We start from the raw sequence: 57,671 nt of genomic DNA, 5'->3' as shown, positions 1-57,671 counted from the left end.
GTTGATGCTGGAAAGCGATGCGCCTTACCTGTTGCCGCGCACACTACGGCCAAAACCGAAGAACGGACGAAACGAGCCGGCGTATCTGACCGCAGTGTTGCGTGAAGTGGCGCTGCATCGAGGTGAAAGCGAGGAAGACCTCGCGGCCCACACCACCGCCTGCGCCCGGGCGTTCTACGGCTTACCTGCCCTGCCCTGAAACACTTCTACAAGCCCAGACGAATGCATCACTTGTTGATGCACATCAAGATCCGGACACCTGCGTAGCGGCACAATAATGGCACCTTGCCAAAACTGTTTCCGCTATCAGAGAAGACCTCCATGGGTGCCTGGCTTAGCAATATCTCGCTTAAATACAAATTCTGGGCGGTCAATGCGGTCGCCTTCGTCACCACCCTGTTGCTGGTCTTGTACGCGGTGCAGCTCGAACAGCAGGCCCGCAGCCATGCCGCTCAGGCCTCGGCGCAGGCACAAGCGCAATTGCTCAAGGCCTGGCCCGCAGGTCAGGCACTGCCCAAGAGCGATCAGGTGCTGACCTTCAAACGCGGTGAAGCGCCGCGCCTAAACGATCAACCGCTGCTGGAAATCACCGACAGCAACGGCTGGGTCGACATCAGCCACTTGCCTCTGTTCGGCGAAAACCCGTTGCTCGGCGCCGAGGTGTTTAGCCGCGCCGATGGCCAGGTCGCCGTCATTGCTTTCGCACCAAGCCTGAGCCAGGTATTCAGTGAGCGCTTCGCCAACTATGCGGTGGCAGTGTTCATTTTGATGTTGGCGATGCTCGGCGCTTCACAGTTGCTTATCCGCTTCCTGCTCAGCCAGCTCAACACGCTCAAAGACGTGATGCTGCACGTTGAAAAAACCGGCGATCTTTCGGCCCGGGTGCCGTTGGCCTGCAAGGACGAAGTCGGTCAGATGGCCAATGCCTTCAACGCGATGCAGGCCGGCTATCAGCGGGTGGTCACCACCGTGGCCAACACCGCGCGGCAACTGGACGTCGGCGCCGCACGGCTCGCATCGAGCATGAACGAGGTGCGTCACGGCATGCTCGGCCAGCAGAGTGAAACCGATCAGGCCGCCACGGCCATCAACGAAATGACCGCCACCGTCTACCACATCGCCCAGCACGCCGGCGCCACTCGCGACCTGTCGCAGACCGCCGATGGTCTCGCCGGCAGCGGTCAGCAAGTGGTGACCCGCGTTCAGCATTCGATTGCCGGCCTGTCCAGCGGCGTGCAGCAGACCGCCGAAATGATCCAGCGTCTGGCCGAGGACAGCCAGAAGATCAACGGCGTGGTCAGCGTGATCCACAGCATCGCCGAACAGACCAATCTGCTGGCCCTCAATGCCGCCATCGAAGCGGCCCGCGCCGGGGAAATGGGCCGCGGGTTTGCGGTGGTGGCCGATGAGGTGCGCAACCTCGCCAAGCGCGTGCAGACCTCCACCGATGAAATCACCACCATGGTGTCGGCGCTGCAGGCCGGCACTCGCGATGCGGTGGACTTCATGCAGGAGAGTTCCTACAAGGCCGACGACTGCGTGCAACAGGCCCAGGAAGCCGGTGAAGCGCTGGCGGAGATCACCGGGGCGGTGGCGCAAATGCGCGAGAGCAACACGCAGATTGCGGTAGCGGCGGAACAGCAAAGCCAAGTGGCCGAAGAGATGAACCGCGCCGTAGTGAGCATTCGTGATGTGACCGAGAACACGGTGCAACAGACCGTGGATTCGGCGACCACCAGTAACGAGCTGGCGACGCTGGCCGGTGAGCTGAACAAGGCGATCGGTCAGTTGAAGCTCTAGGGACAACATCAAGAATGGCCATTGTCCCTATCACTGCAATAGCCAACCTTGATTCGCCGCCCTGCCCGCCCGGGCCTATTCTTCAACCATGAATCGAACATGGATTGAGGAGCAACAACATGGGCAAACGTCACCCCAACCTTCCCGCGTGGCAATGGCGCGCGTACCCGGCCAATCATCAGCACCCGACCAATCTGGTGTTGCACCTGATCGCCGTGCCGCTGTTCATCGTTGCGTTTCTGTTGATCGTCTCGGGCGTGTTCAGCCTGAGTCTGGCGAGCGTGGCGATTGGCGTGATCGGGATCGTCGCGGCGCTGGGTCTGCAGCGCCACGGCCACAGCCTGGAGGCGCAAGCCTCCGAGCCGTTCAGTGATCGCAAGGACGCGGTATCGCGCCTGTTGGTCGAACAGTTCCTGACCTTCCCGCGGTTCTTTCTCAGTGGCGGCTGGTATCGCGCCTGGCGTGAACGTCACCGCCGTCATTGACTCAGGCGAAGATTGTCACCGTTTGCCGGCTCATGGCGATCAGCTCACCCTGGGCGCTCCACAGCTTGGCAGCAACGTGGCCGTAGCCGTCGGCGGCATACTCGATGTCCGCCAGATATTGGCACCAGTCCAGCGTGCTCAAGTCGTGTAATGGCTGAACGAATTCGATGGTCCAGGTCAGCGTGCTGCCCGGTGCCGGTTTTTTCAGGTACGGCAACAGCGCGGGCGGCCAGGCATCGACCAGCGCCAGCAGATGCGCCTCGTTGACCGGTTCTTCCTTCACATCCCCACGCAAGCGCACCCAACCGCCCATCAGCCGCGACTGATTACCAGTGAACGGCATACCGCCGACACTCCAGCGCATCGCCAGATGGCGCATGAACTCCGGGGTCACACCTTTGATGTACGGCAACTCCTGGCAGTCGTCCCAATGCTTCATCTCGGGCGCCGGATAGGCTTCAACCGCCACTTCCGACGGGCGTGAAGCACCGAAGCTGCCTTGCACCATCGTCACCACCTGGCCGTTCTGCACGGCGCGTCCCAGCACTTGAATGACCGCTTTGCCTTCGCGCAGTACCTCGACCTCGAAGCTCACCGGCACCTCGGGCTCGACCGGGCCGACAAAACTGATGGCCAGCGAACGCACCGGCCGATCGGCTGGCACCCGAGTGCGCATCACTTCAAATTGCAGCGCGGCAACCAATCCGCCAAAACTGGCCCGGCCCTGGCCCCACTCGGCCGGAATGGTGACCTCCGGTTGACGGCGGACAGCATCGATCAGATCGCAGAAGCGCATGGGAACCTCGGACACGAAAAAGAGAATGACCGGATCTTAACCAGCGCGGCAGAGCGGCGCAGCGTCCATTCCGGTCAAAGAGACTGACAGATAAGACAGCGCACCGAGCTGAAGAGGGTTTCAGGACTTGAAGCAGGCTGCGCTGAGTTTCTCCAGCACCCGGTCCGCCTTGCTTTCGGCCTTGATCATGGTTGCCTGCCAGGTGGCGACGCAGGGTTGCAGATCCGCCTCCTGTTCGGCCTTCGCCAGCCATTGCCAGCAATCGTGCCAGTCACCCAGCGCGCCCTGTGCGGACTTCAGACGCTCCAACGCGGGTTTCGGCAGGCGATCGAGCTCGGGGTAGGCCTCGATGCCGTAACGCACACGCTTGATCAGCAGGCGCAGGCGATGACGGTCGTGGGCCGGATCGTGCAGCGCCACGTCGAGGTTCTTCCATTGTTTGCCCAGGCGTTTTTCGATGCGTTTGTCCAGGTCATTGAGCAATCCCTGACGCTGGGACGCCCGCAGGAAACGCGGAAACGCGTCGAGGATCATCAGCAGCGAAGCCACTTCCGCACTGGCCGCCAATGCCGGATAAGCCTCGTCCATCTGCGCCATGCGCCGCTGCGCGGCCTCAGGTTGACCATGTTCGAGCAGGTACGCCGCCAGCACCTCGCGGTCGCGCCATGGCGTGGTCAGTTGCCCGACGCCAGCCGCCGCGACTTCCAGTTGCTCGACACCGGGCAAGCCGCGCAACGGCCGCAACAGGCTGCGCAAGCGGCGCACGGTGGTTCGCAGATCATGCAGCGCCTCAGGGTCGGTTCGAGCGGTCAAACGTGCCTGACAGGCCAGCAGCCTGACTTCCAGGCTCAGGACATGAGCCACCAACCGGTCAACCAACGCAGACATTACTTGCTCCTGAATTCAATGACGCTGCATGAGTGTGCACCTGCGCAAGGCACCTGCACTTGCGCTACGTCAGCAGCTTAGCGCCCGGCACGGGATTCGCGAATGTAGAAACGCGCCTTCTCGGCTTTTCTGCTGCAACCCTCGAATCCCTCGAATTGCTGCTGAGTCTTGGCCGCTGTCAGCAACGACAGGGCTTTGGAGTAGCTGACCGTGCCGGCGAAACCCTCGGCCTTGGCCAGATCCAGTTCATGCCACGCCGCGTCGAGCTGGCTGCCGCAGCTGTCGCGGTAGGCGGTCTTGCCGGCGCAACCGGCCAATGCCAAGGCAATCAAGGGCACACAGATCCAGGCTTTCATCACTTACACCTCAAAGATAGGTCAACAGTCGTGCAGTTAAGACGGTTCGGCGGCGAAAAAGTGCCTTGTGCCCCGCGAATCCACCGCACGACGAAAGATAACGCCAGCGGGTCATGAAGTATCGAAATAACGACGCCACTGCCACCCCGAGCGACCGTGACGATTGTAGCCCGGCCCTCGATGGGTGCATTGTGGAAACCTGTCGGGAGGAAGTCTGATGAAAAAGCGTGTCGCACTGGTGCTGGGCTCCGGTGGCGCCCGGGGCTATGCCCATATCGGGGTCATCGAAGAGATTGAACGGCGTGGTTACGACATCGCCTGTATTGCCGGTTGTTCGATGGGCGCCGTGGTCGGCGGGATCTATGCCGCCGGCAAACTCGACGAGTACCGCAACTGGATCGAAAGCCTGGATTATCTCGATGTGCTGCGTCTGGTGGACGTGAGTTTCCGACTCGGCGCGATCCGTGGCGAAAAGGTCTTCGGCCAGATCCGCAAGATCGTCGGCGAGATCAACATCGAAGACCTGCGCATCCCCTACACGGCGGTGGCCGCCGACCTCACCAATCAACAGGAAATCTGGTTTCAGGAAGGTTGCCTGCATCAGGCGATGCGTGCCTCGGCGGCGATTCCCAGCCTGTTCACGCCAGTCATGCAAGGCAACCGGATGCTGGTGGACGGCGGGATTCTCAACCCGCTGCCGATCGTGCCGGTGGTGTCGAGCCACTGCGATCTGATCATCGCGGTCAATCTCAACTCGACCAACCAGCGTCATTACAAATTACCGGTGATACAGCGTCCCGCGGCGTTTCGCACACGCTTCGACAGCCTGATCAGTTCGCTGGGATCGAAGATGCCGTTCCGCCGCAAACAGGCCGAGCAATTGCTGTTGCTGGAACAGGAAGCACTGCGCGCCGAAGCGGCGGAAATCAATCCGTGGGTCGAAGGCGCGGAGCCTGAAACCCAGCAACCGGCCGCCGCCCCCGAACGCGACGGCGCCCCGAAATCCGCCACCGGTTCGTTCATCATCGATAACGTCGGGCCGGCGTCATTGCTGGACTTGATCAACCAGAGTTTCGAGGTGATGCAGACCTCGCTGGCGCAGTACAAGATCGCCGGGTATCCGCCGGACATCCTGATCAACGTGCCGAAGCGGGTGTGCCGGTTCTTCGAGTTCTACAAGGCGCCGGAATTGATCGCGCTGGGTCGCGAGATTGCCAGGGATACGCTGGATCGCTACGAGAGTGAACAGAACTAAAGGCTGTTCTCGTTCAACAACCGATAACCAACGCCGGCCTCGGTCACGATAAACCGGGGCCGGGTGGGATCGTCCGCGAGTTTCTGCCGCAGATGCCCGACCACGATCCGCAGATAGTGACTGTCCTCGGTGTGGGTCGGGCCCCAGATGTCCTTGAGCAATTGCTGCTGGGTGATCACCCGTCCCGGGTGCCGCGCCAGTTGCGCCAGCACGGCGTATTCCTTGCGGGTCAGGGCGATTTCGACGCCGTCGAGCAGCACCCGGCGATAGGCCAGGTCCACCGTCAGCGGGCCAAACACCAACGCTGCTTGCTGCGCTTCTCCGGCCGGCGCCTGGCGCAACAACGCGCGGACCCGGGCGAGAAACTCCTGAATACCGAACGGTTTGGTCACGTAGTCATTGGCGCCGCCATCCAGCGCCTGGACCTTTTGCCCCTCACTGGCACGCACCGAGAGCACCAGCACCGGCGCCGTAGCCCACTCGCGAAACTCGCGCAAAACTTGTTGGCCGTCCATGTCCGGCAGGCCGAGGTCGAGCACCAACAGGTCAGGTTTGTTCAGCGCAGCCTGAGCCAGGCCTTCGGCACCGGTGCCGGCCTCCAGCACTTTGTAGCCTTGGGAAACGAGGCTGATGCGCAGGAACTTGCGGATCTGCGGTTCATCATCGATGACCAAAATGGTCGCGGTCTGAGTCATGAGTTCACATCAACACAAAAGAGTGGCAAGAGAGTAGCGCAGCGCGGATCAGGCTTCACCGTCCATCCCCGGTTGCGCCTGCAAAGGCAGGTGCAGGGTGATGCAGGTGCCGTGTCCGTCGATACCGTCGCCGACACTGATCCGCCCGCCATGGGCGCCGACCATGCCCTGACAGATCGCCAGCCCCAGGCCGGTTCCCTGCCCGCCTCGATCCCCCCGGGCGGCGGTGTAGAACATGTCGAAAATCTTCGCTCGTTCATCGACCGGAATCCCCGGCCCTTCATCGCTGACCGAGAAAAACACTTCGCTGTCATCCGCCCCGGCACGCAATTGCAGACGGCCGTGGGACGGCGAAAACCGCGCGGCGTTTTCCAGCACGTTGACCAGCGCCTGTTCGATCAACGCGGCATGGACGAACAGCAGCGGCAACTCGGCCGGCACATCCGTGCTCACTTGCAACGATGACAGCACCGCCCGCAGACGATTGAGCGCGCTGCCGACGATATCCGCTGGCGACACCCAGTCCCGCGCCAGTTTCAGGGCACCGTGACCGAGGCGAGTCATGTCCAGCAGGTTCTGAATGTAACGGTCGAGACGCTCGGCTTCATCGCGAGTGCCTTCGAGCAACTCGCGGCGATCCTCCAGCGGGATCGCTTCGCCGAGGGCCAGCAGGCTGTCGATACTGCCGCGCATCGACGTCAGCGGCGTGCGCAGATCGTGTGACACCGAGGCCAGCAAGGCACTGCGCAATTGTTCGGTTTCGCCGTGCAGACGCGCGGCTTCCAGGTCATCGGCCAGTTGCGCCCGGGCCAATGCCTGGGCCAACGGCTGGCTCAGCGCGGTCAACAAGCGGCGGCGTTGCCCGCTCAAGGTCTGGCCTTCTTTGGCACACACACCGAGCAGCGCCAGCGGCCCGTCCTCCACCGACAGCGGCCACCACCACCAACGCCCGAATGGCAGCGTGCCGGTGCCCATGCCCGCCGGTTGATCGTGTTGCCAGGCCCAGTCGGCGGCGGCGCGTTCCGCTTCGGTGAATTGCAACGGCCCGCCGGTCTCGACTTTCCAGCCGCCCTGGCCATCGCGATTGAGCAGGCACAATTGCAGATCGCTCCAGCCATTGAGGTGCTGGGCGGCGGCGCTGACCACGGCCTGACGATCGGTGGCGGCAGTGAGTTTGCGCGACAGGTCGAGCAGCTCGGTGGTCTCTTCCTGGGTGTCACGCAACGCCTGCAATTGCCGACGCTGACGCGCCGCCAGGTTACCGGTGAGCGCCGCCATCAGCAGGAAGAACAGCAAGGTCAGTACGTCTTCTTCGCGCTGGATAGCGAAGGAAAAATTCGGCGGGATGAACAGAAAGTCATAGGTCAGAAACGACAGTGCCGCACAGGCCAGCGACGGCCCAAGGCTGCTGCGCACCGCCACCAGCAATACTGCGGCGAGGAACACCAGCGAGATGTTCGGCAACGGCAATACGCTGGACACCGCCCACGCCAGCGCACTGGCCAACACCGTGGCCACCAGCGCCAGTGCGTAGTCGAACCACACCAGAGCCGGCGCCGTCCGCAGGCGTGCCGAATGTTGTTTGTGATCGCTGTCCAGCACGTTGATTTCCAGACCGTGGGACTGACGCAACAAACGCGCCGCCAGACCACCGCCAAACAAACGCCGACGCAGGCTCGGCCGCGACTGGCCGACCAGCACCAGACTTGCCCGGCGCTCGGTGGCGTGCTGGATCAAGGTCTTCGCCACTTCGCCGGCCCGCAACAACACCACTTCGCCGCCAAGCCGCTCGGCCAGTTGCTGGGCGCTTTGCAGGCGCAGGCGTGTTTGTTCATCGCGCACGCTGCCGTTATCGACGTGCACCAGACTCCACGGCAAATGCCGACGCTGGGCGACCCGACTGGCATGACGCACCAGCCGTTCGGCATCGGCATTGCCGTCGACCCCGACCAGCAAACGCCCGCGCACCGCCGGCGCAGCCTGACCGAGCTGGCGATAGCCTTGGGCGAGATCGTTATCGACCTGCGCCGCAGCCGTCTGCATCGCCAGTTCACGCAGCGCGGTGAGGTTGGTCTGGGTGAAAAACGCATCGATCGCGGCCCGTGCCTGCTCCGGCACATAGACCTTGCCCTCGCGCAAGCGCTCGAGCAGCTCCCGAGGCGGCAGGTCGATCAGCAGCAGTTCGTAGGCTTCCTGCAGCACCCAGTCCGGCAGGGTTTCGCGCACCTGCACACCGGTGATGCCGCGCACCTGATCGTTAAGGCTTTCCAGGTGCTGGACGTTGACCGTGGTGTAGACGTCGATGCCGGCGGCGAGCAATTCCTGAATGTCCTGCCAGCGTTTGGCGTGACGGCTGCCGGGGGCGTTGCTGTGGGCCAGTTCATCGACCAGCACCAGTTTCGGTTTTGCTGCGAGCAGGCCGTCGAGGTCCATTTCCTCCAGCGTCACGCCACGGTATTCCGAACGCACAAGCGGCAGTTGCGGCAAGCCGCCGAGCAGCGCTTCGGTTTCGGCGCGGCCGTGGGTTTCGACCACGCCGGCGATGACTTTCACGCCCTGACGCAACTGGCTGTGAGCCGCCTGCAACATCGCGTAGGTCTTGCCCACGCCCGGCGCGGCGCCGAGAAAAACCTTGAGCCGGCCACGGCCGTCGCGGGGCAGGTCTGCTAACAGCGCATCGGCGCGGCCGGAGTCACTCATGCTTGAAGGTCTCTTCCTGATTGATTCATTACAGCTTTTCCAGCGCCATGTTCAGCGCCAGCACATTCACCACCGGCGGGCCCACCAGCGGCTGTTCGATGTGTGCGTCCAGCAACTGCTGCAGGGTCGCCACCGGCACATTGCGCGCTGCCGCAACACGCGCCAGTTGATAGGCAATCGCGGCCGGTGGCAAGTGCGGATCGAGACCGCTGCCGGACGTGGTCAACAGCGCCAATGGCACCGGGCCCTGACCGGGCACCTGCAACTTGTTGGCGTCATCGATCACCCGGGTGGCCAACGCCGGATTGCTCGGCGCCAGGTTACTCGCGCTGCTCGAAACGGTGGCAAAGGCACCGGCCGAAGGACGTGGATGGAACCAGGCATCGCCGACAAAATCCTGAGCGATCAGTGATGAGCCGCGTACCTTGCCTTCGGCGTCGTGCACCAGACTGCCGTTGGCCTGCTCGGGGAACGCGACCTGCGCAACGCCAGTCACCACCAGTGGATAGGCAACGCCGGTGACCAGGGTCATCAGCACCAGCAGGCTCAGGGCCGGACGGATCATTGTGGACATTTCAGACTCCTCGAATTCGTGCTTGAAGCGGTGTGCCCGGCACACCGCTGTTCAGGTTCAAACCAGATGCAACGCCGTCAACAGCATGTCGATCGCCTTGATCCCCACGAACGGCACGAGAATCCCGCCCAGGCCATAGATCAGCAGGTTGCGGCGCAGCAGCGCCGCCGCACTCGCCGCCTGCACCCGCACGCCACGCAGGGCCAGCGGGATCAGCACGACGATGATCAGGGCGTTAAAGACGATGGCCGACAGGATCGCGCTCTGCGGACTGCTCAGGTGCATGATGTTCAGCACGCCCAGTTGCGGGTAGATCGCAGCGAACAGCGCCGGCAGGATCGCGAAGTACTTGGCCACGTCGTTGGCGATGGAAAAGGTCGTCAGCGCACCACGGGTCACCAGCAATTCCTTGCCGATCTGCACCACGTCCAGCAGCTTGGTCGGATCGCTGTCGAGGTCGACCATGTTGGCCGCTTCGCGTGCCGCCTGGGTGCCGTCGTTCATCGCCATGCCAACGTCAGCCTGGGCCAGCGCCGGGGCATCGTTGGCGCCGTCGCCGCACATCGCGACCAGGCGACCGTCGTTCTGCTCGTGACGGATGCGCGCCAGTTTTTTCTCCGGTGTCGCTTCGGCCAGCACGTCGTCGACGCCTGCTTCAGCGGCAATCGCGGCAGCGGTCAGCGGGTTGTCGCCGGTGACCATCACCGTGCGAATCCCCAGTTTGCGCAGCTCGGCGAAACGCTCGCGGATACCTGGCTTGACCACGTCTTTCAGATGAATCGCACCGAGCAGTTTGCCGTCGGCGCAGACCAGCAACGGCGTGCCACCGCTCTGGGCGATCTTGTCGATTTCACGGGACAGGCTCGGGGCCAGATCCGAACGTTGTTGACCGATGAACCCCAGCAACGAATCCACTGCACCTTTGCGGAATACGCGGCCCTGATAGTCGACACCGGACAAGCGGGTTTCTGCGCTGAACGGCACCGCAGTCAACACCTCCAGCGCAGGTTCCGCTTGCGGATGCAGGCCACGCAGGTACTCGACGATGGACTTGCCTTCGGCGGTTTCATCGGCAAGCGAAGCAAACAGCGCGCCTTCGGCCAACTCGCGGCCGCTTACGCCGGGAGCCGCATACACCGCGCTGCAACGACGGTTGCCGAAGGTGATGGTGCCGGTCTTGTCCAGCAGCAACACGTGCACGTCGCCCGCCGCTTCCACTGCACGACCAGACTTGGCAATCACGTTCAGGCGTACCAGACGATCCATCCCGGCGATACCGATCGCCGACAGCAGACCGCCGATGGTGGTCGGAATCAGCGTGACCAACAGCGCCACCAGGAACACCAGCGGCAGGCTGCCATTGGCGAAGTGGGCGAACGGTTGCAGGGTCACGACCACCAGCAGGAAGATCAGGGTCAGGCCGATCAGCAGGATGTCCAGCGCCACTTCGTTCGGGGTCTTCTGGCGTTTGGCGCCTTCAACCAGCGCGATCATGCGATCCAGAGTCGACTCACCAGGGTTGGCGGTGATTTTCACCATCAGCCAGTCAGACACCAGACGCGTGTTGCCGGTGACGGCGGAACGGTCGCCACCGGACTCGCGGATCACTGGCGCCGATTCACCGGTAATCGCGGCTTCGTTGACCGCCGCGATGCCTTCGATGACCTCGCCGTCACCGGGGATCATTTCCCCGGCCTCGACGCGCACCACATCGCCCTTGCGCAGGCTGGCGGCCGGCACTACCTGGAAGCTGCCGTTGGCCAGTTTGCGACGGGCGCTCAGGCCTTCGCTGCCAGCCTTGAGGCTATCGGCGCGGGCCTTGCCACGACCTTCGGCCAGCGCTTCGGCGAAGTTGGCGAACAGCACGGTGAACCACAGCCACAGGGCAATTTGCGCCGCGACGAAGGTCGGCACGACGTTGTCCGGAATGAAGCACAACACGGTAGTGAAGATCGCCGTCAGTTCGACCACCAGCATCACTGGCGAGCGCACCAGTTGGCGCGGGTCGAGCTTGACGAACGCTTGCACCAGCGCCGGACGCCACAGGGCGCTGATCGCGGTTTTGGGCGCTTCTGCCGACTTGGCAGCTACCGCAGGTTTTGAAGCTGGAACATGCATATTCATGATGGATTCCTTAGAAGCCCATGCTCAGGTGTTCGGCAATCGGGCCGAGCGCCAGGGTCGGCAAGAAGGTCAGGCCGCCCACCAGCAAAATGGTCACGGTCAACAGGGTCACGAACAGCGGGCCGTGGGTCGGGAAGCTGTTCTGGCCGATCGGTGCGGTTTTCTTCATCGCCAGGCTGCCGGCCAGGGCCAGTACCGGGAGGATGTAACCGAAGCGACCGATCAACATGCCCAGACCCAGCATCAGGTTATGGAACGGTGTGTTGGCACTCAGGCCACCGAACGCCGAACCGTTGTTGGCGCTGGCCGAGGTGTAGGCGTACAGCAACTGGCTGAAACCATGGGGGCCAGGGTTGCTGATGGTCGCCGCCGGGCCAGGCAGTGCAGCGGCAATCGCGCCCAGCACCAGCACGCCGACCGGCATCACCAGCAAGGTCACGACCAGCAGTTGCACTTCGCGGGCCTGGAGTTTCTTGCCGAGGTATTCCGGGGTGCGGCCGATCATCAGGCCGGCGAGGAATACTGCGATCAGCACGTTCAGCAACATGCCGTAGAGCCCGGCACCGACGCCGCCGAAGATCACCTCGCCGACCATCATGTTGACCAGCGCGACCATGCCGCTAAGCGGGTTGAGGCTGTCATGCATGCCGTTGACCGATCCGTTCGAGGCCGCGGTGGTGGTCACCGACCACAGCACGGTGGCGGTGGTGCCGAAGCGCGATTCCTTGCCTTCCAGCGGCGCGGTCTGTTCGACGGCCACGTTGTTCAGCGCAGGGTTCGGCTGATACTCGGCCCACAGCGAAGTGGCGCCGCCGATCAGGAACAGCGCGAGCATGCAACCGATGATGGCGCGGCTCTGACGCAGGTCCTTGACGTAGTGGCCGAAAGTGAACACCAGCGCCACCGGGATCAGGATGATCGAGGTGACTTCAAACAGGTTGCTCCACGCGGTCGGGTTTTCGAACGGATGCGCCGAGTTGACCCCGAAGAAACCACCGCCGTTGGTGCCCAGTTGCTTGATTGCAATCTGGCTGGCTGCGGGGCCCAGCGGGATCACTTGATCGACGCCTTGCATCGTCACCGCATTCACATATTGCGCGAAGGTCTGTGGCACGCCCTGCCACACCAGGTACAGCGCCAGCAGCAGGCACAGCGGCAGCAGGCCGTAGAGGGTGGCGCGGGTCATGTCGGCCCAGAAGTTGCCCAGGGTCTTGGTCGATTTGCGACCGATGCCACGGCACAGCGCAACCAATACCGCGAGGCCAGTGGCGGCGCTGACGAAGTTCTGCACGGTGAGACCGACCATCTGGCTCAGGTAGCTGAGGGTCGCTTCGCCGCTGTAGGACTGCCAGTTGGTGTTGGTCATGAAACTGACGGCGGTGTTGAACGCTTGCGTCCACTCCTGGCCCGGCAGGTTTTGCGGGTTCAGCGGCAGGTGATCCTGGAACAACAGGATCGCGAACAGCAGCAGGAAACCCGCGAGGTTGAACGCCAGCAGCGCCAGCGTGTACTTCTGCCAGCTCTGTTCGTCCTGCGGATTGACCCCGGCCACGCGATAACAGCCGCGCTCGACCGGGCCGAGAATCGGCGTCAGCCAAGTGCGCTGACCTTCCATTACCTTGTAGTAGAAGCGCCCGAGGAACGGCGCCGGCAGCAACACCAACGCGAAAAACGCGAGGATCTGCCAATAGTCATAACTGTGCATAGCCGCTCCTAGTTCCGGTCCGCGCGCAACAGCGCAACCAACAGATAAATGAACAGCCCCACTGCCAGCAGCAGGGACACCCCGTCCAGAACGCTCATGGAAGATCTCCGTGTTACGGCGTATTGCCGCGTGTGGAGGCATTGTCGGAAAGGAGGCTGTAAAGGAACGAGACCGAGGGTGCGTGCGGGGCATAAAGAAAGCGTAAAGAGTGAGTTTATGCCTTCTTTACGACGGTATCCGGTGGGCGGTGCACCTGACTGGCGCACAGAAATGTGCGCTATCGAGTGGCGAACATCCCCGATACGACAGCTTTCAACGCATTACGACCCGCCAATACAAAATGGCACGCCCACTGCACACGCCCTCCCCCGAGCTTTCCAAACCGTTCAGGGAGCAAAGGCATGAACACACAACTCAAACCCACGCTGGGCACGTTGCATCTGTGGGGTATCGCGGTGGGGCTGGTGATTTCCGGGGAGTACTTCGGCTGGAGTTACGGCTGGGGCGTCGCGGGGACACTCGGCTTTCTGGTGACGTCATTCATGGTCGCGACCATGTACACCTGCTTCATTTTCAGCTTCACCGAACTCACAACGGCGATTCCTCACGCGGGCGGGCCGTTCGCCTACAGTCGCCGGGCGTTCGGTGAAAAAGGCGGATTGATCGCAGGCCTGGCGACGCTGATCGAATTCGTCTTCGCCCCGCCGGCGATTGCGTTGGCAATCGGTGCCTATCTGAACGTGCAGTTTCCGGCCCTCGATCCGAAACACGCGGCGGTCGGCGCGTACATCGTCTTCATGGGGCTGAACATCCTCGGTGTGAAACTGGCAGCGACCTTCGAGTTGATCGTCTGCGTGCTGGCCGTCGCCGAGTTGCTGGTGTTCATGGGCGTGGTTGCACCGGCCTTCAGCTTCAGCAACTTCGCGCTCAATGGCTGGGCCGGCTCGGACATGTTCGGAGCACCGGCAATTGCCGGGATGTTCGCGGCGATTCCGTTTGCGATCTGGTTCTTTCTTGCCATCGAAGGCGCGGCCATGGCCGCCGAAGAAGCCAAGGATCCGAAACGCACGATTCCCAAGGCCTACATCAGCGGCATCCTGACATTGGTGCTGCTGGCGATGGGCGTGATGTTCTTTGCCGGCGGCGTCGGCGACTGGCGCACCCTGTCGAACATCAACGATCCGTTGCCGCAGGCGATGAAAGCAGTGGTCGGCGACAATTCCGGCTGGTTGCACATGCTGGTGTGGATCGGCCTGTTCGGGCTGGTGGCGAGTTTCCACGGGATCATTCTTGGTTACTCGCGGCAGTTCTTCGCCCTCGCCCGCGCCGGTTACCTGCCTGCCTCGCTGGCGAAGCTGTCGCGTTTCCAGACGCCGCACCGGGCGATCATCGCCGGCGGAATCATCGGCATTGCCGCCATTTACAGCGACGGTCTGATCAACCTCGGCGGCATGACCCTCACCGCCGCAATGATCACCATGGCCGTGTTCGGCGCCATCGTGATGTACATCATGAGCATGCTCAGTCTGTTCAAGCTGCGCAAAACCGAACCGAATCTGGAGCGGACTTTCCGTGCGCCGTGCTACCCGCTGATCCCGTTCATCGCGCTGGTGCTGGCGGTGGTGTGCCTGGTGGCGATGGCCTGGTTCAACGCACTGATCGGACTGATCTTCCTCGGTTTCATGGCGGTCGGATTCGGCTATTTCCTGCTCACTGGCCAGTTGCGCGCGAACGCGCCGGCCGATGCGATGCTGACCGGTCAATAGAAGCTGTGCGGGTGTACCGGGCATAACCGGCCTAGAATGGAACCACTGCGATTTTCCATCGCTCAAACGTGGTAAGCAGCATCGCCCGGCGAAATCCTCGCCCGGCGACCTGCCATTAAGGAGAGCCGCTATGCCCTGGTATGCCTGGTTGATTCTGGTCGTTGCAATCGGCTCGATCGTGGGGGGTCTGATGATGCTGCGCGACACCGCCAACAAGGTCGAACTGACCGAAGAACAACGTCAACGCGTTGCTGAGCGCAATGCCGAAGCGGACGTCAAGGACGCGCAGGACCGCTGAACGAAAAACCCCGCCTGAATCGGCGGGGTTTGTTTTTCTATTGCGGTTACTTTTCCCAGTCAGCCTTGGCAATGTGCAAGCCATGCAGGCCTTTGTACGCCGCACGTTCTGGCTGGCTCCAGCCTTCGAGCAGCGAATCCTCCAGGCGATAGATTTCCACACCCAGCGGACGGCACACACTCAGCGGATCCTGCGCATCCGGCCCCCACATCGCCAGCGACAGATCACCGCCAGGACAGGTCGATAACGCACACAGCAAGTCGATTTCCGCAAAGAACTCCAGATAGTCACCCTTCTGCGCCGGACAGGCTTTCATGAAGTACAGGTCATCGTGGTTAAGGCCCGTGCACTGGAAGATATTGAGCACGTCATGCACGTCGAACTCGGTCAGACCGTGCGGTAGCACGGCGCGGGTCAGGTTGGAGTGGCAGTGATGATGAAAGTCTTCGCCGGTGAGCATTTTGTTCACATAGGGATCGCAGCGCGTACCGAGCAAATCGTGCAGGCGCCCGCCGTGCTCGTCGATGCCGTAACCGGCCAGGCTGTCATCGGTGATGGTGACCATTGGCCGCAGAAAAGGCAGGTTCGACCAGAGGCGATCGTGGGTGCTGACATGCGCGCCCTGCAGTTGCCGGGTCCGGGCCGCCCACATCCGTTCGCGCGGATCGTGGGCATTCCACACATTGAAGTCGCCCACCTGCGGCCCCACCGGTGTGGTGACACGAAACACATGCCCCGCCGGAACATGCCAGGCGCGGCCGGTGCGGATCGGCACTTCGAATTGCTCGATCAGGGTCCGCGCCCCCTTCTGGTCGCGAATCCGCTCGTAAAACGGCGCATTGACCTGCAAGGCCGAGCCTTTACTGACTTGATAGGCGGCCGGATAGTCTTTGTACATGGTTCTCCTGCTCCTTCGGTGATGGCAACTTTGTGAGCTGCAACCACTATCCGTGCCAACCGTTGATGGCTGTTACGAACATGTTGGATTCATCGGCAGGCTTTTTAGAAGTAGAAGTACAGTCACCATTCAATTCTCATTGGTTAAGATGGTGCTCTTGTTGCGGAGAGTTTAAATGCGTTACTCGCAAGATCATAAAGCCCAGACCCATCAGCGCATCATCAAGGAAGCGTCCGAACGGTTTCGCAAGGACGGCATCGGCGCGACCGGACTGCAACCGTTGATGAAAGCGCTGGGCCTGACCCACGGCGGCTTTTATTCGCATTTCAAATCCAAGGACGACCTGGTCGAAAAAGCCCTGCAAGCCGCCGGCGATCAGGTCGCAGGCTTGTGCGAGGAACTGTTCGCCCAGGAAAAACCGCTGGAAGCCTTCATCGATACGTACCTGTCCGAGTGGCACCAGACCTCGCCTCATGAAGGCTGCCCGCTGCTGACCATTTCTTCGGAACTGGGATTGCGCGGCCAACCGAGCCCGACCAGCGACGCCGTGCTGAAAGCGCGTCTGGATCAGATCCAGAACACCCTCGAAGGCGAGGACGCGGCCGCACGCAGCATCGTCATCATGGCCACACTGGCGGGCGCGCTCCTGCTCTCACGCAGCGTCGCGGATGCCGGATTGGCGCAACAGATCCTCGACGTCACCCGCGAACACCTCAAGCGCTCCGAAGACTAATCCCGCCAACGCTTGAACAACACGCTCGCATTGACCCCACCGAATCCGAACCCGTTGGACAGCGCGTACTCGATCGGCATCGACCGCGCCTGACCGTGGACAATGTCCACGCCTTCGCTGGCCGGATCGGGATTGTCCAGGTTGAGGGTCGGCGGAACGACCTGGTCGCGGATAGCCAGCAGCGTGAAGATCGCCTCAAGGCCGCCGGCAGCACCCAGCAAATGCCCGGTGGCGGACTTGGTCGAGGTCACGGCGATTTTGTTCTGCGTTCCAAACACCGACTTGATTGCAGCCAGTTCACCCAGGTCGCCAACCGGCGTCGAGGTCGCATGTGCATTCAGATGCTGCACCTGGTCCGGCGCGATACCGGCCTGAGCCAGCGCCAACGTCATGGCTCGTCGAGCTCCGCTGCCGTCTTCCGGCCCGGCGGTCAGATGATAGGCGTCGGCGCTGGTGCCGTAGCCGACCAGTTCGGCCAGTGGCCTGGCACCGCGTGCCAATGCGTGATCCAGCGATTCGATCACCAGCAGCCCTGCGCCTTCACCCATCACAAAACCGTCCCGGCCACTGTCGAACGGCCGCGAGGCTCGTTCGGGCGTTTCGTTGTAGCCGCTGGACAACGCCCGCGCCGCTGCAAAACCGGCAAGGCTGACTCGATCGATAGACGCTTCTGCACCGCCGCACACCGCAATATCGGCCTCACCGGCGCGAATCAGCCGAGCGGCGTCACCGATCGCCTGGACACCCGCGGCACACGCGGTGACCGGTGCGCCAATCGGACCTTTGAGCCCGTGCTGAATCGAGACATGGCCTGCCGCGAGGTTGACCAGAAACGACGGAATGGTGAACGGTGACAAACGCCGTGGCCCACGGCTGTCGGTGGTACGCACGGCATCGGCAATCGCACCGAAGCCACCGACACCCGAACCGATGATGGTGGCCGTGCGTTCCTGAGCATTGGCGTCCGAAGGTTGCCATCCAGCTTGCTCCAGCGCCTGACGGGCAGCCTCCATGGCGAACAGAATGAAACGGTCCATCTTCTTCTGTTCTTTGGGCGGCGTCGCCCGATCCGGATCGAAACCGGCTTCGGCGTCCTCTTCCATCGTCGGCACCACACCACCGACCCGGGCCGGCAGATCGGCAACCACCGCTTCCGGCAACTGGCGCAAGCCCGAGCGCCCGGCAAGCAGACGCTGCCAGACGACGTCGACACCACTGCCCAAGGGCGATACCAGGCCCATACCCGTGACAACTATTCGACGCTGATCCATATCGGGTTGACCTCTCACGACTCTAAAGTTTTTTACTTGTAACGGCTGGCCGCCGAACTGTGGGACAGGTTGGGCGCCATCACATGACGTGCGGCAACGAAGGCTTGCCACTCTGCGGCATCGGGCAGCGAAGGAATGGTGACGAGCTCACCCTGATCCAGCCCCGACAGCGCAGCATCCACCATCTCGCCCGCCTCCATGACCATCTCCGCCGGAATACCGCTGGCATCAAAACCGGAACGCTCCCAGATTTCAGTGCGGGTCACACCCGGCAATACCGCTTGTACCTTGACGCCCGTGCCTTCGAGTTCCGTATTGAGCGATTGAGTAAGGCTCAACACGTAGGCCTTGCTGGCACTGTAGGTGGCATTGAAACGTTCGGGGAACAAGGCGACCACTGACGCGATATTGATGATCGTGCCATGCCCGGCCTTGGTAAACGCAGCGGCTGCGGCGGCTGCCAATCGGGTCAGTGCGGTGACGTTCAATTGAATCAGTTGTTCCAGCACCTCGGGATCGGCATTGGCCAGCAATCCATTGACCGCCACCCCTGCATTGTTCACCAGCAGGCTGATGCTGGAATCGCTGCGCAGGCGCTGCTCAAGCTTGAGCACTTCCTCCTTTTGCGTCAGATCGGCCTTCAACACTTCGACCTGGACACCGTAATCCCCCCGCAGCTTGCCAGCCGCAGACTCCAGGCGTTCCTGATCGCGAGCCACCAGCAACAGATCAAAACCACGTGCCGCCAACCGCTCGGCATACACCGCACCAATGCCGGAAGAAGCGCCAGTGACAAGCGCCGTACCTTGGGATTTCGGGGAATTCATGACGATACTCCTGGAATGCGTGAGGAATGAGCAGCCTCTGAAAGCAGGAAAGCTTCCGTGGCGAGCGAAATTATTATAGGCATAATCTCAGCGCAATATGATAGCCATAATTTTATATATTCCGACGGAAAGGCACCCTGCTCCCTCGCAGACCTTCAGGACCGGGATGCAAAAAGGGCCGGTCAATGACCGGCCCCTTGGCGTTGAACAATCAGCTTAGTTGACTTCCAGCTTGTCGCGATTGCGATCCAGGATCGCTTTGCCGATGCCTTTCACTTCGAGCAACTCATCGACGGATGCAAATGGCCCGTTTGTTTCACGATATGCAACAATTGCCTTGGCCTTGGCCTCTCCAACACCCGCCAGCTCCTTTTGAAGGGTGGCTGCATCGGCCCCGTTGAGATCAACTTTCCGGACGTCGGAAGTGGCTGACGAATCCATCACCAGTGGGACCTTGTTCGCATCGGACGGCGCCACAGGCGCAGCGATGGCGGCAATCGAGGCGCTGGTCAGCAGGGCAAAAATCAGGGAGTAGAAATAACCGGTACGCATATGTGACGCTCCATCATCAATTGAGAAAGCAGCTTTTCCGAAGCTGCTCCTCAAAGTTAGGCGATGATCAGGACAAGTCAAAAATACGTCCGTTACAGGATGTGAAACAATCAGGGCTCGAGGCGGCGCTGCTGGTGGATCCAGTCGACTATCTCGCCGTCCGGCGTGTAGCCGCTGACCGTTTCGCGCAGAAGCTGGCGGACGCGGGAGTAGTCATCCGCTTCGACAGCCGCGAGCAGTTCTCTCAGCCGGGACTTCAGAACGTCCCAGGGCAAGTGATCCTCATTGGCCGTCATGATCATAGGATGCGGCGTGGCGGCAACATTGTCGCCGATCAACAGTTCTTCGTAGAGCTTTTCACCCGGGCGCAAACCTGTGAACTCGATGGAAATGTCGCCCTGAGGATTGCGCTCGGAACGAATACTCAAACCCGACAGGTGAATCATTTTCTCGGCGAGTTCGACAATCCTGACCGGCTCGCCCATATCCAGCACGAACACATCACCGCCCTGCCCCATGGAACCTGCCTGGATCACCAGTTGTGCCGCCTCCGGGATCGTCATGAAGTAGCGGGTGATCTTCGGATGAGTCACGGTCAGCGGCCCGCCGGACTTGATCTGGCTGTGAAACAGCGGAATCACGGAACCGGACGAACCCAGCACGTTGCCAAAACGCACCATGGTGAAGCGGGTCTTGTTGACACGGGAAACATTGGCCTTGTCGCCGAACAGCACCGGAGCCACTTCCCGACTCAGAGCCTGGAGGGTCAACTCTGCCAGACGCTTGGTACTGCCCATGACATTGGTCGGGCGAACAGCCTTGTCGGTCGAGATCAGTACAAAGTTCGAAACACCGGACTGCAACGCCGCTTGCGCCGTGTTGAGCGTACCGATCACGTTGTTCAACACACCCTCGGCAATGTTGTGTTCAACCATCGGCACATGCTTGTAGGCCGCCGCGTGGTAAACGGTGTCGACCTTCCAGGTTTTCATCACATCGAGCAACTTTTCCGGCTGACGGATCGACCCGAGGATCGGCAGCAACCGCACCCGCACCGCCTCTCGGCATCCCCGTTGCTCAAGTTCGGACAGAATGCTGTAAAGATTGAATTCGCTGTGTTCGAACAGCAACAGGGTCGTCGGCCCCAACACAAAGATCTGCCGGCACAACTCCGAACCGATCGATCCACCCGCCCCGGTGACCATCACGGTCTTGCCCCGGATGCAGCGCTCGAGCAGGTCCGGCTGAGCCGGCACCGAATCACGCCCCAGCAGGTCGGCGATATCGACCTCCTGGATATCCTCGACCTTGACCCGGCCACTGGCCAGATCCGTGAAGTTAGGCACGCTGCGCACATGAAGGGGGAAGCCTTCCAGCAGATTGAGGATTTCCCTGCGACGCGCCCGAGTCGATGAAGGCAGCGCCAGGAGAATTTCCTGCGCCCCGGTGACATCGATCATCTGTTGAATGTGTTTTGGCTTGTAGACCTGCAGACCCGAGATAGACCGGTCGGCAATACTGGAATCATCGTCGATGAACGCGACAGGACGCATGACCCGCCCCATGCGCAATGCCGCGACAAGCTGGTTGCCTGCGACACCCGCCCCGTAGATCGCCACCTTGGTCAGACCATCATCCCGGCTGGCGAACGGTACATGCTGCGCCGCGGTGAACCAGTCACCCATGAAGTACTGGCGCATGCACAGGCGCAGCCCACCGATGATCACAAGGCTCAGCCACCAGTAGTTGAAAATGATCGAGCGCGGGACGACAGCTTCATGATTGCTGTACCAGAAAACCACAAGCGCCAGGATCAGGGCAGAAAGGCTGACAGCCTTGATGATCGCAATCAGCGCATCGTTGCCGAAATAGCGCATCACGGCACGGTACATACCGAAACGTATGAAAAGAGGAACGGCGATGACGGGAGCGCAAACGAAAAGCCAGAAATGAATGCGCAGCGGGTTGTACATGTCGTCAATCCCGAGACGAACGATGAACGCCAGCCACAAAGCCATCCAGACCAGAAAAATGTCCGTAGCGACCTGGATGAGGCGCTTCTGCCGCCTCGGTAGCCCCAACAAAAACGCTCGTATCTTATCCATAAACCTCAACCGGATGGCCCTTTCCCTGACGACGATATATTGGCATTTTACGGGAATTCATGACGGCCGGACCCAAATGTATTATGCGCTACGTTGTAGGGACGGGACGCTCCAGCTCACCCGCACGATACTTGATGGCAATCAACAACAGGGGCACATACGCAATTGTCAGAGCCGCTGCGCCATCGACATCAAAATACACGACCGAAAAAGCCACGGGCAGCAACCAGAATACATTGATCAACAAGACCCCAAGCGTCACCGGGAGATGCTTGCCGTAGAGGCGAGAGGCGTACTGGTAAGCATGACTTCGATGAGCCTCATAAACTTTGTCCCCCCGCACCAATCGGCGCAACAGCGTAAATGTCGCATCAACGATGAAAACACCCAGCAGAATGTTCCAGACCCAGAACCACCTGGAGTCAACACTAGCAGCCGCCAGCGAAATACCACCTAAAATGATGCCCAGGAAACCGCTGCCTGCATCGCCCATGAAAATTCTGGCGGGCGGAAAGTTCCAGATCAGAAAACCCGCGACCGCCAGGGACAACAATAGCGGAACCCAGATCAACACCGGCTGACCATCAAGCGCGTAAAGCAGACACGCCCCTGCGCAGGCACTGATCGCCTCGACACTGGCGATGCCATCGATACCGTCCATGAAGTTGTAGAGGTTGAGCATCCACACCAGATAGATCGCCGCAATGACGGCACCGCTCCAGCCCAGATGAATCGTCAGTCCGAACAGCTTGATCGTCTCGAAACCGTTGAGCCAGAACACCATCCAGGCTGCCGCACAGAAATGCCCGGCAAGCCGCCAGCGAGCGGCAATGTGGCCGTGATCATCCATAAACCCGATAACCGCTATGACGACTCCCGCCGCCGCCATCCCGAGAAAGGTGGCAAGACTTGTCAGCGATTGCCCGTACAGAACGCAAAGCCCCAGAAGAAACACGATCACAATCGAAACGCCGCCGCCCCTCGGCGTCGCAACCGAGTGCGAACTGCGGGCATTGGGAATATCCATCAGACTGCGTGCGAGTGCGTATTGACGCAAAAGGGCCGTCAGCACGAACGATGCGACACCCGCGCCAATAAAAAACCACCAGAAACTCATACTCGACCGGGCTCCGAAAAAGTCGGCTAATTTGATACAACACTGCGCTCAGACAGCCCCGGGAGAATACTCTGTCAGGCTTCAACCTGATCTCGCCGAAGCCCTCTCTTCCTTTGGCATGTGCCCGCAACAGCGCAGGTGATATTGATCAGTGCCACCGGCACCTGATTGCCCTTCGTGAACGGTCAGCCGCTCCTTCAACGACAGCCAAGGATAATGCCCCCTCGAGAGAACCTCCACACCTTCACATATCAAGCACATCGAGCCTGGCTGCTGCGCAGGACAAGTGCACAGACCACCGGCCCGAATACACACAGCCAGCCCAATGACGGTACACAAGCCAAACCTGGCCAATCACTGGCACAGCGTGGCTTTCACCGCTCGTCGCTCCCCGCGCAAATGGGTGGCTGGCTTCATTCGATCGATACATGCTGGTATGCTGTCGCGCGGTCCAGGCAGGCTGATTCGGAATTCCGAAAGAAATGGAGGTGCTAGCATGTGTAAAGCCGAAAAAGCGATTATCAGCAAGCGGCTGAAACAATCAAACTCAACTGCATCATGCACCACGCTTTCGGGACATGATTCTTTTGCGGACATGGATATGTTTTCTTGATACCCGAGCAACATTCAACACAACGGTATCAACAAAGCACTTGGCAGGCCGTCCATATGCAAGGGCGACCTCTTTTTGAGAAACATGCAATCTGGCCTTTCGCCTCGGAATAAAACATTGTGTTCAGCATTTTTTTTAAAGAACTATTCCAATACAAATTAGTGCTCAAGCAGTTGATTTGGCAACAATTGACAATGCGTTACAGAAGGACCGCCCTCGGCTTTTTCTGGACATTGTTAAACCCGCTACTGACCATGGTCGTGACCTCTGTCGTATTTTCGATGATCATGAAATGGCCACTTAAGACATTTGCAATTTTCCTGTTCTCGGGGCTCGTACCTTTCACGTTATTCTCGAACTGCCTGGCCCAAGGTATGCAGGCATTGCTGGCCAACGAGTCATTAATCAAGAAAATCCACATACCGAAACAGATATTCGTCATTTCCACTTCGATAAGCCTGCTGGTCGACGCTATCTTCAGCACGATCTGCCTGTTCATCATCGCCCTTGCGATCGGCGCTCCTTTTACCGCTTCGCTCTTTATCCTGCCAATCAACTTCCTGTTGCTATTTGCCTTTGCAGTAGGCCTGGGACTGGCATTGAGCATCGCGACCGTTTCGTTCCGTGACCTGCCCAACATCGTGGGTGTGATACTCCAAGCCCTTTACTACCTGACGCCGATCATCTACCCGCTCTCTTTCGTCCCGGACACCTACAGATGGATCTTTGCGTTGAACCCGCTGACGCTGTTCATCGAAATCTTCCGACTGCCTATCTATGAAGGCTCCCTCGCCGGGCCCGATGTTTATGCAAAGGTTGTGACACTGGCAATTCTCAGCTTGCTTTTGGGTATATACATATTCAAAAAGCATGATCGATACATAGTATTCAAGTTGTGATCGATATGAACTCAAGTATCTCGATAAAAGATCTAAATCTAAACTTCCGCCTGTACCATGACAAAGGACAGTCGCTGAAGGAATTCTTTGCTGGGCTGCTGAAGCGCCACAACAAAAGCAAATACACGGAATTCCGCGCACTGAAAAACCTCAATCTCGAGGTCGTTCATGGCGACCGGATCGGGATTGTGGGCCACAACGGAGCAGGGAAAAGTACGCTGCTGAAAGCCATTTGCGGCATTTACTGCGCAACAGAGGGATCTGTAACGGTCAATGGCCGAATTGCCCCTCTACTGGAAATTGGAGCAGGCTTCAACGTTGAGCTGAGCGGCCGTGAGAACATCTACCTCAACGGCGCAATCCTCGGCTACAGCAAGTCCATGCTCAAAAAGATCGAACCCGAGATCATTGAGTTCACGGGTTTGGCCGAGTTCATTGACACCCCTGTGAAGTACTACTCCACAGGGATGTACATGCGCCTGGCTTTTGCTATCGCCACTGCCGTTCATCCAGACATTCTTATTCTCGATGAACTTTTTGCCGGTGGTGATGCAGAATTCATCGATAAGGCTCTGGCACGCATGCATGATTTCATTGATAGCTCTAGCATCATGGTATTCGTATCCCATCAGCCCGACTTGCTGCGCAAGCTGTGCAATAGAGTTATCTGGATCGATCACGGCAGCATCGTCGAAGATGGTGAGCCAGATGTCGTTATTAAAAAATATTTGAATAATCACGCGGGGTGATACTGTGGCAACGCAACTTTTTGTTCCAAACTTCCGAGTCGACGAATGCCTTGAAGGCATCCGCGAATGCCTGGAAAAAGGCTGGACCGGTCTGGGCTTCAAGACAGTCGAAATGGAAGAGGCCTGGAAAACCTACACAGGCCTGCCGCATGCGCATTTCCTGAGCTCCAACACGGTTGGTCTGCACCTGGCATTCCACATGATGAAGACGAAGTATGGCTGGGGCGACGATGCCGAAGTCATCACTACGGCGCTGACCTTCGTATCGACCAACCACGCGATCATCCAAGCCGAACTCACCCCGGTTTTCGCTGATGTCGACCAATACCTCTGCCTTGACCCGGTCGATGTAGAGCGCAAGATCACCGACAAGACCAAGGCGATCATCTTCGTAGGCCTGGGCGGTAACGTCGGCCAGTACGAAAAAGTGCTCAAGCTGTGCAAGGATCGCGACATCAAGGTCGTTCTGGACGCCGCTCACATGGCGGGCACCCGCGTTGACGGCAAGCACGTTGGCCACGACGCAGACGTCACCGTATTCAGCTTCCAGGCCGTAAAAAACCTGGCGACTGCCGACTCCGGGATGATCTGCTTCCGCGACAAGGAAGACGACGAACGTGCGCGCAAGCTGGCATGGCTCGGGATCAACAAGGACACATTTGCACGCACCGCCAGCCAGGGTGCCTACAAATGGAAGTACGACGTGGAAGAGCTGGGCTTCAAATATCACGGCAACTCCATCATGGCCGCCATCGGCCTGGTCTCGCTGAAGTACCTTGACCGCGACAACGCCTATCGCCGCCAACTGGCCGACTGGTACCTGGAAGCCCTGGAAGGCGAAACACTGATCGAGCCTGTTCTGGTTTCGCCAGGCTGCGAATCGTCTCGTCACCTGTTCCAGGTTCGCGTACCAAAACGCGATGAAGTCCTGATGGCTCTGAACGAACACGAAATCTACCCAGGCGTGCACTATCGCGACAACACCGAATACCGCATGTACAGCTCGGGTGCCGGCAAATGCCCTGCCGCACACAAGGCCAGCAATGAGCTGATCTCTCTGCCGATGCACATGGGCGTTACCAAGAATGACGTAGAGGTCATCGTAGAGACGCTGAAGAAAGTAGTCCAAGCGGGTCTCTGACCATGAATCTCCGATGCAAATATTCAGCCGGTTACCGCATTGCGGTAACCGGATCAACCGGATATGTCGGAAGCAAATTTCTGGAGTCTTTCGAGACTCCAGATTTTGTTGAGACTGACTTTACTCAACTTCCAGCTGGCTCATTGATTGTTCATCTTGCAGCAAACATGAACAATACAAGCAGCGCACTTTCTGAAAACACCCTCATCGACACGCTGGTACTGGAACAGGTCAACGAAAAACATCGTGGCTTGATCTACGCTTCCACCAACAACGTCTACCCCTACGCCTTGAACTGCCGCACTGGCGACAAGCTGCGCTGCAACGATTACTACTCTGCCTCCAAGGTCTTCGGCGAAAAACTGTTCGAAGATCTGATCAGAGTCCCCTTTGTCTCGGTAAGAATTGCCGATGTCTTTGGCGTAGGCCAGAAACACGGAAACTTCTTCAAGGCGATCGAGCAAGGCATCCGTCAGAAGAGCAGTCTCGCTCAGTACGGTGCAGGCCTCAAAAGACGCACGTATGTCCACATCACTGAACTGGTCCAATTACTGAAATGGATTGCGACAGACGGATTTGATCTGGCATCGACAACACGCGTTCTGAACACTGGCTACCCGGACTCTGCCAGCATTGCTGAAATCGTGGCGCTGGCAGCCGAAATGACCGGGTTGGAAGTCATCAACAAACACATAGAAAATGATCTGTCGGCTTTTGATGTCAGAACCATGCAGCCGACAATCCTGCCAGGCTATACCCCTCAGTGGAGCTCTTTCAAAAGTGCTTTCGCTGGCTATGTCGAAGAAATCAATTTACAGGTTTAACATAGAACATGAATATTCTGATTACCGGTGCGGGCTCTGTAATGGGACAGAGCATTTACAAGGCCTTGGCATTTCACGACTTTGGCGAGCCTCTGAACATCCACTTCGCCAACAGTGAAGAGCTGGGTGCCGGACGCTTTTTTTCCCTGCCCTCAGCACCTGTAGTCAAGACGCCTATATTTCCTCTGGCGGCATCCCCTGAGTATCACAGCCACCTGCGAAACTATGTAAAAGAACACGACATTCAAATTGTGTTCTCCGGCACCCAGCACGAGCTGGCGGCGGTAGCCAACTATCGCGATGAAACACTGCGAGCCGCAACGCTCTCCTCTAGCATCACTGACATCTGCATGGACAAGGTCTCCACGTCAGCCGTGCTGGAGCGACATGGCATCAGAGTTCCAAAGACCAGTTCGCTGAGTGAGTACCTGGAGTCCGGCAACATCTCCGGCCCGATTGTAATCAAACCGAACCATAGCTCCTCTTCTCGCAGCATCTATAAGGTTTCCGGGCTTGCTGAAGCCAAGAAGCTGATCGCGGAAGAAAACATCAAAGTTGACTCCTTCCTGGTTCAAGAACTGTTGACAGGCAACGAGTACACTTGCGGTTGCTACGTTGACCGTTACACCAAAGAAATCAACCATATCATTTTCAAGAGAACACTGACGCCGGACGGCGCCACCTCGTATGGTGAAATCGTTCTGGATGAAAGCATTTCCTCTTATCTGAATAATATCGGCAAGGCACTGATTGAAGAAGGCTTGGACTTTGGCCACTTCAACGTTCAGTTGATCCAGACCGAAACCGGTCCCGTTTTGTTTGAAATCAATGGTCGTTTGAGTTCAACCGAGGCCTCCAAGGCATACTACGGCTACAACTCGTGCGCAGCCTTTGTATACAACATCGTTAAACAAGAACCTTTCAACGGCTGGAAGATTGCACAGTCTGGCCGATTCCTGCGCTACTACGAAGAGCTGTACTTCGAATAATGAGCAGCCTCCCCTTGCTGTTACCTTATCGTGGAGAGCCCGTGTACATCATTGCCGATGTACACGCCAACCTCCCCGCCCTGCAAGCGGTATTGGACTCAATACCGCCCTCGGCGGATATCGTTTGCGCTGGCGACCTCCTGGGCTACTACACCGAGCCGAACGAGGTTTGCCGGTTACTGCGAGAACGCAAAGTACATTGCATCAAAGGCAATCATGACAAATACGTACTGGGCGAGCTCAGCTATTCCGATAGCCGAGAATCGAAGTACAGAATACAGAGCACACGAGAATCGCTGACCGACGAGAATCTGGAATGGCTTTCATCACTCCCGGACGCTCTGGAACTGCGCTTTTCGACCGATGAAAAAAGCACGCCTGTCGATACAGCCATGTATGTAGCGCACGGAAGCCCACATAACGCTGAAGAGTACATCTATAAGGATACGGAGATAGGCTTTGCCTGGCCCGACGCAATGGACTACCTGGTGCTCGGACACACGCACCATCCAATGCAACGGCCAGCCGGAAGCGGAGTCATCGTCAACCCGGGTTCTGTAGGCCAGGCCAGGGACAGAATTCCCGGTGCGTGCTACGCGTCTATCGATGCGCACTCAAGAACTGTAGAGTTCTTCAGAGCAAATTATGATATTGATGCCTATAAAAACAGACTTCGAGAAGCAGGCATTCAAGAAGCCATGATCGAAATCCTGTCAAGAACCGCGTAAACAGTTAGCACCTTGGCCGAGGAGGAAGTTCACCCTTCCCGGCCAAGTTTCCCATGCACGTCGCGATTCGCTCCGACCACGAACTGCTCCATGAGCAGAATGTTAAGGACGAGAAACCGGCTTACACGGGAGCCACTTCCATCCCCTCCTTGCTTACCCTCTTGCTATCTTTCCTCTTGTACATCCTGATAAATGGATACTCCACCAACAAGGAAACAAGATAAGAAAGAAAAACACAGATTACTATCCGGATTATAGACAAACCGTGTTCGGTAAATGTATCAGCCAACCACTTGAGCAAACCGCCACCGATGTACCTATTGGTGATCTCAAGAAACAATATATGAACCAGGTAAAGCGGGTACGACAACCTGGCAAGCAACACAATGGGTTTTGCTTGTAGAGGCATCCAGTAAGCACCGAGCACAAAACAAGCACCTATCGCCCCCAGGAGTGTTGGCAGCCAGAGGGTGTCTCGCGTTATCAGGAACGGCCTCGCAAGAAACTCAGGGTTTCCATAGATATACACAAGAAAAAGAAAACTCAGAATAATTGCCGCCGAAATCCACCACGCCGATTGCGATCTTACATCACGTGCAAACCTTAAGTAAGCCGCCGCCAGAACACCGACTGCCAGCTCATCATATCGAGAATGGAACTGAATAAAGCTTGCGAAGTACCAACTGGAATCATCGGGTGCAAAGCCCGATGTCATTGCCGCCCGCACTGCAATACCTGAAAGATAAGCAACCACCAGCGCGACCAGCATCGGCCATGGCTTTTTACCCGAAAGGTAAGAAACCAAGACAATCGCCAATGGAGCAATCAGGTAGAACATTTCCTCAATGACCAGACTCCACGAGCCACCTGGGATGTAAGCCTCATTGATATTGAAATAGCCCGGAAAGAAGTAAGGCCCCGTAGTCTGCAGAAACAACATCCCCGAAAGCATGCTTTTTACAGCTATAAAATCGAACACCCCACCCGCTTTCAACACAAAACACAAAAGCATTATAAAATAATAAATTGGAAGTATTCGTAAAGCTCTCTTCTTGTAAAACTCCACAAAATCGAAACGACCCGATGTTGTTTTATCGAGAATAATTCCACCGATCAAAAAACCACTCAGTACAAAAAATATGTCTACGCCTATCCAACCGACAGGAAACAAATGGAAGTGGTAGAGAACAACAAGCGCAACCGCCAGCGCCCTTAAGCAATCGACGCCCGGATACGCACCTGCACCGGTCAAATAGCCCCAGTGCTCCTTGATATAACCCATTGCAGACAATCCTCTGGCTTGGCTAAATAGTTTCTGAATTGTACCGTCGTGCAGGGCGCCGGGTGAACAAAACCATCCGCCTTCCGACAAGGCTCTGTCTCTGCTTGCCCTGTACGGAGGAGTGGTTGGGAGGGGGCGCAGCAACACCGCCACGCCCCTATCCTGAATCCGGACAGGCGGCCACCTACCCACCGGCGAGATCCTCGGCGAGCGTTTCATTCGGTCTAATACAAACGGAATCAAAAAATCCCGGCATCTTGCTCACTAAAAACAGTAAGCATTCTGTCGGGACTTAGAGGTGCGAGACAGCTGATCGTAGCGTCTTGGCTCGACTACCCCAGAGCATCAATCTTGCGACGAAGATCCTGAATGACGGCATCTAGCTCATAAACCAGGAAGTTGACTGGCGTCAGAACCCCGTCAACACTGAAAATACTTCCGTCTTTTCTCGTAGTGGTCACTACACTTTTCGCAGTACGGAGTTCTGACTCACCCACTTCTCTTGCTTCAAGATAGGCGATTTGATTGTTTATGTGCTGGAGCTGCTGCTCAACAAACGCAAACGGATCATCCTTGGTCCCGACAGGACCTGTTTCAGGACGCACAGGACAAGGTTTGACTGCTTCCAGGGAATAGGCGATCTGATCCACCACGTTCATTTTCGAGGAACGCGCCAAAAATTTCTCCTCGTCGGAAGAGTCCACATATTCTGGAAAGTAGAAATAGGATACTGACAAGGTCTTGAACTCAATACCAATTTCACTGTTCGCAGAGTATCTCAGCCCCCAATGCGGGCAACTGGGTGAAGCATACTCGTGCTTCGCCATTGCATCCGTTTCCGAATCGGAGGAAAAGAACCGAAACGTATGTTCGTTGAAACAGATGTTGTTGTTGTGAAATGGATTGGCCAGGTTAGCGGTGGTTGTAAAATAAGGAACAACGATTTTGAGTTGACCAGCCGGCTTCAATACCCGATAGCACTCCTCCATAACATGGAGAAAGCCTTCGATCGTCAAATGTTCTAGAGTATGAGATGAAAAAATGAAATCGACACTGCTGTCCTCAAAAGGGAGACGTTCCTTATTGAGATCGAGCGTAATATCGGCATCGCTCATCGCAGAAAAGTCAATGCCGATTGCCCCGGTGATTTTCTTCCTTCCACAGCCAATATCAAGAACTACCATAAATAAAACCTACTCATATTTGATATGACTCTAAGCGCAATACACGTAAATCACGATGCAAGCCACTTACCTTACACACCCGAATGACCGGACGCCCCCGACAACGCTTATTTCATCTTGCCAGTGACACCGGCTATACCGTCCCGCGCGCCACGAAGCATCATCTTAACGCACGCCATTCGATCCGAAGAAAAAATACCAAAAAAAACCAGTGCTCTCAGGCATCGTGCAAGGTCGGCTATTTTCCAACGTAGCGGCATGTAGGATCTTTGCTGAAGCAGAATGCTATTGCGGAACATATAGTAATAACGGAAAGGTGAATGGTACGGAACGGTTCGCCAACGAAGAAACCAGAATCTGGCTCTACGATCACCCAACGAATGCAACATGATCGCGTCGTTTACGCCAAACAGCTTGAGTCCCATAGACTTCGCGCGCAAGCACCATTCAGTGTCGACGTGATCGATAAACAGGCTCGCATCCACGCCCCCGACCTTGGCGATAGCCGAAAGGGGAATCAGCGATCCAGAGGAAATTAGAAAGTCTGCCTCGACGACTCCGCTGTCAGGAGCACAGTCTATTCGAGAAAAACCGAAATACCCGATACGTACAAAACTGGACAACCTGCCACCATCGAAGTCTTTGTAACCTGGCGCAACCGCTGCCAAAGGAACACCAGATGACTCCAGCTCCCTCGCTGCGGAAAGCAGCTTCACAACCATATTCTTCTCAGGGCAGCTATCCTGATCAAACAGTACGACGTAGGTAGCGCCGGAAGTCTTGGCATATTCAATACCAACGTTCTGCGCATGACCGATACCCAGGTTTTCACCAAGACTGAGAACAGCAGGTTTGCTTTCAATGTCTAGCTGGCTGACAAAAAGCTCCATCGAATCCGACGACCCATTGTCCACAATGACAATGCTATCGACCTGCTCGTTTAAAGACTCGACCAAATTCCTCAAGTTGCCCAGATCTGGAAAGAAGGTAATGATCACTGCGCATACAGATGGGACTTGTTTTTTCATATAAAACTCGAATGCTCATGCCCATTTATATAGTTACGGAACGTCAAACTACACGACCTCAAACCTGGAACTCCTCATTTAACGCAAACGTCTCCATACAGCAGCAAAAATCGATAGAACTCCGCCGGAAGCATAACGACGTCGCAAACGAAAGAAAAAACCTGTTGATTGATTGGCGCTGACGTAGTGCGACCGGACCAGTGATCGGTCAGGTGCAACAGTCATTGTCCCAAGCCTTTCGAGCAAAGGGTGTACTACAGAGTCCCAGCGAAACCTTTCTGAATAGTTGCGGACGTTTTCCTGGAATCTTTTATGCTCGCTTTTATCAGTCATCAAGACCGTTATAGCTTGAACCCAACCCTCAAGGTCTTCAAAACCGACGGATATGCCTGTCCCCTCGGGAATCAGAGAATCACCAAACACATCGCCTTGTGTTGCAATGATCGGCAAGTCACACCAGAGATAATCCAGCATGCGAGTTCGAAACGAGAAGCGCGTCTCGGGATTGTCAAAGTGAGAACTTATACCGGCATCTGCATCAAGCAGAAAATTATGGCGATCGTCATAGTCCACCCAGCCAAAATTAAAGTGAACAAACTTATCGATCAACCCGAGCTCGGTGGCCAGTTCGACTGCTCGAGCACACATATCATGCTGAGCAATACTGGCATTTGGATGCTTGACCCCAATGAACACGAGATGCACTCGTGCACCTTCCGAAATCAAGCGATGGACAGCCTTGATGGGCGTCAATGGATCAAACCATTGATACAACCCACCTCCCCATACAAGAACAAAATCATCTGCGGGGATATTAAAGGTTGAGCGTATCGCTCGCCTGGTCGGCTCCGGCCGCTGGGACGACAATCCAAATGGCAGCAGCGATATCAGGTCGGAAACATCGGCGTGACTCGCTTGCGGCCAACGATCTGCGTTGACTCGTCCGGCCAACGTCAGTGCACCCAGCCAGAATCCCCTCTGTTTTTCACTTGCACAAAGGAAATGATCTCCGTACACGAGTTGCTCAAGCAGCACATCGCATAAAAAATTGCTGGTCATCCCTCTTACATTAAGGCTTACACCTTCCGATGCCTGATGATATTCAAGTGGAACCGGGCAATAAAGGTCTACCACAAGACAACCTTTTAAATCCTTTAAAAAAGGATGAGATCTTAAAGCGTCACCTTGAACTATCAGAAAATCCGCATTTTCTGCTGTCGACTTGAAATCCGCATCCGAGAACTTTTTTGTTTCGAACAACACGTCAACCAACGGCTGAGCCTTTGGCGCATACACTTTAACATCGAAGCTTTGTGAAAGAACTTTTGCTATTTCCACACATCTGATTGCCGGTCCGGCCATTTTGAGCCCGACGACATCATTACAGACGATCAAAACAGTTTTTTTCCTCACATTATACTCGCCTTCAAGATATACAAGCCGGTAGCAATCAACGCAAAAAAAGCAAAGGTTCTTACCACTTTTCTAACAGGCGCCCTGCTCAAAAGCGACTTCAGCTTTCCTTTCAAGACAAATCCATATATAGAAGTCGCCGTAGCGGCCTCCATTCGCTTGGCAACGCGTGACATGCCACTCAGATGGAAATGTTTTACATAGTTGAACCGAATCCTGGAGGACATCAAGCATTCAGAATCATGAGAAACTCTATCGAGCGCCTCGCGCCAGGCTGGAATAATCGATTCATGCGAATGGTTCAATTCGACATACTTGAAGGACTCTTCCTTTATCGTATCGCGCAATTGAGAACTATCAACGAGGCGCTTGATAGCTTCCACCCAATCGTCGACGTTGTTATCAACCAACAGGCCGGAGCGCTCCGACACTACACACTCGACATAGGGAGTCGTATTGCTATAGATAGCGGATATCCCGCACCCACCGTACTCTCTGAACTTATTGTTCGTTTTGGAAGAGTTGAACTGACTTTCCATCAACGGCGCCAATCCGACAGTCCAGTTTCGGCCCATTTTGAACTCAAGAAATTTGGAATAGTCCGAAAAACCCGGAAACCACTGCACATTATTCAAGTTGCGCAATTCATCGGAAACACCACCAATGAACTCAAAGCGAATTTCAGGCCGCTCCTTTCCTAATTTCTCAACCACTTCCTGAAGCAGCGCAAACTCTTCTTCCTTATAGCCACCGGCGTACCCGACCACCGCGTCCCTTGCAGGTTTTACTGTAAGTTTTTTTGCAATCTTACGAATCAGTGAAGTGTCAAAAGGGACTGGCAACAACTCACATTTCACATCAGGAAATCTTCGATTGATAAATTCGGCGAATGTTTTGTTGTGCGTAATTACGAAACTGGCATTCTCAACAAAAGCGTCGAGCGACATGACGACTTCTGCCGATTGATAATAACGCGCCAACGCTCCGGAGCCGGTGATTTTCCAGAAATTGTCATCAATGTAATATGCATAGGGAATACCATGCTCGCGCAAGTACACCGGCAACCAGTCGTATCTTGGATCACAAATCCGACAAAATATGTTGACACCGCTGACGAGGGACGACCAGCCGACAGTGCTTAGAAGGCGGGTATCGCAGTTATCTTCACCACTCACATCATTCAGCAGACGCGAAACAATTCTTGTCGTCGAAATATCACCTTCAATCCAGAAATTTATTTTGCTGAATGACATACATAACCTATAAAAGTAAAAATAGTCTAACCCGTTAATCCGAAGTATCTCGCCGCGTACAGCAAGACTCAATCAAAGCTTCACATTTAAAACATTCCCGTCAGCAAGCAGCGTTACATCCATAGAGCGCCATTCGACCAGCGGCACCGAAGAATGAGAATCCAGAATCTTCATGGTTTCAGGCACGGTGCTTTACCAATGCTTCCTGATAGTGAATGGCCGTCTGACGCATGGCTCGATCTGAATGTATCGGTGGAGCCCACCCCAGTAACTCATAGTTCTTGGAGATGTCAACCTGCAGCGAACCGCAGACCCGACTTGCAACCGCTTGCTTGCCCAGCAGCGCCGCCACAGACAGTATCAGCCACTCTGGCAAGGCAATCAGCCGGGATCGCTTATCCAGAGCGTTCGCAAGGCTGTTCAATAACTGAGGAGTGGAGAGATCCTGACCATCGCTAACCAGAAATGTCTGATTAGCCGCCGCAGGATGATTGATACACGTGACGATAAAATCCACCAGATTGCCCAACGCAACCAGACTTCGCTGGTTGCGTATGCCACCTAAAGGCAGTGGGACACCTCTGTCGAGCCAGCGCAACATATTCAGAAAATTGGCTTTGACACCAGGCCCATAGACCAGTGGAGGACGAATGATCACAAGCTCCATTGAAGTCTCCAGTGCCAGTTGTTTCAGTGCTTGCTCGGCCTCGTATTTGGAGACTCCATAGGGGTCTTGGGGAGCAGGCACATCATCCGCGCTGAACGGTTTCCCCGGAAGAGTGCTTTCCCCATTGACCTTGATCGAACTGATGAAAATGAAGCGCCGCACTCCTGCTTCCGCTGCCTGCTTCGCCAGTCGCAAGGTTCCTTCAACATTGACCTTGCGAAACTCAGCGAGGGCATCCTCGGCAGTTTCATTCATCACATGCACTCGCGCGGCCGTATGAACAACAACATCCACGCCATTCAAATCAGGCCGGTGACTCGGGTTATCCATGTCAAAAGACACAGTGGGGCATAATCCCTGCAATTGCGTAGCACGACGCGCGGCAGCGATAGGCGTGTATTTTTTATCGAGCAACAGGCGCATGACCAGCCGCTGCCCGACAAACCCGCTGGCACCGGACACAAAAATGCTCGGTTTTGGCACGATGCTCAAGACTTGCTCCCCAACAATGCGCTAGCCCAACAGATAAAGAAGAAGAAGACCTTATCCCTTACCCGACGCCTGCATTGCCAGGCCCTGAAGGAAAGCTTGACCAGTTTCATCCCACGCAACTGCCGAGTATTGACTACCGATGGCGCCTGTTCAGGCGTCACCAACGTTGCGATGAGTTCAACCTGACTGAACCACCAGCCGTCATGGATGGTTTTATAGCGAGTAATCAATGGTCGTAGACCGGTATTGGCACCGACTTGATTACGCTCGTGCTGGCGATAATCCATAGATGCCCCTGGATCGATATACCAGCGATAGCCGTTGCTTCGCGCATAGGCATAGCAATACCAGTCATGCAGGCTGACGCCTTGCAGTTGCTGCCAGTTCGCAAGCATTGAAACCTTTAAAGAGCCCGCCAGAGCGTTACTCATTACGTAGGTACAACCCGGCCCGGCAGCCTCGAACAAATAGTCCAGATCAACCTGTGGCTGCGCTTTGTCCAGAAGGACAGTCTTGCCATCAGGCCAGAATGCAGTGACGTTACTGGAGTACGCATCAACGCTTTGCTCTGCAATGCTTTGTGTTGCACGAAGCAGCTTGTTCGAATGCCAGATGTCATCTTGATCTGAAAAGGCAATGAAGTCGAACTTAGCGAAGTCGACATCGCGTATAAGCCGGAAGAAGTTGCGCGACGCACCGCCAAATCGCCCGGAGTCCGGGAGGATCACCACACCGGGGTGCTCACTGGCGTACGCTCGGCACAGCGCTTCCGTACCGTCTGATGAGGGATCAATACTGATGTAAACGGTTACATCAACTGCTGATTGATTGAGGATTGAGGAAAGTTGTTCCTCAATCCACGGTGTTCCATTGTAGGCAGCCAGTAAAACTGCAACCTTCGGATGTTCTACTGGCATGCCGTTCCTGCTTGCACGGATTGAACGCTTTGTTTGAATGCCGAACTTTCCAGACTCAGAAAGAAGTCGAATCCAACAATTTTTTCAGGTATTGCCCGTAGCCTGTCTTCTTGAGAGCCTCTGCCTGCTCGCTCAACTGATCCGACGTAATCCAGCCATTGCTGTACGCGATTTCTTCAAGGCACGCCACTTTCAAACCCTGGCGGTGTTCGATGGTATGCACGAAATGGCTCGCCTCAAGCAGCGAGTCGTGAGTACCGGTATCCAGCCACGCAAAGCCTCGACCGAGCATTTCGACATTGAGGGTTTGTTGCTCGAGATAAGCACGGTTAACGTCTGTAATTTCCAGCTCGCCTCGCTCGGAGGGCTTGATGCCCTTGGCAATATCGACAACCTGGTTATCGTAGAAATAAAGACCGGTGACGGCGTAACTGGACTTTGGCTTGAGCGGCTTTTCTTCGATGCTCAATGCCCGACCAGACGCATCGAACTCAACGACGCCGAAACGCTCCGGATCAGAAACGTGATAACCGAATACTGTCGCGCCTCGTTCCTGAGAGCTGGCGGAACGCAAGTTATCGGAGAAGTGCTGACCGTAAAATATGTTGTCACCGAGGATCAAGCAGCACGGATCCTTACCGATGAACTCCTCACCGATAATAAAGGCCTGAGCCAAACCATCGGGACTTGGCTGTTCGGCATAGGTCAATTGAATACCGTAGCGGCTACCGTCACCGAGCAGCTTGCGAAAGTTTGGCAGATCTTCAGGGGTGGAAATGATCAGGATTTCTCGCATACCTGCGAGCATGAGCACGGACAACGGATAAAAAATCATCGGTTTGTCATAGATCGGCAACATTTGCTTGGAAACACCCAGAGTCAGCGGGTGCAAGCGTGTTCCCGAACCACCGGCCAGAATAATTCCCTTTCGATTTGTCTTGATCATTTATTAAAAACTTCCATCAGCATTCTGTTTACGCCGCTTTGCCATTCCGGCAGGCGAAGGGCAAAATTATTTCGCAGTTTCTGGGTGTTCAGGCGTGAATTCAAGGGACGACGGGCGGGAGTCGGATAGGCTGTCGACTCGATCGGGTTTACTTCAGTCACCTTCAATGGCTCGCCAATCTTTCGCGCAAATTCTATGACATGGGAAGCATAGCCGTGCCAGGAAACTTCACCACCGGCAACCAGATGGTAGATACCCGCCAAATCAGCACTTTGCTTCACTTTCAAAATGGCATGGGCCGTTACATCGGCAATCAGGTCAGCACCGGTTGGCGCACCCAGCTGATCGAAAATCACATTTAACGCCTCACGCTCTTTGGCCAGACGTAACATGGTTTTCGCGAAGTTGTTGCCCCGAGTGGAATAGACCCAGCTCGTACGAAAGATCAAGTGCGAACAGCCGGAAGCAATAATTGCCTCTTCGCCGGCGCGCTTGCTGATTCCGTATTGATTCAGGGGCGCAACAGGGTCGTCTTCCTTCCAGGGCAAGTCACCCTCACCACTGAACACATAATCAGTAGAGTAGTGAACCAGCAAGGCATTCAGAGCCAATGCTTCATCCGCCATGACGGCGACGGCCTGGGTATTGATCAGGGTAGCGAGTTCCTTTTCGGACTCTGCTTTATCGACGGCATTGTAGGCGGCAGCGTTGACTATCACATCCGGCCTCAGATGACGGATCGTTGCGCGCAGCGCTTCCGGATCCGACAAGTCGCCTTGCAGGCCATTGAGCAGGTGGCGATCCATCGAGATGAGCTCACCCAGCGGAGCCAGGGAGCGCTGCAGCTCCCAACCCACCTGACCATTTTTTCCAAAAAGAAGGATTCTCATGCTTTTTGGGAGCGATCGCTGTAGTTCTGATCAATCCATTGTTGATAACTGCCGCTTTTCACATGTTCAACCCACTGCGCGTTGTTCAAATACCATTCCACCGTCTTGCGAATACCGGTTTCGAAGGTTTCCTCTGGCGCCCAGCCGAGTTCACGCTGAATCTTGCTCGCATCGATCGCATAACGCTGATCATGTCCCGGACGATCCTGAACATAAGTAATCAAGCTTGCGTGTGGACGATGAGCTGAATCCGGCCGGAGTTCATCCAGCAGCGCGCAAAGGGTTTGAACCACTTCGATGTTCTGCTTTTCGTTGTGACCACCAATGTTGTACGTCTCACCGATAACACCCTCGGTGACGACTTTGTACAGTGCACGCGCATGATCTTCTACGTACAACCAGTCACGCACTTGATTGCCCTTGCCGTAAACCGGCAGCGGCTTGCCTTCCAGTGCATTGAGAATGATCAGCGGGATCAACTTCTCAGGGAAGTGGCATGGACCATAGTTGTTCGAGCAGTTGGTGACCAGTGTCGGCAGACCGTAGGTACGGGCCCAGGCACGAACCAGGTGGTCGGAGCTGGCCTTGCTGGCAGAGTATGGCGAGCTTGGCTGATAAGGCGTGGTCTCGGTGAAGAGATCTTCAGGACCTTCGAGGTCGCCGTACACTTCATCAGTGGAAATGTGATGAAAGCGGAACGCGGCTTTGCGAGTATCGTCCAGTGCGGACCAATATTGGCGTGCAGCTTCCAGCAACGTGTAGGTGCCGATGATATTGGTCTGGATGAATTCGGACGGACCGGAAATCGAACGGTCAACATGGGATTCAGCAGCCAAATGCATGATTGCATCCGGTTGGTGTTCCCGCAGGACACGATCAATTTGATCACGATCGCAGATATCAACACGCTCAAAGGCATAACGTGAGTTTTGACTAACTTCGACCAACGACTCAAGGTTGCCAGCGTAAGTCAGCTTGTCAACGTTCACGACGGCGTCGTTAGTGTTGGAAATGATATGACGGATGACTGCCGAGCCGATAAATCCGGCGCCGCCGGTTACTAGAATTTTCACGCGAAACCATACCCTTGAGCTGCGGACCGCGCCCATAACGAGCGCAGCCTAATCCATGAATGCGAAAGCCGTCATAACCCAGGCCTCCGTCAGAGTCAGTCTGAATCTATGTGGTAACGAAGCCACCATCGAACAAGGGCTGCATTTTACAGCTTAATTAACGTTTTACTAATGGATATAGACAGGCAGCGCCGCAAATTCGATGGATGTCCCGCGCCTGTCGTTTTCAGACAAGGCGCTTGCGCGCAGCGCGGGACGAGCGTCCCAGAAACCAGCCCAGAACAGGACCGACGAGCATCCCAAGAAGCAGCGCGAGAACCATCACCAGAGATACTGGAAGTTGCGGCCCCGCCCAACCAAGGAACATCAGCGAAATGGACTGCTGATTCTCCAGCACAAACGCCAGGATCACCAGCATCAGTAAAAGAATGAAAACGCCAAGAAGCATGCGTTTGAGGTTACGCATGGGCCCCCTCCTGAAAGGTCGTGGCTGTCAAACCCCCTCCTCCTCTTCTTCGTTCACGCGATCACGCAACTCCTTGCCCGGCTTGAAATGCGGTACAAACTTGCCATCAAGGCTGACAGACTGACCAGTCTTCGGATTGCGGCCGACCCGCGGCGCACGATAGTGCAAGGAAAAGCTGCCAAAACCACGGATCTCGATGCGATCACCCGTAGCCAGACACTGGGACATTTGCTCAAGCATGGTCTTGATGGCCAGCTCCACATCTTTGGATGAGAGCAGCCCTTGATGGGTGACAATTCGTTCGATCAACTCCGACTTCGTCATATTTTTCCCTTCTTTTTCAAGCAGCTAGATCAGCGCTTGAAAGGTTTTAGCATGCCCGGAAGATTTTGAACAGCCCAGGGATTGACATATCTTCTTCAGCGTCAAAACGCCCGTTTTCAGGGCGAAAAACCATACATCCACGCCAGCAGGCACTCAGCGACACATCACCAGCATGGTCCGAGTCACGTAACCCGCGGGATTGAAGCCAAAAGGGAATTCATCTTCATCTTTTGCTTCATCAGATCGAGTGAGCACCTTATAACCCGCCCCCTTGCACTCCTTCGCCGCACGCTTTTGGCATTTTTCCCAGCCCGACCCCAACCCGGAACAGTCGATCTCTATACCGCTGACACCACGCACCGCGTGGGTTTTGGCACTTGTGGTGCAACCCGCCAAAACCAGCACAGCCATGAGGAGAATAAACTTGTTCATCCACTTCCTTATGCCAGGCAACAGCCCGACTACTGCACACCCAAGACCAAGCTTAGTCGCGAATAGGCGATTGATCCGATTAAAGAAACAGACCACCAAGCGAAGAGTTTGGTTTCACACACAAGGCGCAACAGGGGAATCCAGCACACCAAATCGCAGGCACAAAAAAGGGCGACCGAAGTCGCCCTTTTTAACGATCAGACAGAACTCAGTTCTGTTTGGCCATTGCTTGACGCAGCAGTGCCGCCATAGTGGTGTCAGCTGCTTCGCCTTCCGGAGCTGCTTTCAGGCTCTGGATGGCTTCTTTCTCTTCAGCATCGTCTTTCGACTTGATCGACAGCTGAATTACGCGGCTCTTACGATCAACGCTGATGATCTTGGCTTCTACTTGCTGACCTTCTTTCAGAACGTTGCGCGCGTCTTCAACGCGGTCACGGCTGATTTCGGAGGCTTTCAGAGTCGCTTCGATATCGTCGGCCAGAACGATGATGGCGCCTTTGGCGTCAACTTCTTTCACGGTGCCAGTAACGATTGCGCCTTTGTCGTTAACCGAGACGTACTCGGAGAACGGATCGCTTTCCAGTTGCTTGATACCCAGGGAGATACGCTCGCGCTCTGGGTCAACCGACAGGATAACGGTGTCCAGCTCGTCGCCCTTCTTGAAACGACGTACGGCTTCTTCGCCCACTTCGTTCCAGGAGATGTCGGACAGGTGAACCAGACCGTCGATGCCGCCGTCCAGACCAATGAAGATACCGAAATCGGTGATCGACTTGATGGTGCCGGAGATTTTATCGCCCTTGTTGAACTGGCCAGAGAAGTCTTCCCATGGGTTCGACTTGCACTGCTTGATGCCCAGGGAGATACGACGACGCTCTTCGTCGATGTCCAGAACCATAACTTCCACTTCGTCGCCGACTTGTACGACTTTCGAAGGGTGGATGTTCTTGTTGGTCCAGTCCATTTCCGAAACGTGCACCAGACCTTCAACGCCTTCTTCCAGCTCAGCGAAGCAGCCGTAGTCGGTCAGGTTGGTTACACGAGCGGTAACGCGAGTGCTTTCTGGGTAACGGGCTTTGATAGCAACCCATGGATCTTCGCCCAGTTGCTTCAGGCCCAGGGAAACACGATTGCGCTCGCGATCGTACTTCAGAACCTTGACGTCGATCTCGTCGCCAACATTGACGATTTCGGAAGGGTGCTTGATACGCTTCCACGCCATGTCGGTGATGTGCAGCAGGCCGTCCACGCCACCCAGATCGACGAATGCGCCGTAATCGGTGAGGTTTTTGACGATACCTTTGACTTGCTGGCCTTCTTGCAGGGATTCCAGCAGAGCTTCACGCTCGGCGGAGTTCTCGGCTTCCAGGACGCTGCGACGGGAAACGACAACGTTGTTGCGCTTCTGGTCCAGCTTGATGACCTTGAATTCCAGCTCTTTGCCTTCCAGGTGCGTGGTGTCGCGCACTGGACGGACGTCAACCAGGGAACCTGGCAGGAACGCACGGATGCCGTTAACGTCGACAGTGAAGCCGCCTTTAACCTTACCGTTGATAACGCCCTTGACCACTTCCTCAGCTGCGAAGGCTGCTTCCAGAACGATCCAGCATTCAGCGCGCTTGGCTTTTTCACGGGACAGCTTGGTTTCACCGAAACCGTCTTCAACCGAGTCCAGAGCAACGTGAACTTCGTCACCGACGTTGATGTTCAGTTCGCCAGCGTCGTTGTAGAACTGCTCCAGAGGGATCAGTGCTTCGGACTTCAGGCCAGCGTGAACGGTTACCCAGCGAGCTTGGTAATCGATATCAACGATAACACCGGTGATGATGGAGCCTGCCTGAAGGTTCAGGGTCTTTAGGCTTTCTTCAAAGAGTTCCGCAAAGCTTTCGCTCATTTTAATTCCTGTTGATTAGGGCGAAAAAGTACGCCCATCTCCACATCCCAGACGATGTGGGTTAGTTTCATTAAAAAGAAGCACCGCAGGACTATGACTGGTCCCCTGTGGCCTTCTTGGTCACCCGGCGATATCGCGAATGGCGATCTCGCTCATGATGCGTTCAAGCACCTGATCGATGGACAACTCCGTGGAATCCAGCTGTATCGCGTCGGCCGCCGGCTTGAGCGGGGCCACCGCTCGCTGGGTATCACGCTCATCGCGCGCACGAATCTCATCTAGCAGACTCGACAGACTAACACCCTCGACTTTGCCCTTCAACTGCAAATATCGACGGCGCGCCCGCTCCTCGGCACTGGCGGTCAGGAAAATCTTCAAGGGCGCATTCGGAAATACCACCGTTCCCATGTCGCGACCATCGGCCACCAGGCCCGGCGCTTCCTGGAAAGCACGCTGGCGCTGCAGCAGCGCCTCGCGCACGGCCGGCAATGCAGCCACCTGGGAAGCGCCGGAACCGACGCTCTCGGTACGGATGACATCGCTGACTTCATCACCTTCCAGAATGATGCGCTGCAACTGACCGTCGGTCGCCGCGATGAACTGCACATCCAGATGAGCGGCCAGTTTCTTCAGCAGCTCTTCATTGGTCAGGTCGACACCATGGTTGTGCGCAGCAAACGCCAGCAAGCGATACAGCGCACCGGAATCCAGCAGGTTCCAGCCCAGACGCTTGGCCAGAATCCCGGCTACGGTGCCTTTGCCCGAGCCGCTTGGCCCATCGATGGTGATGACCGGAGCAATGTTGTTCACGACTGAGCCTCTTGCGCCACACGAATGCCGACCTGCGCGCACAGCGCCAGGAAGTTCGGGAACGATGTCGCGACGTTGGCGCAATCATGGATGCGGATCGGTGCAGTGGCGCGCAGCGAGGCCACGCTGAAAGCCATCGCGATACGGTGATCGCCATGACCATGCACTTCGCCGCCGCCAATCTGGCCGCCGTCGATGATGATGCCGTCCCGGGTCGGCTCGCACTTGACGCCCAGCGCCAGCAAACCGTCCGCCATGACCTGGATACGGTCCGATTCCTTGACCCGCAACTCTTCGGCGCCGGTCAGCACGGTGCGCCCTTCGGCACAGGCTGCCGCCACGAACAGTACCGGGAACTCGTCAATGGCCAGTGGAACCAGCGCTTCCGGAATCTCGATACCTTTGAGTTTAGCTGCTCGCACGCGCAGGTCTGCAACCGGCTCGCCGCCCACTTCACGCTGGTTTTCCAGGGTGATGTCGGCGCCCATCAGGCGCAGGATGTCGATCACACCGGTACGCGTCGGGTTGATGCCGACGTGTTCGAGTACCAACTCCGAACCTTCGGCGATCGACGCTGCCACCAGGAAGAACGCCGACGACGAGATGTCGCCCGGCACTTCGATGTGGGTCGCGGTCAGCTTGCCGCCGGACTCAACCGATGCCGTAGCACCGTTGACGCTCACCGGATAGCCGAAGCCGCGCAGCATGCGCTCGGTATGGTCACGGGTCGGCGCCGGCTCGGTCACGGTGGTCTTGCCTTCGGCGTACAGACCCGCCAGCAGCAGGCAGGACTTCACCTGGGCACTGGCCATCGGCATGGTGTAGGTCAGGCCTTTGAGCTTGTGACCGCCACGAATAGTCATCGGCGGACGACCTTCGGCAGCGGTTTCGATCACGGCGCCCATTTCCCGTAGCGGGTTGGCCACGCGATTCATCGGACGCTTGGACAGCGACGCATCACCGGTCAGAGTGCTGTCGAAATCCTGCGCGGCCAGCAGGCCGGACAGCAGACGCATCGAAGTGCCGGAGTTGCCCAGATAGATCGGGCCCGGCGCAGGTTTCAGGCCGTGCAGGCCGACACCGTAGATGGTCACGCGGCCGTGATGCGGACCTTCGATGACCACGCCCATGTCGCGGAACGCCTGCAAGGTCGCCAGGGCATCTTCGCCCTCGAGGAAGCCTTCGACTTCAGTGACGCCTTCAGCCAGGGAACCGAGCATGATCGAACGGTGGGAAATCGATTTGTCACCTGGTACGCGAATCCGACCGGACAGGCGGCCACCAGGTTGAGCCAGGAAAATCAGATCGTTGGAATTCATAGCGTCCACATAGGCCCTGCGGGCCAGGATTTTACTGAAATGCTCGCGGGCAACCCGGGCGCGCGTGAAGACGCCCAACAATTGGTGCCCATCCCCTGCATCGACCGCGTCGCGCAAGGCGTCGAGGTCGCTGCGAAATGTATCGAGTGTGCGCAGGACAGCCTCGCGGTTGGCGAGAAAGATGTCATGCCACATGACCGGGTCGCTTCCGGCGATTCTTGTGAAATCGCGAAAACCGCCCGCAGCGTAACGGAAGATCTCAAGGTTTTCATTGCGCTTGGCCAGCGAATCAACCAGACCGAAGGCCAGCAAGTGCGGCAGATGACTGGTCGCCGCCAGCACTTCATCGTGACGCTCGACCTGCATGTGCTCGACGTCGGCACCCAGCTCGCGCCACAAGTGATCAACCACTGCCAGCGCAGCCGGATCGGTCTGCTCCAGCGGGGTCAGAATCACCTTGTGACGACGAAACAGCTCTGAGTTGGAGGCTTCCACCCCGCTCTGCTCGGAACCGGCAATCGGATGACCCGGCACGAAACGCGCCGGCATGCCGCCGAACGCTTCGGTCGCCGCGCGCACCACATTGCCCTTGGCGCTGCCGACATCCGTCAGGATCGCCTGCCCCAGATCCATGCCAGCCAGACGGGCCAGCACTTTTTCCATGGCCAGGATCGGCACCGCCAACTGGATCACGTCCGCGCCCTGGCAGGCAGCCACCAGGTCTTCTTCGCAGCGATCCACCACACCCAACTCGACCGCCAGCCTGCGCGATTGCGGGTCGAGATCGACCCCGACCACTTCGCGGCACAGACCGCTTTCACGCAAGCCTTTGGCAAACGAACCACCGATCAACCCCAGACCGACCACCACCAGGCGCCCGATCATAGGTGCAGCAGATTGCAGCGCAGTGACATCACCCACGAGCCAGAACCTTGCGCAGCGCTTCGAGGAAGCGGCTGTTTTCCGCCGGCAGACCGATGGTCACCCGCAGATGGTTCGGCATGCCGTAGTTGGCCACCGGACGCACGATCACGCCTTCGCGCAGCAGGCCCTGGAACACCGGAGCCGCCACCTGACCGAGGTCGACGCAGATAAAGTTGCCCTTGGACGGAATCCAGCTCAGGCCCAGCTCGCGGAAACCCGCTTCCAGCTGTTGCATGCCGGACTCGTTGAGCTGACGGCTCTGCGCCAGATATTCCTCGTCCTTCAGCGCCGCACACGCCGCAGCCAAGGCCAGGCTGTTGACGTTGAACGGCTGGCGTACGCGATTCAGCACATCCGCCACCACTGGCGTGGACAAACCGTAGCCAACCCGCAGCGCCGCCAGACCATAGGCCTTGGAGAAGGTGCGCGAGACCAGCAGGTTCGGGTAAGCCGCGAGGAAATCCAGACCATCCGGCAGATCGCTGCCTTCGGCGTATTCGATGTAAGCCTCGTCCAGCACCACCAGCACGTGCTCCGGCACGTCCTGCAGGAACTCGTCCAGCGCCTCGGCGCCGAACCAGGTACCGGTCGGGTTGTTCGGGTTGGCGATGAACACGACGCGGGTGTTGGCGTCGATGGCCGCCAGCATCGCTGGCAGGTCATGCCCCCAATCCTTGGCCGGAACGACCTTGGCCTGAGCCCCGACTGCCTGGGTCGCGATCGGGTAGACCGCGAACGCGTGCTCGCTGAACACCGCATTCAGGCCCGGCGCCAGGTAGGCACGCGCCACCAGCTCGAGAATGTCATTGGAGCCGTTGCCCAGGGTGACCTGGTTCAGCTCGACACGGCACTGCTCGGCCAGCAGGGATTTCAGCGCAAAACCGTTACCGTCCGGATAACGGGTCAGCTCATCCAGCGCTTCGCGGATCGCGGCCAGCGCCTTCGGGCTGGCGCCCAGCGGGTTTTCGTTGCTCGCCAGTTTGACGATGCTCGCCGGATCCAGATCCAGTTCGCGAGCCAGTTCGTCCACGGGCTTGCCCGGAACGTATGGCGAAAGTTGTTGCACGCCCGGCTGCGCCAGAGCGAGGAAGTTGCCACTCATTGCTACCACCCCTTAAAGAACTGCTTTCGGGTAGGAACCCAGCACCTTGAGTGCTACTGCTTCCTGACTGATCTTTTCCAGCACACCTTTGATCAGCGGATCACGGTGATGGCCGACGAAGTCGATGAAGAACACGTAGGTCCATTTACCGCTGCGCGACGGACGGGTTTCGATCCGGGTCAGGTCGATCCCGTTGTCATGGAACGGCACCAGCAGCTCATGGAGCGCGCCGGGCTTGTTGCTCATGGACACGATGATCGATGTCTTGTCGTCGCCGGTCGGCGGCACTTCCTGGTTACCGATCATCAGGAAGCGCGTGGAGTTGTCCGGACGATCCTCGATCTTCTCGGCCAGACGGGTCAGGCCATACAGCCCGGCCGCCATGTCACCGGCGATCGCCGCCGAGTTCCACTCACCCTTGACCCGCTTGGCCGCTTCGGCGTTGCTGGACACCGCCACGCGCTCGACATTCGGGTAATGGGCGTCCAGCCACTTGCGGCACTGGGCCAGCGACTGGGCGTGGGAATAAATGCGACTGATGCTGTCGGTCTTGGTGTTTTCACCAACCAGCAGATGGTGGTGAATCCGCAGCTCGACTTCGCCACAGATGACCATGTCGTGCTCGAGGAAGCTATCGAGGGTGTGGTTGACCGCACCTTCGGTGGAGTTCTCCACCGGCACCACGCCAAAATTCACCGCACCGGCCGCCACTTCGCGGAACACTTCGTCGATCGCTGCCATCGGCTTGCTGATCACCGCGTGACCGAAGTGCTTCATGGCCGCCGCTTGCGTGAAGGTGCCTTCCGGACCGAGGTAGGCTACTTTCAGCGGGTTCTCGAGGGCGAGGCACGAGGACATGATTTCGCGGAACAGCCGCGCCATCTCTTCATTGCCCAGCGGCCCCTTGTTGCGCTCCATCACACGCTTGAGGACCTGCGCCTCACGCTCCGGACGATAGAACACCGGCTGCTCGCCTTCGGCCAGACTGGCCATCTTGACCCGTGCAACCTCTTCGGCACAGCGTGCACGATCGCTGATCAGCTGGAGGATCTTCTCATCGAGGTTGTCGATGCGAACGCGCAGCGCCTTGAGCTCCTGCTCGGACATCAGGAATGCTCCTTCTCGAATTCAGCCATGTAGCCGACCAGAGCCTCGACAGCATCCAGGCCCAGGGCGTTGTAGATCGAGGCACGCATGCCGCCGACCGAACGATGGCCCTTGAGATTGAGCAGGCCGCGGGCGTCGGCGCCGGCCAGGAACGCCTTGTCCAGACGCTCGTCAGCCAGGCGGAACGGCACGTTCATCCACGAGCGGGCGTTGATGCTGATCGGGTTGGTGTAGAAATCGCTGTTGTCGATGAAGCCGTACAGGCGATCTTTCTTCGCCTTGTTGCGCTGCTCCATCGCGGCGACGCCACCCTGCTCCTTCAGCCACTCGAAAACGAGGCCCGAGAGGTACCAGGAATAGGTGGCCGGGGTGTTGTACATCGAACCGTTGTCGGCCGAGACCTTGTAGTCGAGCATGGTCGGGCACGAACTGCGGGCGCGGCCCAGCAGGTCCTCACGGACGATCACCACCACCAGACCGCTCGGGCCGATGTTCTTCTGCGCACCGGCGTAGATCAGACCGTACTGCGACACATCGATCGGGCGCGAGAGGATATCGGAGGACATGTCGACCACCAGCGGAACGTCACCGGCCTCGGGAACCCAGTCAAACTGCAGGCCACCGATGGTTTCGTTGGACGCATAGTGCAGATAGGCCGCACCCGGGGTCAGCTTCCACTCGTTCTGACCAGGAATGGCCAGGTAGTCATAAGGCTTGGCGCTGGCGGCAACGTTGATGTTGCCGAAGCGACGCGCTTCCTCGATGGCTTTCTTCGACCAGATGCCGGTTTCGACATAGTCGGCAGTGCCGTTCTCGGGCAGCAGGTTCAGCGGAATCTCGGCGAACTGCTGGCTCGCGCCGCCCTGCAGGAACAGCACTTTGTAATTGGAGGGGATGGACAGCAGGTCGCGCAGGTCCTGTTCGGCTTTCTCGGCAATGGCCACGTAGTCATCACTACGATGGCTCATTTCCATGACCGACAGACCCTTGCCGTGCCAGTCGAGCAGCTCGGACTGGGCACGCAACAGGACAGCTTCAGGCAGCGCAGCGGGACCTGCGCAGAAGTTAAAGGCTCGTTTGCTCACATCCACTCTCGCTATGCAATCACGGTAGCGGACAGAGCAAACACTCTGCCCTGCTACGGTTTGGTTAGTCTTGCGACTCTTCTTCGTCTGCGGCGTCCGCCTGCAGGTTGTCGACGGCATCGTCCGGTTCGGCGCCGATCACGCCTTCTTCCAGCTCGACACCTTCTTCACCCTCAAACTCTTCACCCTCGACTTCCGAAGGCTCCTGGACCCGCTCCAGACCAACCAGGGTTTCATCCTTGGCCAGCTTGATCAGGGTCACGCCCTGGGTGTTACGACCCAGACTGGAGACTTCGTCGACACGGGTACGCACCAGCGTGCCCTGGTCGGAAATCAGCATGATCTCTTCACCATCCTGCACCTGAACCGCGCCGACCAGACGGCCGTTACGTTCGTTGCTGACCATGGCGATAACGCCCTGACCGCCACGCTTGTATTCAGGGAACTCGGTGATCGCCGTGCGTTTGCCGTAGCCGCGCTCGGAAGCCGTCAGGATCTCGCTGCCTTCTTCCGGGATCAGCATGGAAATCAGCTTCTGCCCTTCTGGCAGACGCATGCCACGCACACCGCGAGCGGTACGGCCCATGGCGCGGACTTCCGATTCCTTGAAGCGCGTCACCTTGCCGCCGTCGGAGAACAGCATGATTTCCTGCTCGCCATCGGTGATGGCAGCGGAGATCAGGATGTCGCCTTCGTCCAGCTCCAGCGCGATCAGACCGACGCTGCGCTGACGGCTGAAGGCCACCAGCGGGGTCTTCTTGACGGTACCGTTGGCGGTCGACATGAAGATGAACGGTGCCTTCTTGCGGTCGGCAGCCTTGATACGTGCCTTGCGCTCTTCTTCGGTTTCGTTGCTGTTTTCGATTTCTTCTACATCAGCCTCGGCGCCTTCGGCTTCTTCTTCATCAGCCTGACGCTTCATGGCTTCGAGATCGACCGGCAGCATGGTGGTGATGTATTCACCGTCATCCAGCGGCAGCAGGTTGACCAGCGGACGACCACGGGCGGCGCGGGACGCTTCCGGAATCTCGTAGGTCTTGAGCCAGTACACCTTGCCCTTGCTGGAGAAAAGCAACAACGTGGTATGGCTGTTGGCAACCAGCAGGTGAGCGATGTAGTCCTCATCCTTCACGCCGGTAGCCGATTTGCCTTTACCGCCACGACGCTGAGCCTGGTACGCAGCCAGTGGCTGGGTCTTGGCATAGCCGCCGTGGGAGATGGTCACGACGCGCTCTTCTTCCGGGATCATGTCACCCAGGGTCAGATCGAGACGCGCATCGAGGATCTCGGTGCGGCGCACGTCGCCGTATTCGGCGCGGATCACTTCCAGTTCTTCGCGGATCACTTCCATCAGGCGCACGGCGCTGTTGAGGATGCGGATCAGCTCGCCGATCTGGTTGAGGATCTCTTGATACTCGGCCAGCAGCTTTTCGTGTTCCAGGCCGGTCAGGCGGTGCAGACGCAGTTCCAGAATGGCTTGCGCCTGTTCCGGCGACAGGAAGTACTTGCCTTCACGCAGACCGTATTGCGGATCGAGGTTTTCCGGACGGCACGAATCGGCACCGGCACGCTCGACCATCGCGACCACCGCCGAGGACTCCCACGGCGTGCTGACCAGCGCTTCCTTGGCTTCCGACGGCGTCGGCGAAGCCTTGATCAGCGCGATCACCGGGTCGATGTTCGACAGGGCTACCGCCTGACCTTCGAGGATGTGGCCACGCTCACGAGCCTTGCGCAGTTCGAACACCGTGCGGCGGGTAACGACTTCGCGACGGTGACGGACGAAGGCTTCCAGCAGATCCTTGAGGTTCAGGATGCGTGGACGACCGTCGATCAGCGCAACGATGTTGATGCCGAATACCGATTGCAGCTGGGTCTGGGCGTAGAGGTTGTTGAGGATCACCTCAGGCACTTCGCCGCGACGCAGCTCGATCACGACGCGCATACCGTCCTTGTCGGACTCGTCGCGCAGTTCGGTGATGCCTTCGAGTTTCTTCTCTTTTACCAGCTCGGCGATCTTCTCGATCAGACGCGCCTTGTTCAGCTGGTAAGGCAGCTCGGTGATGACGATCTGCTGACGGCCACCGACCTTGTCGATGTCTTCGATGATCGAACGGGCGCGCATGTAAATGCGGCCACGGCCGGTGCGGTAGGCTTCGATGATGCCGGCGCGACCGTTGATGATCGCGGCGGTCGGGAAGTCCGGACCGGGAATGTATTGCATCAGCTCATCGACGGTCAGCTCGGGATTGTCGATGAGGGCCAGGCAACCGTCGATGACTTCACCGAGGTTGTGCGGCGGAATGTTGGTCGCCATGCCCACGGCGATACCACTGGAACCGTTGACCAGCAGGTTCGGAACGCGGGTCGGCATGACCGCCGGGATCAGTTCGGTGCCGTCGTAGTTCGGCACCCAGTCCACGGTTTCCTTGTGCAGGTCGGCCAGCAGCTCGTGCGCCAGCTTGGTCATGCGCACTTCGGTGTATCGCATGGCCGCGGCGTTGTCGCCGTCCACCGAACCGAAGTTGCCCTGACCGTCCACCAGCAGATAACGCAGCGAGAATGGCTGCGCCATACGAACGATGGTGTCGTACACCGCGGTATCACCGTGCGGGTGATACTTACCGATCACGTCACCGACAACACGGGCAGATTTCTTGTACGGCTTGTTGAAGTCGTTGCCCAGCTCGCTCATCGCGAACAGCACGCGACGGTGCACGGGCTTCAAGCCATCGCGCGCATCCGGCAGTGCACGGCCGACGATCACGCTCATCGCGTAATCGAGATAGGACTGTTTCAGCTCGTCTTCGATATTGACCGGGAGGATTTCTTTGGCCAGTTCGCCCATGAGAAGCCTGATTCCTTTTTCTGGTGAAACTTCGCCATATCCATAGGGGACGCACGAAGCTCGTCGATGCAGGCTGAGTGCCATGCGCCGACTTACGACAAATCAACAAGTTGACCCTGGATTTGCGCAGTGAAGACAACCCCGTGGGACTGCCTCGGAAAACGCCGGATGTTATCACAAGAGCCGCCACGCACCTATCCCCCAGATGCGCATGGAGCATAGTTAGATGACCGATGACAGGCTTAACGGGGACGAGAGAGGCTCAGAGCTTCTCCGAATGCAAATTTCGAGACGAAATTGCGGATGTTTATTGACTTTCAAGGCCCCATCGCTGGCAAGCCGGCTCCCACAGGATCCGTGTCGGACACAAAACCTGTAGGAGCCAGCCTGCTGGCGATGGCCATTTAGCGGGCAGTGAACACCCTTAATGCAGGCGCTTGCGGCACATCAACTGGGCCATTTTCGCGGTGTCCGGGCGCTCGACGATGCCCTTTTCGGTGACGATCGCATCGATCAGGTCCGCCGGCGTCACGTCAAATACCGGGTTGAACGCTTCGACATCCGCCCCGACGCGCTTGCCGCCGACTTCCAGCAACTCGGCGCCGTCGCGCTCCTCGATCGGAATGTCATCACCGCTGGCCAGATTCATGTCGATGGTCGAACTCGGCGCCACCACCATGAAACGCACGCCGTGGTGCATGGCGTTGACCGCCAGTTGATAGGTGCCGATCTTGTTCGCCACGTCGCCGTTGGCGGTGATCCGGTCGGCGCCGACGATCACCCAGGTCACGCCTTTGGTTTTCATGATGTGCGCGGCAGCCGAGTCGGCATTGAGCGTTACCGGAATGCCTTCGTTGGCCAGCTCCCACGCGGTCAGGCGCGAGCCCTGTAGCCACGGCCGGGTTTCGTCGGCATAGACACGCTCGACCATACCTTCGATGAACGCCGCGCGGATCACCCCGAGCGCCGTGCCGAAACCGCCTGTGGCCAGGGCGCCGGTATTGCAGTGGGTCAGGATCGCCTGAGCATTGCCCTGATGTTTGCGGATCAGGTCGACGCCGAGCTGAGCCATGGTCAGGTTGGCTTCACGATCGCTTTCATGAATGGCGATGGCTTCGGCTTCGAGCGCCGCCAGCGGATCGGCGTTGTCCTTCAGGCGATCCAGCCGGTCATGCATGCGATTCAACGCCCAGAACAGGTTGACCGCGGTCGGACGGGAATCGGCCAACAGCATGAAATCCTCTTCCAGCGCCGCATACCAGTCGCCACCTTCGGCAATCCGTGTACGGGCCGCCAGCACGATGCCGTACGCAGCACTGATGCCGATCGCCGGCGCACCGCGCACCACCATCGAGCGAATCGCTTCGGCCACGCCGGCGGCGCTGGTGTAGGCGATCCAGTTTTCCTCGAATGGCAAAACGCGCTGATCCAGCAGGTGGAGCGCGCCATCACGCCAATCGATGGCCTTCACTTTCTCCGCAGCCAACAGTCGATCGCGCATCCCTCACCCCGCACTCATGAACAAAAGCCGCCGATTATAGCGATCCCCCCGCGAAGACGCTCGGGTATACTTCGCCATCCTTTACAAAAGCACTGGAACCGACCCTCGATGCCGAAACCTGCCATTGCGCTCGACTTATTATTGCTGCCGACCTGGCTGGTACCCGTCGAACCCGCAGGCGTTGTGCTCAAGGAGCATGGCCTGGGCATCCGCGACGGTCGCATCGTGTTCATCGGCCCGCGCGCCGAAGCCTTGAAGTGTAACGCCGCCGAAGTCCGCGAATTGCCGGACGTACTGCTCAGCCCCGGCCTGATCAACGCTCATGGCCATGCAGCCATGACCCTGTTCCGCGGCCTCGCTGACGATCTGCCGTTGATGACCTGGCTGGAAAACCATATCTGGCCCGCCGAAGGCAAATGGGTCGATGAAGATTTCGTGCGTGACGGCACTGACCTGGCCATCGCCGAGCAGATAAAAGGTGGCATCACCTGTTTCTCGGACATGTATTTCTTCCCGAAGGTTGCCAGTGAGCGCGTGCACAACAGCGGAATCCGTGCGCAGATCGCCATTCCGATCCTCGATTTCCCGATTCCGGGCGCTGCCAGCGCCGATGAAGCCATTCGTCAGGGCGTCGAACTGTTCGGCGATCTGAAGCATCACGAACGTATCAAGATTACCTTTGGCCCTCACGCACCCTACACCGTCGGCGATGAGAACCTGGAAAAAATCCGCGTGATCGCCGAAGAGCTGGACACCTCGATTCACATGCACGTCCACGAAACCGCTTTCGAAGTGCAACAGGCCGTTGAACAGCGCGGCGAACGCCCGCTGGCCCGCCTCGGCCGACTTGGCCTGCTCGGGCCGCGCTTCCAGGCCGTGCACATGACCCAGATCAGCGATGACGACCTGGCGTTGCTGGTAGAAAGCAACACCAATGTGATCCATTGCCCGGAGTCGAACCTGAAACTGGCCAGCGGCTTCTGTCCGGTCGAGCGCCTGTGGCAGGCCGGGGTCAACGTCGCGATCGGCACCGATGGCGCGGCGAGCAACAATGATCTGGACCTGCTGGGCGAAACCCGCACGGCTGCACTGTTGGCCAAGGCTGTTGCTGGCTCGGCCACCGCGCTGGACGCCCATCGGGCGCTGCGCATGGCCACGCTGAACGGCGCGCGGGCCTTGGGGATCGAAGCCGAGACCGGCTCCCTGGAACTCGGCAAGGCCGCGGACATTGTCGCGTTCGACCTGTCCGGCCTGGCACAACAACCGGTCTATGACCCGGTCTCGCAGCTCATATACGCCACCGGCCGGGACTGTGTGAAACACCTGTGGGTCGCCGGCAAGCAATTACTCGACGACCGGCGCCTGACGCGCCTGGACGAACAGCAGCTGGGCGAAACCGCCCGGGCCTGGGGCCGTCGCATCAGCGGCCACACCGAATCGTAAACACCCCGGGGCAAACTCCGGGGCTACAGCCTTTTTCAAGTTTTAGAGGATTGAATCATGAGCAACGTCGACCACGCCGAAATCGCCAAATTCGAAGCACTGGCCCATCGCTGGTGGGACCGCGAAAGCGAGTTCAAACCGCTGCACGACATCAACCCGCTGCGGGTCAACTGGATTGACGAGCGCGTCAACCTGGCTGGCAAGAAAGTCCTCGACGTCGGTTGCGGTGGCGGCATCCTCAGCGAAGCCATGGCCCAGCGCGGCGCGACCGTGACCGGCATCGACATGGGCGAAGCGCCGCTGGCGGTCGCACAACTGCATCAGCTGGAATCCGGCGTGAACGTCGAATACCGGCAGATCACCGCCGAAGCCCTGGCCGAAGAAATGCCCGAGCAGTTCGACGTCGTCACCTGCCTGGAAATGCTCGAACACGTGCCGGACCCATCGTCGGTGATCCGCGCCTGCTTCCGCATGGTCAAGCCTGGTGGCCAGGTGTTCTTCTCCACCATCAACCGCAACCCGAAGGCGTACCTGTTCGCCATCGTCGGCGCCGAGTACATCATGAAGTTGCTGCCACGCGGCACCCACGACTTCAAGAAATTCATCCGCCCATCCGAGCTGGGTGCGTGGAGCCGCATGGCCGGCCTCACCGTCAAGGACATCATCGGTCTGACCTACAACCCGCTGACCAAGCACTACAAACTGGCGGCGGACGTTGACGTCAACTACATGATCCAGACCCTGCGCGAGGAGTAAGCCGATGGCCATCAGAGCAGTCCTTTTCGACATGGACGGCACGCTGCTCGACACCGCGCCGGATTTCATCGCCATTTGCCAGGCGATGCGCGCGGATCGCGGTTTGCCGCCAATGAACGACAAGCACATCCGCGACGAAATCTCCGGCGGCGCCAAGGCCATGGTCGCAGTGACGTTTTCGATGGATCCGGAATCACCGGGCTTCGAGGAGTTACGCCTTGAGTTCCTCGAGCGCTACCTCGCCGGCTGCGCCGTGCACAGCAAGCTGTTCGACGGCATGGGCGAAGTGCTGGCCGACATCGAAAAAGCCAATCTGGTCTGGGGTGTGGTCACCAACAAGCCATTGCGCTTCGCCGAACCGATCATGCAGCAACTGGGGCTGGCCGAGCGCTCGGCCCTGCTGATCTGCCCGGATCACGTGAAGAACAGCAAACCGGATCCCGAGATGCTGATCCTCGCCTGCAAGATGCTTGATCTGGATCCATCGAGCGTTCTGTTTATCGGCGATGATCTGCGCGATATCGAATCCGGCCGTGACGCGGGCACCAGGACTGCCGCCGTGACCTATGGCTACATTCACCCGGACGACAACCCGCGGCACTGGGGCGCGGACGTGGTGGTGGATCATCCGCTGGAGTTGCGCAAGGTGCTGGATAACGCACTCTGCAGTTGCTGAATCGTGTCCACTGCATTCCCATGCCGGTCGTGGGAGCGATCAGAAGTTAATGGATTAGAGGTTTTATATGTTTGATTACTCCGCTCGCCCCGAATTGCTCAAGGATCGGGTCATTCTGGTCACCGGTGCCGGTCGCGGCATCGGTGCGGCGGCCGCCAAGACCTACGCGGCCCACGGTGCGACCGTGTTGCTGCTGGGCAAGACCGAAGCCAACCTGACCCAGGTCTACGACGAGATCGAAGCGGCCGGGCATCCGCAGCCGGCGGTGATCCCGTTCAACCTCGAAACCGCCCTGCCCCATCAATACGATGAGCTGGCGGCGATGATCGAGACCGAGTTCGGCCACCTCGACGGTCTGCTGCACAACGCCTCGATCATCGGCCCGCGTACGCCGATCGAACAGCTGTCCGGTGAAAACTTCATGCGCGTCATGCAGGTCAACGTCAACGCGATGTTCATGCTGACCAGCACCCTGTTGCCGCTGCTCAAGCTCTCGCAGGACGCCTCGGTGGTGTTCACCTCCAGCAGCGTCGGGCGCAAGGGCCGCGCGTACTGGGGTGCCTATGGCGTGTCCAAGTTCGCCACCGAAGGGCTGATGCAAACCCTGGCCGACGAAGTCGAAAACGTCGCCCCGGTGCGCTCCAACAGCATCAACCCGGGCGCCACCCGCACCAGCATGCGCGCTCAGGCTTACCCGGGCGAAAACCCGCTGAACAACCCGACTCCGGAAGAGATCATGCCGGTCTATCTGTACCTGATGGGCCCGGACAGCACGGGTATCAACGGCCAGGCATTCAACGCTCAGTAGTGCCATACGTCGCATTTGTTGCCGCGGCGGATTCCCGTCGCGGCAGGCATTTGCCGCTTTGCGCAGGCCTGTTTCAGTCAAATAACCACCACCCCTCTCCTCGCAAAAAACTCAAGCCTTTGATTCGCAACGGTTTTAATAAA

53 protein-coding genes (1 of these 53 only partly in view) are annotated in these 57,671 nt (G+C 57.8%); 17 read left to right on the top strand and 36 right to left on the bottom strand.

All coding sequences use genetic code 11. The annotated features are described in order from the left end of the window. The 3 genes from AC1RME_RS22750 to AC1RME_RS22740 all read left to right on the top strand — a co-directional run. A protein-coding gene (locus AC1RME_RS22750) for a TatD family hydrolase (RefSeq protein WP_096821057.1) crosses the window boundary here: on the top strand, window positions 1-199 show its end. 608 nt of this gene lie to the left of the window's left edge; 199 of the gene's 807 nt are visible here — the last part of the coding sequence; its start codon lies off the left edge, out of view; it ends in the stop codon at window positions 197-199. Between the two features lie 122 nt (window positions 200-321). Continuing rightward, complete coding sequence (locus tag AC1RME_RS22745) at window positions 322-1,800, top strand: methyl-accepting chemotaxis protein (RefSeq protein WP_096821056.1); 1,479 nt, start codon at window positions 322-324, stop codon at window positions 1,798-1,800. Between the two features lie 119 nt (window positions 1,801-1,919). Then, window positions 1,920-2,285: an Mpo1-like protein gene (locus AC1RME_RS22740; protein ID WP_085730565.1), complete on the top strand. Its 366-nt coding sequence runs from the start codon at window positions 1,920-1,922 to the stop codon at window positions 2,283-2,285. A gap of 1 nt (window position 2,286) precedes the next feature. On the opposite strand, the gene AC1RME_RS22735 is transcribed toward AC1RME_RS22740, so the two are convergent. From AC1RME_RS22735 to AC1RME_RS22725, 3 genes are all read right to left on the bottom strand, one after another. Next, window positions 2,287-3,081, bottom strand: a complete 795-nt coding sequence (locus AC1RME_RS22735) for an acyl-CoA thioesterase (protein ID WP_096821055.1) — start codon at window positions 3,079-3,081, stop codon at window positions 2,287-2,289. A 120-nt stretch (window positions 3,082-3,201) separates the two neighbouring features. Then, window positions 3,202-3,969 carry a CHAD domain-containing protein gene (locus AC1RME_RS22730; RefSeq protein WP_096821054.1) on the bottom strand — a complete coding sequence of 256 codons (768 nt, stop codon included), beginning with the start codon at window positions 3,967-3,969 and terminating at the stop codon, window positions 3,202-3,204. Between the two features lie 77 nt (window positions 3,970-4,046). Further along, window positions 4,047-4,325, bottom strand: a complete 279-nt coding sequence (locus tag AC1RME_RS22725) for a hypothetical protein (RefSeq protein WP_096821053.1) — start codon at window positions 4,323-4,325, stop codon at window positions 4,047-4,049. A 217-nt stretch (window positions 4,326-4,542) separates the two neighbouring features. Here AC1RME_RS22725 and AC1RME_RS22720 point away from each other — a divergent pair, with 217 nt between their 5' ends. Next, complete coding sequence (locus AC1RME_RS22720) at window positions 4,543-5,580, top strand: patatin-like phospholipase family protein (RefSeq protein ID WP_096821052.1); 1,038 nt, start codon at window positions 4,543-4,545, stop codon at window positions 5,578-5,580. Here the strand turns inward: AC1RME_RS22720 and AC1RME_RS22715 are convergent. The 6 genes from AC1RME_RS22715 to kdpF are packed head-to-tail and all read right to left on the bottom strand — an operon-like array spanning window position 5,577 to window position 13,476. After that, window positions 5,577-6,275 (bottom strand): response regulator, encoded by a 699-nt coding sequence (locus AC1RME_RS22715; RefSeq protein ID WP_096821051.1) that lies wholly within the window; start codon window positions 6,273-6,275, stop codon window positions 5,577-5,579. The two genes, AC1RME_RS22720 and AC1RME_RS22715, sit on opposite strands and share 4 nt — an antisense overlap. Before the next feature lie 48 nt (window positions 6,276-6,323). Continuing rightward, complete coding sequence (locus AC1RME_RS22710) at window positions 6,324-8,975, bottom strand: DUF4118 domain-containing protein (protein ID WP_096821050.1); 2,652 nt, start codon at window positions 8,973-8,975, stop codon at window positions 6,324-6,326. Between the two features lie 28 nt (window positions 8,976-9,003). After that, entirely contained in the window at window positions 9,004-9,549 is a 546-nt protein-coding gene (gene kdpC, locus AC1RME_RS22705) for a potassium-transporting ATPase subunit KdpC (protein ID WP_096821049.1), read from the bottom strand. 57 nt (window positions 9,550-9,606) lie between these two features. Next, entirely contained in the window at window positions 9,607-11,673 is a 2,067-nt protein-coding gene (kdpB, locus tag AC1RME_RS22700; protein WP_096821048.1) for a potassium-transporting ATPase subunit KdpB, read from the bottom strand. Window positions 11,674-11,683: 10 nt separating this feature from the next. Continuing rightward, complete coding sequence (gene kdpA, locus AC1RME_RS22695; RefSeq protein WP_096821047.1) at window positions 11,684-13,378, bottom strand: potassium-transporting ATPase subunit KdpA; 1,695 nt, start codon at window positions 13,376-13,378, stop codon at window positions 11,684-11,686. Between the two features lie 8 nt (window positions 13,379-13,386). Beyond that, entirely contained in the window at window positions 13,387-13,476 is a 90-nt protein-coding gene (gene kdpF / locus AC1RME_RS22690; protein WP_007899818.1) for a K(+)-transporting ATPase subunit F, read from the bottom strand. Window positions 13,477-13,779: 303 nt separating this feature from the next. Here kdpF and eat point away from each other — a divergent pair, with 303 nt between their 5' ends. Both eat and AC1RME_RS22680 read left to right on the top strand, forming a co-directional pair. Then, the gene (eat, locus tag AC1RME_RS22685) at window positions 13,780-15,144 is read left to right on the top strand and encodes an ethanolamine permease (RefSeq protein ID WP_096821046.1); all 1,365 of its coding nucleotides are present in this window, start codon (window positions 13,780-13,782) and stop codon (window positions 15,142-15,144) included. 130 nt (window positions 15,145-15,274) lie between these two features. Beyond that, complete coding sequence (locus AC1RME_RS22680; protein WP_096821045.1) at window positions 15,275-15,442, top strand: DUF2897 family protein; 168 nt, start codon at window positions 15,275-15,277, stop codon at window positions 15,440-15,442. 46 nt (window positions 15,443-15,488) lie between these two features. Here the strand turns inward: AC1RME_RS22680 and AC1RME_RS22675 are convergent, their stop codons facing one another. Next, entirely contained in the window at window positions 15,489-16,340 is an 852-nt protein-coding gene (locus AC1RME_RS22675) for an urea carboxylase-associated family protein (RefSeq protein ID WP_493091763.1), read from the bottom strand. A 175-nt stretch (window positions 16,341-16,515) separates the two neighbouring features. Here AC1RME_RS22675 and AC1RME_RS22670 point away from each other — a divergent pair, with 175 nt between their 5' ends. Next, on the top strand, window positions 16,516-17,073 hold the full coding sequence (locus AC1RME_RS22670; RefSeq protein ID WP_192558650.1) for a TetR/AcrR family transcriptional regulator: 558 nt from the start codon (window positions 16,516-16,518) through the stop codon (window positions 17,071-17,073). Here the strand turns inward: AC1RME_RS22670 and fabF are convergent. The 5 genes from fabF to AC1RME_RS22645 form a co-directional block, all read right to left on the bottom strand. Beyond that, on the bottom strand, window positions 17,070-18,344 hold the full coding sequence (gene fabF / locus AC1RME_RS22665) for a beta-ketoacyl-ACP synthase II (RefSeq protein ID WP_493091762.1): 1,275 nt from the start codon (window positions 18,342-18,344) through the stop codon (window positions 17,070-17,072). The genes AC1RME_RS22670 and fabF overlap by 4 nt on opposite strands. A 32-nt stretch (window positions 18,345-18,376) precedes the next feature. Then, complete coding sequence (locus AC1RME_RS22660; RefSeq protein WP_493073105.1) at window positions 18,377-19,171, bottom strand: SDR family NAD(P)-dependent oxidoreductase; 795 nt, start codon at window positions 19,169-19,171, stop codon at window positions 18,377-18,379. A gap of 216 nt (window positions 19,172-19,387) precedes the next feature. Next, window positions 19,388-19,723 carry a ComEA family DNA-binding protein gene (locus AC1RME_RS22655; RefSeq protein WP_096821040.1) on the bottom strand — a complete coding sequence of 112 codons (336 nt, stop codon included), beginning with the start codon at window positions 19,721-19,723 and terminating at the stop codon, window positions 19,388-19,390. Window positions 19,724-19,833: 110 nt separating this feature from the next. Beyond that, window positions 19,834-21,828 carry a polysaccharide biosynthesis protein gene (locus tag AC1RME_RS22650; protein WP_096821039.1) on the bottom strand — a complete coding sequence of 665 codons (1,995 nt, stop codon included), beginning with the start codon at window positions 21,826-21,828 and terminating at the stop codon, window positions 19,834-19,836. 88 nt (window positions 21,829-21,916) lie between these two features. Next, the gene (locus AC1RME_RS22645) at window positions 21,917-22,945 is read right to left on the bottom strand and encodes an MraY family glycosyltransferase (RefSeq protein WP_096821038.1); all 1,029 of its coding nucleotides are present in this window, start codon (window positions 22,943-22,945) and stop codon (window positions 21,917-21,919) included. Between the two features lie 732 nt (window positions 22,946-23,677). On the opposite strand from AC1RME_RS22645, the gene AC1RME_RS22640 reads away from it, so the two are divergent. Genes AC1RME_RS22640 through AC1RME_RS22615 form a run of 6 tightly spaced genes read left to right on the top strand, consistent with a single transcriptional unit; the run spans window position 23,678 to window position 28,888 of the window. Beyond that, on the top strand, window positions 23,678-24,457 hold the full coding sequence (locus AC1RME_RS22640) for an ABC transporter permease (RefSeq protein WP_096821037.1): 780 nt from the start codon (window positions 23,678-23,680) through the stop codon (window positions 24,455-24,457). Window positions 24,458-24,462: 5 nt separating this feature from the next. Beyond that, on the top strand, window positions 24,463-25,206 hold the full coding sequence (locus AC1RME_RS22635) for an ABC transporter ATP-binding protein (RefSeq protein ID WP_176504855.1): 744 nt from the start codon (window positions 24,463-24,465) through the stop codon (window positions 25,204-25,206). Window positions 25,207-25,210: 4 nt separating this feature from the next. Then, a complete protein-coding gene (locus tag AC1RME_RS22630; protein ID WP_096821035.1) occupies window positions 25,211-26,347 on the top strand; it encodes a DegT/DnrJ/EryC1/StrS family aminotransferase in 1,137 nt (378 codons plus the stop codon). 2 nt (window positions 26,348-26,349) lie between these two features. Further along, window positions 26,350-27,171 carry an NAD-dependent epimerase/dehydratase family protein gene (locus AC1RME_RS22625; protein ID WP_493091761.1) on the top strand — a complete coding sequence of 274 codons (822 nt, stop codon included), beginning with the start codon at window positions 26,350-26,352 and terminating at the stop codon, window positions 27,169-27,171. A gap of 8 nt (window positions 27,172-27,179) precedes the next feature. After that, on the top strand, window positions 27,180-28,160 hold the full coding sequence (locus AC1RME_RS22620) for an ATP-grasp domain-containing protein (protein ID WP_096821033.1): 981 nt from the start codon (window positions 27,180-27,182) through the stop codon (window positions 28,158-28,160). Window positions 28,161-28,201: 41 nt separating this feature from the next. Beyond that, complete coding sequence (locus AC1RME_RS22615) at window positions 28,202-28,888, top strand: metallophosphoesterase family protein (RefSeq protein WP_176504854.1); 687 nt, start codon at window positions 28,202-28,204, stop codon at window positions 28,886-28,888. A 121-nt stretch (window positions 28,889-29,009) separates the two neighbouring features. Here the strand turns inward: AC1RME_RS22615 and AC1RME_RS22610 are convergent, their stop codons facing one another. From AC1RME_RS22610 to mtnA, 21 genes are all read right to left on the bottom strand, one after another. Further along, window positions 29,010-30,323 carry an acyltransferase family protein gene (locus AC1RME_RS22610; RefSeq protein ID WP_493091760.1) on the bottom strand — a complete coding sequence of 438 codons (1,314 nt, stop codon included), beginning with the start codon at window positions 30,321-30,323 and terminating at the stop codon, window positions 29,010-29,012. 179 nt (window positions 30,324-30,502) lie between these two features. Then, window positions 30,503-31,354 carry a class I SAM-dependent methyltransferase gene (locus AC1RME_RS22605; RefSeq protein WP_096821030.1) on the bottom strand — a complete coding sequence of 284 codons (852 nt, stop codon included), beginning with the start codon at window positions 31,352-31,354 and terminating at the stop codon, window positions 30,503-30,505. Window positions 31,355-31,461: 107 nt separating this feature from the next. After that, window positions 31,462-32,382: a glycosyltransferase family 2 protein gene (locus tag AC1RME_RS22600; protein WP_493091759.1), complete on the bottom strand. Its 921-nt coding sequence runs from the start codon at window positions 32,380-32,382 to the stop codon at window positions 31,462-31,464. 78 nt (window positions 32,383-32,460) lie between these two features. Next, window positions 32,461-33,795 carry a glycosyltransferase gene (locus AC1RME_RS22595; protein WP_493091758.1) on the bottom strand — a complete coding sequence of 445 codons (1,335 nt, stop codon included), beginning with the start codon at window positions 33,793-33,795 and terminating at the stop codon, window positions 32,461-32,463. Further along, window positions 33,792-35,048: a glycosyltransferase family protein gene (locus tag AC1RME_RS22590; RefSeq protein WP_141401783.1), complete on the bottom strand. Its 1,257-nt coding sequence runs from the start codon at window positions 35,046-35,048 to the stop codon at window positions 33,792-33,794. Before AC1RME_RS22590 ends, AC1RME_RS22595 begins: the two co-directional genes overlap by 4 nt. 178 nt (window positions 35,049-35,226) lie before the next feature. Beyond that, entirely contained in the window at window positions 35,227-36,198 is a 972-nt protein-coding gene (locus AC1RME_RS22585; protein ID WP_096821148.1) for a UDP-glucose 4-epimerase family protein, read from the bottom strand. A gap of 5 nt (window positions 36,199-36,203) precedes the next feature. Beyond that, window positions 36,204-37,124 (bottom strand): glycosyltransferase, encoded by a 921-nt coding sequence (locus AC1RME_RS22580; protein WP_096821026.1) that lies wholly within the window; start codon window positions 37,122-37,124, stop codon window positions 36,204-36,206. A 55-nt stretch (window positions 37,125-37,179) separates the two neighbouring features. Then, window positions 37,180-38,070 carry a glucose-1-phosphate thymidylyltransferase RfbA gene (gene rfbA, locus AC1RME_RS22575; RefSeq protein WP_192558662.1) on the bottom strand — a complete coding sequence of 297 codons (891 nt, stop codon included), beginning with the start codon at window positions 38,068-38,070 and terminating at the stop codon, window positions 37,180-37,182. Further along, window positions 38,067-38,960 carry a dTDP-4-dehydrorhamnose reductase gene (rfbD, locus tag AC1RME_RS22570; RefSeq protein ID WP_096821024.1) on the bottom strand — a complete coding sequence of 298 codons (894 nt, stop codon included), beginning with the start codon at window positions 38,958-38,960 and terminating at the stop codon, window positions 38,067-38,069. Before rfbD ends, rfbA begins: the two co-directional genes overlap by 4 nt. After that, a complete protein-coding gene (gene rfbB / locus AC1RME_RS22565; protein WP_176504853.1) occupies window positions 38,957-40,033 on the bottom strand; it encodes a dTDP-glucose 4,6-dehydratase in 1,077 nt (358 codons plus the stop codon). Before rfbB ends, rfbD begins: the two co-directional genes overlap by 4 nt. Before the next feature lie 226 nt (window positions 40,034-40,259). Beyond that, complete coding sequence (locus tag AC1RME_RS22560) at window positions 40,260-40,499, bottom strand: lipopolysaccharide assembly protein LapA domain-containing protein (protein ID WP_096821022.1); 240 nt, start codon at window positions 40,497-40,499, stop codon at window positions 40,260-40,262. 27 nt (window positions 40,500-40,526) lie between these two features. Further along, window positions 40,527-40,823, bottom strand: a complete 297-nt coding sequence (gene ihfB, locus AC1RME_RS22555) for an integration host factor subunit beta (RefSeq protein ID WP_003189779.1) — start codon at window positions 40,821-40,823, stop codon at window positions 40,527-40,529. Between the two features lie 153 nt (window positions 40,824-40,976). Next, window positions 40,977-41,255, bottom strand: a complete 279-nt coding sequence (locus tag AC1RME_RS22550; RefSeq protein ID WP_096821021.1) for a hypothetical protein — start codon at window positions 41,253-41,255, stop codon at window positions 40,977-40,979. A gap of 208 nt (window positions 41,256-41,463) precedes the next feature. Then, window positions 41,464-43,149: a 30S ribosomal protein S1 gene (rpsA, locus tag AC1RME_RS22545; RefSeq protein WP_007950918.1), complete on the bottom strand. Its 1,686-nt coding sequence runs from the start codon at window positions 43,147-43,149 to the stop codon at window positions 41,464-41,466. Between the two features lie 120 nt (window positions 43,150-43,269). After that, window positions 43,270-43,959: a (d)CMP kinase gene (gene cmk, locus AC1RME_RS22540; protein ID WP_011335369.1), complete on the bottom strand. Its 690-nt coding sequence runs from the start codon at window positions 43,957-43,959 to the stop codon at window positions 43,270-43,272. Next, window positions 43,956-46,163, bottom strand: coding sequence for a bifunctional prephenate dehydrogenase/3-phosphoshikimate 1-carboxyvinyltransferase (locus AC1RME_RS22535; protein WP_255261925.1), 2,208 nt, complete (start codon window positions 46,161-46,163; stop codon window positions 43,956-43,958). The genes cmk and AC1RME_RS22535 overlap by 4 nt, the downstream gene beginning before the upstream one ends. 28 nt (window positions 46,164-46,191) lie before the next feature. After that, window positions 46,192-47,304, bottom strand: a complete 1,113-nt coding sequence (gene hisC / locus AC1RME_RS22530; RefSeq protein ID WP_007950914.1) for a histidinol-phosphate transaminase — start codon at window positions 47,302-47,304, stop codon at window positions 46,192-46,194. 12 nt (window positions 47,305-47,316) lie between these two features. Then, on the bottom strand, window positions 47,317-48,411 hold the full coding sequence (pheA, locus tag AC1RME_RS22525) for a prephenate dehydratase (protein WP_007950913.1): 1,095 nt from the start codon (window positions 48,409-48,411) through the stop codon (window positions 47,317-47,319). Further along, window positions 48,411-49,496 (bottom strand): 3-phosphoserine/phosphohydroxythreonine transaminase, encoded by a 1,086-nt coding sequence (serC, locus tag AC1RME_RS22520; RefSeq protein WP_096821019.1) that lies wholly within the window; start codon window positions 49,494-49,496, stop codon window positions 48,411-48,413. The genes pheA and serC overlap by 1 nt, the downstream gene beginning before the upstream one ends. A 64-nt stretch (window positions 49,497-49,560) precedes the next feature. Next, window positions 49,561-52,344 carry a DNA gyrase subunit A gene (gyrA, locus tag AC1RME_RS22515; protein ID WP_096821018.1) on the bottom strand — a complete coding sequence of 928 codons (2,784 nt, stop codon included), beginning with the start codon at window positions 52,342-52,344 and terminating at the stop codon, window positions 49,561-49,563. 424 nt (window positions 52,345-52,768) lie between these two features. Continuing rightward, entirely contained in the window at window positions 52,769-53,845 is a 1,077-nt protein-coding gene (gene mtnA / locus AC1RME_RS22510; RefSeq protein ID WP_096821017.1) for an S-methyl-5-thioribose-1-phosphate isomerase, read from the bottom strand. 108 nt (window positions 53,846-53,953) lie between these two features. Here mtnA and AC1RME_RS22505 point away from each other — a divergent pair, with 108 nt between their 5' ends. From AC1RME_RS22505 to AC1RME_RS22490, 4 genes are all read left to right on the top strand, one after another. Further along, complete coding sequence (locus tag AC1RME_RS22505; RefSeq protein ID WP_096821016.1) at window positions 53,954-55,288, top strand: TRZ/ATZ family hydrolase; 1,335 nt, start codon at window positions 53,954-53,956, stop codon at window positions 55,286-55,288. Between the two features lie 57 nt (window positions 55,289-55,345). After that, the gene (gene ubiG, locus AC1RME_RS22500) at window positions 55,346-56,044 is read left to right on the top strand and encodes a bifunctional 2-polyprenyl-6-hydroxyphenol methylase/3-demethylubiquinol 3-O-methyltransferase UbiG (RefSeq protein ID WP_007950906.1); all 699 of its coding nucleotides are present in this window, start codon (window positions 55,346-55,348) and stop codon (window positions 56,042-56,044) included. A gap of 4 nt (window positions 56,045-56,048) precedes the next feature. Next, entirely contained in the window at window positions 56,049-56,720 is a 672-nt protein-coding gene (mupP, locus tag AC1RME_RS22495) for an N-acetylmuramic acid 6-phosphate phosphatase MupP (RefSeq protein ID WP_096821015.1), read from the top strand. A 67-nt stretch (window positions 56,721-56,787) separates the two neighbouring features. Beyond that, window positions 56,788-57,528 (top strand): YciK family oxidoreductase, encoded by a 741-nt coding sequence (locus tag AC1RME_RS22490; RefSeq protein ID WP_007950904.1) that lies wholly within the window; start codon window positions 56,788-56,790, stop codon window positions 57,526-57,528. The last annotated feature ends 143 nt before the right edge of the window (window positions 57,529-57,671 follow it).

This window comes from Pseudomonas sp. GW822-FHT03F08 (genome assembly GCF_058801265.1).
Note: the sequence above shows the minus strand (reverse complement) of the source record. Positions and strands in the feature narration are given on the sequence as shown.

Bases quoted from the DNA above. Each gene is read 5' to 3' on its own strand.
- AC1RME_RS22745 (WP_096821056.1), top strand. From the start codon at position 322: ATGGGTGCCTGGCTTAGCAATATCTCGCTTAAATACAAATTCTGGGCG.
- AC1RME_RS22740 (WP_085730565.1), top strand. From the start codon at position 1,920: ATGGGCAAACGTCACCCCAACCTTCCCGCGTGGCAATGGCGCGCGTAC.
- AC1RME_RS22735 (WP_096821055.1), bottom strand. From the start codon at position 3,081: ATGCGCTTCTGCGATCTGATCGATGCTGTCCGCCGTCAACCGGAGGTC.
- AC1RME_RS22730 (WP_096821054.1), bottom strand. From the start codon at position 3,969: ATGTCTGCGTTGGTTGACCGGTTGGTGGCTCATGTCCTGAGCCTGGAA.
- AC1RME_RS22725 (WP_096821053.1), bottom strand. From the start codon at position 4,325: ATGAAAGCCTGGATCTGTGTGCCCTTGATTGCCTTGGCATTGGCCGGT.
- AC1RME_RS22720 (WP_096821052.1), top strand. From the start codon at position 4,543: ATGAAAAAGCGTGTCGCACTGGTGCTGGGCTCCGGTGGCGCCCGGGGC.
- AC1RME_RS22715 (WP_096821051.1), bottom strand. From the start codon at position 6,275: ATGACTCAGACCGCGACCATTTTGGTCATCGATGATGAACCGCAGATC.
- AC1RME_RS22710 (WP_096821050.1), bottom strand. From the start codon at position 8,975: ATGAGTGACTCCGGCCGCGCCGATGCGCTGTTAGCAGACCTGCCCCGC.
- kdpC (WP_096821049.1), bottom strand. From the start codon at position 9,549: ATGTCCACAATGATCCGTCCGGCCCTGAGCCTGCTGGTGCTGATGACC.
- kdpB (WP_096821048.1), bottom strand. From the start codon at position 11,673: ATGAATATGCATGTTCCAGCTTCAAAACCTGCGGTAGCTGCCAAGTCG.
- kdpA (WP_096821047.1), bottom strand. From the start codon at position 13,378: ATGCACAGTTATGACTATTGGCAGATCCTCGCGTTTTTCGCGTTGGTG.
- kdpF (WP_007899818.1), bottom strand. From the start codon at position 13,476: ATGAGCGTTCTGGACGGGGTGTCCCTGCTGCTGGCAGTGGGGCTGTTC.
- eat (WP_096821046.1), top strand. From the start codon at position 13,780: ATGAACACACAACTCAAACCCACGCTGGGCACGTTGCATCTGTGGGGT.
- AC1RME_RS22680 (WP_096821045.1), top strand. From the start codon at position 15,275: ATGCCCTGGTATGCCTGGTTGATTCTGGTCGTTGCAATCGGCTCGATC.
- AC1RME_RS22675 (WP_493091763.1), bottom strand. From the start codon at position 16,340: ATGTACAAAGACTATCCGGCCGCCTATCAAGTCAGTAAAGGCTCGGCC.
- AC1RME_RS22670 (WP_192558650.1), top strand. From the start codon at position 16,516: ATGCGTTACTCGCAAGATCATAAAGCCCAGACCCATCAGCGCATCATC.
- fabF (WP_493091762.1), bottom strand. From the start codon at position 18,344: ATGGATCAGCGTCGAATAGTTGTCACGGGTATGGGCCTGGTATCGCCC.
- AC1RME_RS22660 (WP_493073105.1), bottom strand. From the start codon at position 19,171: ATGAATTCCCCGAAATCCCAAGGTACGGCGCTTGTCACTGGCGCTTCT.
- AC1RME_RS22655 (WP_096821040.1), bottom strand. From the start codon at position 19,723: ATGCGTACCGGTTATTTCTACTCCCTGATTTTTGCCCTGCTGACCAGC.
- AC1RME_RS22650 (WP_096821039.1), bottom strand. From the start codon at position 21,828: ATGGATAAGATACGAGCGTTTTTGTTGGGGCTACCGAGGCGGCAGAAG.
- AC1RME_RS22645 (WP_096821038.1), bottom strand. From the start codon at position 22,945: ATGAGTTTCTGGTGGTTTTTTATTGGCGCGGGTGTCGCATCGTTCGTG.
- AC1RME_RS22635 (WP_176504855.1), top strand. From the start codon at position 24,463: ATGAACTCAAGTATCTCGATAAAAGATCTAAATCTAAACTTCCGCCTG.
- AC1RME_RS22625 (WP_493091761.1), top strand. From the start codon at position 26,350: ATGAATCTCCGATGCAAATATTCAGCCGGTTACCGCATTGCGGTAACC.
- AC1RME_RS22620 (WP_096821033.1), top strand. From the start codon at position 27,180: ATGAATATTCTGATTACCGGTGCGGGCTCTGTAATGGGACAGAGCATT.
- AC1RME_RS22605 (WP_096821030.1), bottom strand. From the start codon at position 31,354: ATGGTAGTTCTTGATATTGGCTGTGGAAGGAAGAAAATCACCGGGGCA.
- AC1RME_RS22600 (WP_493091759.1), bottom strand. From the start codon at position 32,382: ATGAAAAAACAAGTCCCATCTGTATGCGCAGTGATCATTACCTTCTTT.
- AC1RME_RS22590 (WP_141401783.1), bottom strand. From the start codon at position 35,048: ATGTCATTCAGCAAAATAAATTTCTGGATTGAAGGTGATATTTCGACG.
- AC1RME_RS22580 (WP_096821026.1), bottom strand. From the start codon at position 37,124: ATGCCAGTAGAACATCCGAAGGTTGCAGTTTTACTGGCTGCCTACAAT.
- rfbA (WP_192558662.1), bottom strand. From the start codon at position 38,070: ATGATCAAGACAAATCGAAAGGGAATTATTCTGGCCGGTGGTTCGGGA.
- rfbD (WP_096821024.1), bottom strand. From the start codon at position 38,960: ATGAGAATCCTTCTTTTTGGAAAAAATGGTCAGGTGGGTTGGGAGCTG.
- AC1RME_RS22560 (WP_096821022.1), bottom strand. From the start codon at position 40,499: ATGCGTAACCTCAAACGCATGCTTCTTGGCGTTTTCATTCTTTTACTG.
- ihfB (WP_003189779.1), bottom strand. From the start codon at position 40,823: ATGACGAAGTCGGAGTTGATCGAACGAATTGTCACCCATCAAGGGCTG.
- AC1RME_RS22550 (WP_096821021.1), bottom strand. From the start codon at position 41,255: ATGAACAAGTTTATTCTCCTCATGGCTGTGCTGGTTTTGGCGGGTTGC.
- rpsA (WP_007950918.1), bottom strand. From the start codon at position 43,149: ATGAGCGAAAGCTTTGCGGAACTCTTTGAAGAAAGCCTAAAGACCCTG.
- AC1RME_RS22535 (WP_255261925.1), bottom strand. From the start codon at position 46,163: ATGATCGGGCGCCTGGTGGTGGTCGGTCTGGGGTTGATCGGTGGTTCG.
- hisC (WP_007950914.1), bottom strand. From the start codon at position 47,304: ATGAGTGGCAACTTCCTCGCTCTGGCGCAGCCGGGCGTGCAACAACTT.
- pheA (WP_007950913.1), bottom strand. From the start codon at position 48,411: ATGTCCGAGCAGGAGCTCAAGGCGCTGCGCGTTCGCATCGACAACCTC.
- gyrA (WP_096821018.1), bottom strand. From the start codon at position 52,344: ATGGGCGAACTGGCCAAAGAAATCCTCCCGGTCAATATCGAAGACGAG.
- mtnA (WP_096821017.1), bottom strand. From the start codon at position 53,845: ATGCGCGATCGACTGTTGGCTGCGGAGAAAGTGAAGGCCATCGATTGG.
- AC1RME_RS22505 (WP_096821016.1), top strand. From the start codon at position 53,954: ATGCCGAAACCTGCCATTGCGCTCGACTTATTATTGCTGCCGACCTGG.
- ubiG (WP_007950906.1), top strand. From the start codon at position 55,346: ATGAGCAACGTCGACCACGCCGAAATCGCCAAATTCGAAGCACTGGCC.
- mupP (WP_096821015.1), top strand. From the start codon at position 56,049: ATGGCCATCAGAGCAGTCCTTTTCGACATGGACGGCACGCTGCTCGAC.
- AC1RME_RS22490 (WP_007950904.1), top strand. From the start codon at position 56,788: ATGTTTGATTACTCCGCTCGCCCCGAATTGCTCAAGGATCGGGTCATT.